At 58.5% G+C, this 57,671-nt stretch carries 40 protein-coding genes and 1 pseudogene; 17 read left to right on the forward strand and 24 right to left on the reverse strand.

The window, feature by feature from the left end; genetic code table 11:
- Window positions 1-3 precede the first annotated feature (3 nt).
- Window positions 4-690: a 2OG-Fe(II) oxygenase family protein gene (locus ACVMB0_RS37290; RefSeq protein ID WP_461349424.1), complete on the reverse strand. Its 687-nt coding sequence runs from the start codon at window positions 688-690 to the stop codon at window positions 4-6.
- Between the two features lie 5 nt (window positions 691-695).
- Window positions 696-1,919: a GFA family protein gene (locus ACVMB0_RS37295; protein ID WP_461349425.1), complete on the reverse strand. Its 1,224-nt coding sequence runs from the start codon at window positions 1,917-1,919 to the stop codon at window positions 696-698.
- Between ACVMB0_RS37295 and ACVMB0_RS37300 the strand changes: the two genes are divergently transcribed.
- Window positions 1,918-2,121, forward strand: coding sequence for a hypothetical protein (locus ACVMB0_RS37300; RefSeq protein ID WP_461349426.1), 204 nt, complete (start codon window positions 1,918-1,920; stop codon window positions 2,119-2,121). The genes ACVMB0_RS37295 and ACVMB0_RS37300 overlap by 2 nt on opposite strands.
- Window positions 2,122-2,774: 653 nt before the next feature.
- Entirely contained in the window at window positions 2,775-4,127 is a 1,353-nt protein-coding gene (gene tcuC / locus ACVMB0_RS37305) for a tricarballylate/proton symporter TcuC (RefSeq protein WP_461349427.1), read from the forward strand.
- Between the two features lie 94 nt (window positions 4,128-4,221).
- Here the strand turns inward: tcuC and ACVMB0_RS37310 are convergent, their stop codons facing one another.
- The 12 genes from ACVMB0_RS37310 to ACVMB0_RS37365 all read right to left on the reverse strand — a co-directional run bounded on the left by ACVMB0_RS37310 (window position 4,222) and on the right by ACVMB0_RS37365 (window position 18,184).
- The gene (locus tag ACVMB0_RS37310) at window positions 4,222-5,064 is read right to left on the reverse strand and encodes an electron transfer flavoprotein subunit beta/FixA family protein (RefSeq protein ID WP_461349428.1); all 843 of its coding nucleotides are present in this window, start codon (window positions 5,062-5,064) and stop codon (window positions 4,222-4,224) included.
- 219 nt (window positions 5,065-5,283) lie between these two features.
- A complete protein-coding gene (nifA, locus tag ACVMB0_RS37315; protein WP_461349429.1) occupies window positions 5,284-7,110 on the reverse strand; it encodes a nif-specific transcriptional activator NifA in 1,827 nt (608 codons plus the stop codon).
- A gap of 177 nt (window positions 7,111-7,287) precedes the next feature.
- Window positions 7,288-8,124 carry an SDR family NAD(P)-dependent oxidoreductase gene (locus ACVMB0_RS37320; protein WP_461349430.1) on the reverse strand — a complete coding sequence of 279 codons (837 nt, stop codon included), beginning with the start codon at window positions 8,122-8,124 and terminating at the stop codon, window positions 7,288-7,290.
- Window positions 8,125-8,910: 786 nt separating this feature from the next.
- Window positions 8,911-9,159: an integrase core domain-containing protein gene (locus tag ACVMB0_RS37325; RefSeq protein ID WP_461349431.1), complete on the reverse strand. Its 249-nt coding sequence runs from the start codon at window positions 9,157-9,159 to the stop codon at window positions 8,911-8,913.
- A 1,002-nt stretch (window positions 9,160-10,161) separates the two neighbouring features.
- Complete coding sequence (locus ACVMB0_RS37330) at window positions 10,162-11,274, reverse strand: nodulation protein NodZ (RefSeq protein WP_461349432.1); 1,113 nt, start codon at window positions 11,272-11,274, stop codon at window positions 10,162-10,164.
- A 147-nt stretch (window positions 11,275-11,421) separates the two neighbouring features.
- Window positions 11,422-12,210 carry an ABC transporter permease gene (locus ACVMB0_RS37335; RefSeq protein WP_461349433.1) on the reverse strand — a complete coding sequence of 263 codons (789 nt, stop codon included), beginning with the start codon at window positions 12,208-12,210 and terminating at the stop codon, window positions 11,422-11,424.
- 3 nt (window positions 12,211-12,213) lie between these two features.
- A complete protein-coding gene (gene nodI, locus ACVMB0_RS37340; RefSeq protein WP_456709295.1) occupies window positions 12,214-13,134 on the reverse strand; it encodes a nodulation factor ABC transporter ATP-binding protein NodI in 921 nt (306 codons plus the stop codon).
- Between the two features lies 1 nt (window position 13,135).
- Window positions 13,136-14,845, reverse strand: a complete 1,710-nt coding sequence (gene nodU, locus ACVMB0_RS37345; protein WP_461349434.1) for a nodulation protein NodU — start codon at window positions 14,843-14,845, stop codon at window positions 13,136-13,138.
- Between the two features lie 13 nt (window positions 14,846-14,858).
- Window positions 14,859-15,488: a nodulation methyltransferase NodS gene (gene nodS / locus ACVMB0_RS37350; protein ID WP_461349435.1), complete on the reverse strand. Its 630-nt coding sequence runs from the start codon at window positions 15,486-15,488 to the stop codon at window positions 14,859-14,861.
- A gap of 16 nt (window positions 15,489-15,504) precedes the next feature.
- Window positions 15,505-16,878, reverse strand: coding sequence for a chitooligosaccharide synthase NodC (gene nodC, locus ACVMB0_RS37355; RefSeq protein WP_461349436.1), 1,374 nt, complete (start codon window positions 16,876-16,878; stop codon window positions 15,505-15,507).
- Between the two features lie 17 nt (window positions 16,879-16,895).
- Entirely contained in the window at window positions 16,896-17,555 is a 660-nt protein-coding gene (gene nodB / locus ACVMB0_RS37360) for a chitooligosaccharide deacetylase NodB (RefSeq protein WP_461349437.1), read from the reverse strand.
- Window positions 17,552-18,184, reverse strand: coding sequence for a NodA family N-acyltransferase (locus tag ACVMB0_RS37365; protein ID WP_461349438.1), 633 nt, complete (start codon window positions 18,182-18,184; stop codon window positions 17,552-17,554). Before ACVMB0_RS37365 ends, nodB begins: the two co-directional genes overlap by 4 nt.
- Window positions 18,185-19,021: 837 nt before the next feature.
- Between ACVMB0_RS37365 and nodD1 the strand changes: the two genes are divergently transcribed.
- The 9 genes and pseudogenes from nodD1 to ACVMB0_RS37410 all read left to right on the forward strand — a co-directional run bounded on the left by nodD1 (window position 19,022) and on the right by ACVMB0_RS37410 (window position 31,246).
- The gene (gene nodD1, locus ACVMB0_RS37370) at window positions 19,022-19,966 is read left to right on the forward strand and encodes a transcriptional regulator NodD1 (RefSeq protein ID WP_461349439.1); all 945 of its coding nucleotides are present in this window, start codon (window positions 19,022-19,024) and stop codon (window positions 19,964-19,966) included.
- A gap of 634 nt (window positions 19,967-20,600) precedes the next feature.
- Window positions 20,601-21,590, forward strand: coding sequence for a LysR family transcriptional regulator (locus tag ACVMB0_RS37375; protein WP_461349440.1), 990 nt, complete (start codon window positions 20,601-20,603; stop codon window positions 21,588-21,590).
- A 937-nt stretch (window positions 21,591-22,527) separates the two neighbouring features.
- Window positions 22,528-23,241, forward strand: coding sequence for a MerR family transcriptional regulator (locus ACVMB0_RS37380; RefSeq protein WP_461349441.1), 714 nt, complete (start codon window positions 22,528-22,530; stop codon window positions 23,239-23,241).
- 433 nt (window positions 23,242-23,674) lie between these two features.
- A complete protein-coding gene (locus tag ACVMB0_RS37385; protein WP_461349442.1) occupies window positions 23,675-24,682 on the forward strand; it encodes a branched-chain amino acid ABC transporter substrate-binding protein in 1,008 nt (335 codons plus the stop codon).
- A gap of 767 nt (window positions 24,683-25,449) precedes the next feature.
- Window positions 25,450-25,707: pseudogene (locus ACVMB0_RS37390) on the forward strand (transposase); the annotation flags it as partial.
- A gap of 161 nt (window positions 25,708-25,868) precedes the next feature.
- The gene (locus ACVMB0_RS37395) at window positions 25,869-26,897 is read left to right on the forward strand and encodes an LLM class flavin-dependent oxidoreductase (RefSeq protein WP_461349782.1); all 1,029 of its coding nucleotides are present in this window, start codon (window positions 25,869-25,871) and stop codon (window positions 26,895-26,897) included.
- A 1,235-nt stretch (window positions 26,898-28,132) separates the two neighbouring features.
- On the forward strand, window positions 28,133-28,480 hold the full coding sequence (locus ACVMB0_RS37400; RefSeq protein ID WP_461349443.1) for a NolY: 348 nt from the start codon (window positions 28,133-28,135) through the stop codon (window positions 28,478-28,480).
- Window positions 28,481-29,452: 972 nt separating this feature from the next.
- Window positions 29,453-29,698, forward strand: a complete 246-nt coding sequence (locus ACVMB0_RS37405; RefSeq protein ID WP_456709285.1) for a hypothetical protein — start codon at window positions 29,453-29,455, stop codon at window positions 29,696-29,698.
- 825 nt (window positions 29,699-30,523) lie between these two features.
- On the forward strand, window positions 30,524-31,246 hold the full coding sequence (locus ACVMB0_RS37410; RefSeq protein ID WP_461349444.1) for an outer membrane protein: 723 nt from the start codon (window positions 30,524-30,526) through the stop codon (window positions 31,244-31,246).
- Window positions 31,247-31,561: 315 nt separating this feature from the next.
- On the opposite strand, the gene ACVMB0_RS37415 is transcribed toward ACVMB0_RS37410, so the two are convergent.
- Entirely contained in the window at window positions 31,562-32,287 is a 726-nt protein-coding gene (locus tag ACVMB0_RS37415) for a helix-turn-helix transcriptional regulator (protein WP_461349783.1), read from the reverse strand.
- A gap of 100 nt (window positions 32,288-32,387) precedes the next feature.
- Between ACVMB0_RS37415 and ACVMB0_RS37420 the strand changes: the two genes are divergently transcribed.
- From ACVMB0_RS37420 to hemN, 3 genes are all read left to right on the forward strand, one after another.
- Window positions 32,388-32,549 carry a hypothetical protein gene (locus ACVMB0_RS37420; protein WP_461349445.1) on the forward strand — a complete coding sequence of 54 codons (162 nt, stop codon included), beginning with the start codon at window positions 32,388-32,390 and terminating at the stop codon, window positions 32,547-32,549.
- Window positions 32,550-33,565: 1,016 nt separating this feature from the next.
- Entirely contained in the window at window positions 33,566-34,282 is a 717-nt protein-coding gene (locus tag ACVMB0_RS37425) for a sulfite exporter TauE/SafE family protein (RefSeq protein WP_461349446.1), read from the forward strand.
- 1,182 nt (window positions 34,283-35,464) lie between these two features.
- Window positions 35,465-36,799 carry an oxygen-independent coproporphyrinogen III oxidase gene (gene hemN / locus ACVMB0_RS37430; protein ID WP_461349447.1) on the forward strand — a complete coding sequence of 445 codons (1,335 nt, stop codon included), beginning with the start codon at window positions 35,465-35,467 and terminating at the stop codon, window positions 36,797-36,799.
- A 592-nt stretch (window positions 36,800-37,391) separates the two neighbouring features.
- On the opposite strand, the gene ACVMB0_RS37435 is transcribed toward hemN, so the two are convergent.
- On the reverse strand, window positions 37,392-37,898 hold the full coding sequence (locus ACVMB0_RS37435; RefSeq protein ID WP_461349448.1) for a hypothetical protein: 507 nt from the start codon (window positions 37,896-37,898) through the stop codon (window positions 37,392-37,394).
- Window positions 37,899-38,705: 807 nt separating this feature from the next.
- On the opposite strand from ACVMB0_RS37435, the gene ACVMB0_RS37440 reads away from it, so the two are divergent.
- Window positions 38,706-40,295 (forward strand): carbohydrate porin, encoded by a 1,590-nt coding sequence (locus ACVMB0_RS37440; protein ID WP_461349449.1) that lies wholly within the window; start codon window positions 38,706-38,708, stop codon window positions 40,293-40,295.
- A gap of 431 nt (window positions 40,296-40,726) precedes the next feature.
- On the opposite strand, the gene ACVMB0_RS37445 is transcribed toward ACVMB0_RS37440, so the two are convergent.
- Both ACVMB0_RS37445 and nopM read right to left on the reverse strand, forming a co-directional pair.
- On the reverse strand, window positions 40,727-42,634 hold the full coding sequence (locus tag ACVMB0_RS37445; RefSeq protein WP_461349450.1) for a hypothetical protein: 1,908 nt from the start codon (window positions 42,632-42,634) through the stop codon (window positions 40,727-40,729).
- A gap of 1,609 nt (window positions 42,635-44,243) precedes the next feature.
- Window positions 44,244-45,995: a T3SS effector NEL-type E3 ubiquitin ligase NopM gene (gene nopM / locus ACVMB0_RS37450; RefSeq protein ID WP_461349451.1), complete on the reverse strand. Its 1,752-nt coding sequence runs from the start codon at window positions 45,993-45,995 to the stop codon at window positions 44,244-44,246.
- 516 nt (window positions 45,996-46,511) lie between these two features.
- Here nopM and ACVMB0_RS37455 point away from each other — a divergent pair.
- Window positions 46,512-48,338, forward strand: a complete 1,827-nt coding sequence (locus ACVMB0_RS37455) for an NEL-type E3 ubiquitin ligase domain-containing protein (RefSeq protein WP_461349452.1) — start codon at window positions 46,512-46,514, stop codon at window positions 48,336-48,338.
- Window positions 48,339-48,929: 591 nt separating this feature from the next.
- Here ACVMB0_RS37455 and ACVMB0_RS37460 read toward each other — a convergent pair.
- The 6 genes from ACVMB0_RS37460 to ACVMB0_RS37485 form a co-directional block, all read right to left on the reverse strand.
- Window positions 48,930-49,970: a pectinesterase family protein gene (locus ACVMB0_RS37460; RefSeq protein WP_461349453.1), complete on the reverse strand. Its 1,041-nt coding sequence runs from the start codon at window positions 49,968-49,970 to the stop codon at window positions 48,930-48,932.
- Between the two features lie 226 nt (window positions 49,971-50,196).
- Window positions 50,197-51,783, reverse strand: a complete 1,587-nt coding sequence (locus ACVMB0_RS37465; protein ID WP_461349454.1) for a glycoside hydrolase family 28 protein — start codon at window positions 51,781-51,783, stop codon at window positions 50,197-50,199.
- Window positions 51,784-52,053: 270 nt separating this feature from the next.
- The gene (locus ACVMB0_RS37470; RefSeq protein ID WP_461349455.1) at window positions 52,054-52,770 is read right to left on the reverse strand and encodes a hypothetical protein; all 717 of its coding nucleotides are present in this window, start codon (window positions 52,768-52,770) and stop codon (window positions 52,054-52,056) included.
- A gap of 178 nt (window positions 52,771-52,948) precedes the next feature.
- Window positions 52,949-53,557, reverse strand: a complete 609-nt coding sequence (locus tag ACVMB0_RS37475) for a hypothetical protein (protein WP_461349456.1) — start codon at window positions 53,555-53,557, stop codon at window positions 52,949-52,951.
- Window positions 53,558-54,375: 818 nt separating this feature from the next.
- Window positions 54,376-54,705 (reverse strand): hypothetical protein, encoded by a 330-nt coding sequence (locus ACVMB0_RS37480; RefSeq protein WP_461349457.1) that lies wholly within the window; start codon window positions 54,703-54,705, stop codon window positions 54,376-54,378.
- Window positions 54,706-55,029: 324 nt separating this feature from the next.
- Window positions 55,030-55,359 carry a hypothetical protein gene (locus tag ACVMB0_RS37485; protein WP_461349458.1) on the reverse strand — a complete coding sequence of 110 codons (330 nt, stop codon included), beginning with the start codon at window positions 55,357-55,359 and terminating at the stop codon, window positions 55,030-55,032.
- A gap of 54 nt (window positions 55,360-55,413) precedes the next feature.
- Here ACVMB0_RS37485 and ACVMB0_RS37490 point away from each other — a divergent pair, with 54 nt between their 5' ends.
- On the forward strand, window positions 55,414-56,811 hold the full coding sequence (locus ACVMB0_RS37490) for an MATE family efflux transporter (protein ID WP_461349459.1): 1,398 nt from the start codon (window positions 55,414-55,416) through the stop codon (window positions 56,809-56,811).
- Window positions 56,812-57,671 lie beyond the last annotated feature (860 nt).

Consider the following 57,671-nt stretch of genomic DNA (forward strand, 5'->3'; position numbering starts at 1 on the left):
GAGCTAACTTGCTTTATGGCCGCTGGTAGAGCTTTCGATGATGCGCCGGTTTGTGCCGCTGCGCTTCGAACAGAAGTAGACCAGCGACCGGCGCTCCCCGGCGGATACAGGCTTCACCTCATGGCGCAGCCTACATGTTGTGACGAGCACCGCACCAAGTGGTGGTCGAAATATCTGCTGCTCATACGCGCTCGGATATACGACGAATTCACCCCCCTCAAAATCCTGCGCGAGCTGCACAATTACGGAGTATTCAAAGTCTGGATCGCTCTCGGCATCCAAATGGATGCCGACAAACGAACCAGGCGGCATACGATGCAACTGGCATCTGCGAATCACATAATCCGACGATGCTCCCAGGATCCGTTTTAAGGCGAAGCCGCGGTCCTTCCTTTCAAGTAGATCGATGATTTGCCCCGCCGCTGCGCCATCCACGTTGCTGGGATTGCGGCCGGGCGGGTCCACCCTTACGCGTTTGACGAACACGTTGTGCGAGTCGCCTGCATCTCCCAATCGCACCTCTTCTTCGGGAATCTCAGCCTGCAGCTGATTGATCCTTGCCAATTCATCCTGCGTAAATAACGTCTGGGGGCTGATCACGATCGTACCCTTCACCAGCAGCTCTACGCGGAATTTCGTCAGAGCCTCTTCTGAAAGTAGGCCTTTTTTGTCATTTGCTGAACGTGCCATTGGGTTCACTCCGGGGTTTGTTCTTCAATGCAGAGCCAGGATCCTGGTCGCTTCGAGCGGAATGCTTGTTCCCAATGCTCGCCATCGAACTCGTCTATTCTGATGCCTTCGATCGTTCTTTTATCCAGGCATCGAACATTGACGCTGAATCCGGAGGGATTCGACCGCGGCCGATAGAACGGCTTGACGCCGCAAACCCGGCAAAACGTGTGCCGGGCGATGTTCTTATTGAACTGGTAAGTGGTGAGGAATTCTTCGCCGCATTCAATCGTGAGCCTATCGCCAGGTACCGGCAAATGCATAAATCCGGACATCCGGCAGATCGAGCAATTGCATCGAACTGCAGATAGCTGCCGCGGCGCCAGCACGAGGAATTTGACAGAACCACAATGACAATGGCCACGGTGTTCGATTTCAGCTCGGTCATTTTGCTCAAGTGAGGAAATTCGGAGCAGATCCTGGCACCACTTTAAATTCAGTCGATAGGCCCGATCGAACTCGTCCAGAAAACGACCATTGCGATCCGCCGAGACAAGTTCGCCAATGAGGCGGCTTGTCATCTCTCCATGATACTTTTCGGCCGGATCTTCTCCACCGACGTGGCTGCGGAAGTACTCAAGATCGTCGGGCCGCGTGTCAAAGGTTTTGACCGTGGTGGTCCACAGCGCCTGGATCATCTCCGCAGCGTGCAGCTCAAAGGCGACCATGTAGGCGCAACGCACCACGGGGTCTTTTGCTGATAATCCGTCATAGAGAGAATGCAGGTACCGGTTCGTCGTGGCGCTATAGTTGGGCCGTATTGCTCTGCCGAGCAGTCGCGATGCATCCCTTCTGAACAGGTTCGAGTGAAACTTTTCGGTCAGCAGAATGTCGGGTAGCGCCGGCTTGCCACCCTGGATAATTCGGCCATAGCCGCCCGTCTCATCCCAGCAAATGAAGTTTGCGACGACGCTGGTCAGCTCAATATCCCTGGGAAGGTCCCGATTATGATGCATTGCATCGAATATGAGATCCTTTTGCGATCCTGCCTGCAGATAGGGAAACGCCTGCGACATCGCCAGATATTCAGGCAGCAGGCTAGCAAACTGCTCTTTGGACAGTTCCTTAGCAAAGGGATGTGTGCCAAACAGAGCTCGCGCGCGCTCAGTCAAATGCGCGCAAAATATCTGCGGAGGCTGATCCGGCGAAAATCGAGAAGCGTCAGAAGACGTCATTTGGACGATGGCCATGAGGAGAGAACAAACCCTGAAGAAACGAATTTTCGTCGTGACCAACTATTGGCCAGTCGAGACAGAAGAGCTCGATGGCTCGATGGCGCTCGTGACCGCCGTCGCCTTCCAGGCGAGTTCTACTCTTTGCATCCTCGCGGCCCCCTTAGCCGGGCGTCTTGAGCCCAATCCTTTTCACACATGGAGCACGCCCATTGATTGATGCGGCGACAACCCTGTCAGAAAAAGGAGGCGCACCTGCCGCGCTCTTGAGAGTTTCAGCCGCGATCTGCACGAGATGTCGGCAGCCCGCCGCCACGAGCATCTGAGAAAACACCGCCGCTGGTTCTTACCGGTTCCGCCTGCACTCGTCCGCTCCTGTTGTCTCGCACGTTTTCAGCAATCGTCATGCCAAAACCTGCTCTCACGCTATAAGCTTCGGAATAGTTTGGGAAAACGTTCATGCAGGCTCGTCAGGGCAAGTGTCTTGTGTCTGACACGGTTTGCATGGCTGTCGGAGATCGAGCAGCGAATAAGTGTCAGCCTCTGCCCGCAAGGGACATACGTCCTTGACCACCGAGATCGCTCCAACCAGCCTCATAGCTGCCGTGAGTCGGCAAACGAATCACCTTCTGAATTCTCAATTTTGGTTTGAAATGAAGTTAGCTTGCGGCAATTGTCGTTGAGATCTGCTGGTGCTCTGCGAACCGGCGCTGAAATATCTGCACTAATCTAATTATCGCCGAAAATACGCCGAAAAGATCTGGCGCCTTCCGCGCGGCCGGTAATGTCACCAACGACAAAGTCACGGCCTGACGCAATTGGGCTGGCGTGAGGTTTTCCGAACCGGCCATTCTTGACGGGAAGGAAACTCGCGTGTCACATAGACTTATTCAGCCCGGGACGGTTAAATCGCGCCTCAATGCGATCCTGCGTGCAACCAGCGGCAATTTCCTGGAGCAATTCGACTTTTTCCTGTTTGGCTTTTACGCCAGCGCTATCGGACGAGCCTTCTTCCCGTCCGAAAGTGAAACAGCCTCGTTGCTCAACACCTTCGGCGTGTTCTGGTTGGGAGCCTTAATGCGTCCAGTAGGCGCAATCGTCCTCGGCGCCTATATCGACCAGATCGGCCGTCGAAAAGGCCTGATCATCACGCTATCGATCATGGCGATCGGCACTGTCATCATCGCCTTCTGTCCTAGTTACGCGACCATTGGCATTGCTGCCCCGATTATCGTTTTGGCCGGACGGCTGCTCCAGGGTTTTTCCGCCGGCGTCGAGGTCGGCGGCGTTTCAGTCTACCTGGCGGAGATCGCAACCCCAGGCAATCGCGGCTTCTATACCTCCTTTCAATCGTCCAGCCAGCAGGTCGCGATCTTTGTCGCGGCGAGCGTGGGCTACCTGCTGAACGAGTCGATGCCGGCCGAAACCGTTGCCTCCTGGGGGTGGCGCATTCCGTTCTTTCTCGGCTGCCTTATCATCCCGCTTATCTTCCTTCTTCGTCGAACACTGGAGGAAACGCCGGAATTTCTGGCGATGAAGAAGCACCCGAAAGCCCGCGAGATCTTTGCCTCGGCGCTGGTCAGCTGGCGCGTGGTCGTTCTCGGAATGATGATGGCGATCCTGAGCACAACGACCTTCTATTTCGTCACCGTTTACACGCCCACTTTCGGCAAGACAGTCTTGAAGCTATCCGCTCAGGACGCTCTCCTTGTTACGCTCCTGGTCGCCATGACCAATTTCTTCTGGAATCCGATTGGCGGCGCCGTCTCCGACCGTATCGGCCGAAAGCCAGTTCTGCTCGCCATTGCCGGCCTTGCATTGATGACCGCGTATCCGGCTTTGAACTGGCTGGTAAGCGCTCCCACCTTCGGGAAGATGTTGGCGGTCGCGATGATGTTCTCGTTCTATTTTGGCACCTACAGCGGAACTATGTTGGGCGCGCTCGTTGAGATCGTGCCCGCGCATGTGCGCACAACTTGCTTTTCTTTGGCCTTCGCACTTGCGGCCGCCTTGTTTGGGACCTTTACTCCATTGGCCTCGACCTGGCTCATTGAGCGGACCAACGACAAGGCCTCCCCGGGGTATTGGCTGATGTTTTCAGCCGCGCTCGGCATCATCGCGGCACTGACGATCTATCGGGGCACCCCCAAACCGTCGAGAACCGTGGACCGTTCACACCCTGAACCAAAGGACAGCACTTTGGGCGTGCAGACGGCATCGCCCTAGCATGATGCTTCCTGATGCAGACCGGTTTCGCCTCGTCGTCACTGCCACTTCGAAGCTGGCCTTTTGTTATGGCCTGACTGAGCTTCTATCCAGATCAAGCATCACGGGCTGATGCCGCAAGATCGGCTTCGAGCTTGGGTTGATGCTTGAAAATGGCGTCTATCAGCGCCTGCGCCGGTTGCTCTGTGGCCTCAACCAAAGCCGCCTTCTCAGCACGTGCAGATGGCGCGAACACTCGCTTGACGACGGTCGGCGAGCCCTTGAGACCGCATTTGGAGACGTCCTCGACGCCGGCGTCGTGCGCGCTCCATTTCACGATCGGCGCCCGTGCGGCACGTAAGGCATCCGCCATCGCGCCGCGCCGAATCTGGTTTGTCGCCTCCAGCATGGTGACGAGACAGGGAAGTCTCGTGTGCAGCACCTGGATACCACCTTCCGAACGTCGTTCTGCTTCGATTGTATGTGCGACGAGATCCAGGGATCTAACCTTGGCGACGTAGGTAAGCTGCAGCACACCCAGCCGCTTTGCGATGCCGGGCCCAACCTGCGCGGTATCGCCGTCGATGGTCTGCTTACCCGTGAAGATGAGGTTTACCGGGCCATATTCCTTACCAATCTTCCGGATAGCTGTTGCCAGTGCATACGTCGTGGCAAGGGTGTCGGAGCCCGCAAAGCATCGATCGGTGAGCAGTACGGCGCGATCGGCGCCATAGGTCAGCGCCTTCCTCAAAGAGTCTTCCGCCGACGGCGGGCCCATTGTCAGCACGGTTATTTCGCCGCCGAACCGATCGCGCAGTTCCAGCGCGGCCTCAAGCGCAAAGAGGTCATATGGGTTGATGATGGTCGGCACACCCTGACGCATGATTGTATTAGTAACGGGGTGCACACGGATCTGCGCAGAGTCAGGAACCTGTTTGATGCAGACGACATTGTGCACGGAGTTGCTCCAAAAGTTGCGACAGCTGCGAAGAGGCCAGCAAGTCTCGTACCATCGCGACTCTCCTTGGACTTTGCTCGCTATTACAAAGGCCTGGACCGGGCCGATCGAGCGACCTGGCCCGGTTTTGCGAGGGACGAATACCGACATGCGTCGAGGCCGCGACAGCGCCCTGACGCCGCCGGGCACGTCAGGTAAGTGACGCCAAGATCCTTGCGGTCAAAACCGCTTGATTTCGATTCCGTATTTTCTCAACGCGTAACCAATCTGGCGCGGCGTTAGCCCCAGCAAGCGCGCTGCCTTTGCCTGCACCCATCCAGATTTTTCCATGGCTGCAATGACTCGCTCGCGATCGGCTATCTTCGCGCCGCTTACGAGGACTGTACCGGGAGGAGCAGTCAGCGAGGCCAACTCGCTGCCGCCTGGCGGAGCCGGCGCGGTCGCTTCCGATAGCGGAGCGATCGACTTAGCCAGCACCGGCGTGCTCGGGACCGGTGGCATAATCATCTGCTCCGAGGTGCTTTTCCACAGCATCGCGGAAAGACATTGGCCGTGGCAACAAGCGAAATCATTTCTCACGATTGCTGGCCCAGCGGACAGCGTCGCCGTGCGCTGAATGCAGTTCTCGAGTTCTCGGACATTTCCGGGAAATCCGCAGCTCATCAGCACATCAATCGCGCTCGCCTCCAAGGTCAGCGTACGCCCATTCTCATTGTTGAAGTTCCTGAGAAACTCGCTGGCCAACAGCGGAATATCACTGCGCCGTTCGCGCAGCGGTGGCAGAAGCAAGGGAACGACGCTGATCCGATAGTATAGGTCAGCACGAAACTCGCTCTTTGCCACGGCCTCTTCCAAATTCCTGTTGGTTGCTGCTATGACACGAACATCGACCTTGATGGTCTGGTTGCTGCCGACGCGCTCGAACTCTTGCTCTTGCAGAACTCGCAGCAATTTCGCCTGGAACGGCGCAGAGATCTCGCCGATCTCGTCAAGAAATAGTGTCCCTTTGTCAGCAAGCTCGAAGCGCCCCTTGCGCGAGCTGAACGCGCCGGTGAAGGCACCTTTTTCATGGCCAAACAATTCGGACTCCAGGACCGTCTCAGGCAGCGCCGCGCAATTCAGTTTGACGAAGGGCCGCTTGGCGCGAGATGACGACTCGTGAATGGCTTTGGCTACCAACTCCTTTCCGGTCCCGGATTCACCGCGCAATAGAACTGTGCTATTCGACTTGGCTACAATCGCGATCTTCTCGAGAAGCCCACGGAGCGCCGGGCTGTCGCCAATGATGCCGTGGACCGGGACCTTCTTACGATCCCGTGCAGGTTGCCTAAGCTCAAACAATTGCTTTTGTAGCCGGTCCTTCTCCACCATCAGCCGTTCGCGATCGCAAGCGAACAAGCGATGCAGCTTCACTGTCTGTCCCACCAAGTTGGCGATCATGGCGAGTAGCTGTGTATCGTGATCGAGCCGCAGACTCGACCTGTCGTCCCGGATACGGTCAACTGTCAGCGTACCCACGACCTTGGGGTCGATGCGAATTGGAACCCCGATGAACGACACGGGCGTACCATCCGAGGCGCCCAGCACCTCGAGATCGGCGGCGCTGAATGCCGGATCGGCTGCCACATTTTCGGCGACAAGAGGCCGGTCCGCCGCGACGATTTGCTCGATCGCCTTTCGGGGCAAGCGCAGCCGGTAGCGTTCGTCGCTGCCTTCGCTCCAACCGGCGCCCACGGTGATGTCTGGCATCCCATCATCGTCGAACAGTGAGACGATACCGTGTCGCATCTGCACAAACGATTGCAGAAGATCGAGGACGTTGGCCAATGTGACTTCAAGCCGGCAAGGAGCGTTCAGTATCTTCGATATTTCGAAAATGCCGGTCAGTGCGCTCTCGCGCAACGGCTCGAAGGAGAGCTCGCGCTCCGGCTCCACTTGTGAGGCAGGCCTTTCGCGTGCGGTAGCGATATGCAGCATGAGACGGTCTCCGATGTTTTGATCATCCTCCCTGACGCCTTGTTCTGGTTTGCGAGCTTCGTTCCGCATGTCATTCTCGATCTAGCGCCGAGAGATAACGAGATGACATAGAAACGTAACATCTTTTCGTAACACGACGATAAACTTTCAGTGCGTTTGCTTTTGCGGAATGGGTGACCGACGCCGGCGTGAAACGCACGTTCCACTGCTGCAGCTCACGTCAGCTGCGTTGCCAGACGAGGCCAATCACAGATGTTGCCCACCGTTGATTGGCAGCTCGGCTCCCGTGACGTAGCTCGCAGCATCTGAACACAGGAAGAAGATGACCTTCGCCACCTCTTCTGGCGTTCCCACTCTGCGCAGCGGGATCGTTGGCACAAGACGCGCTTCGGTGTCGGGCGACAACATGTCCGTCCCGATTTCGCCGGGAGCAATCGCGTTCACACGAACGCCGTGCGGCGCATAATCATGGGCCATTTCGCGTGTGAGACTTGCAAGCGCCGCCTTCGACGTCGCATAGGCACTTCCAGCAAACGGATGCACCTTCGATCCGGCGATCGAAGTCACATTGACGATCGATCCCGACCCAGCTCTCAGCTCGTCAAACAAACCCTGCGCCAGCAGGATCGGAGCCACGAGATTGAGGTGGAAGACCCTCATCCAAGTCTCGGTGGATGTCGTCAAGGATGTTAGCCGGTCCCCGCTAGGTGTTTTGGGCGAAACCCCGGCATTATTCACCAGCGTATGCAAAACTCCACCGCTCAGGCGCTTCTTCACCTCGCTTACCGCACGCGGCAGCATTCGATGGTCGCTGAGGTCGATCTCGACATGATCCTCGTTCCCTGATTCCCACGGGCAGCGCTCGCCGTCGAACGGCTGGCGTGCGCAAGAAATGATACGCCAGCCAGCTTCTGAAAACAGCTTGGCAGTAGCGTGACCAATTCCGCGCGATGCTCCGGTTAGCAGCATCGCCTTCCGTTCTCCTCGATGCAAGCCAGCCTTATCGGCATGAAAAGGACAGGTCGAGTGCATCGCCGATGGCGCGCCTGGGATCAGATCATCATTTGGCAGATCGAGACCCACGCCCCACCTCCTCTCCTGTTGCGTGCTCGCGCACTCCAAGCAGGAATTGGGCCACCATAGCCAAGGCAATGCCGCTCTGTCTTTGCGGCCTGGTGTCGCGCACATCGAACGTCTGGCGGGCTCGCGAGGCGTCGCGTTGCCTTTGCGACGACAATGGCGCATCACCGATAAAATGTCAGGAGTCGGCTCTCGTCTGTGTCGCGAGCAAGACAGGTCACGAGGCGTACGCTGAATCCTGAACCGCGCAATCGAAGGCGCTAACCGCGGGCAGAGCTTTCGCAGCGCAAGGATCGGTCCACGGAACTCGGCCCGTCGCCGTAGCTCGAGCGATCCAAAGCTAACGTAATCGTCATCGCACGTCCGATTTTCCTGCGCGTGACTCTAACGTGCAGTTCACCGTCAATGATGGTCAGACTAACCCAATCCGGGCGGTCTGTGGACAAGCATGCTCCCTGGCTGCGCCTGAACACCTTCAGAAGATCGCCGCAGCATGCACGGAAGACGAACCGGCTGAGTGGATCTTTGCCCGGGACGTCCTTCGTCTACAGATCTGCGTTCCGTCGACGATCTCACCCAGATGAAGCCCATTTTTCGCTGACGGGGACAATGCGGCCCGCGAATAACACTTGGGGCATCAGGGCCTAAAGGATCAGGTGCGCGCCAGTGAACTGGACCCGCGGCGCATGACCAATTGAGCCGTTTGTTGCACTTACCGCTCCTGATCCTTATCTTCGCGCTGCCAGAGTCTCGGTCTGCTGCAGGTGCTGTGGCCATGTGGTCAACGCATCAGCGTTGCCCGCCACCGTGTCCACAGCCTTCGCTGGCCTGCATCCGTTCGCGCCAGACCGCCATCGGCGTGCGACAGCCCTGCGCCTGATGAAGGCGACGATCGTTATAGAAGGCGATCCAGCTCGCGACCCCTGCCTTGAGCTCGCGGCAGCCGGCATAGCCTTTGATACAGATGTCCTCGTGCCGGAGCGACCGCCACAACCGCTCGCTCAAGACCTTGTCTATCCAACGACCGCGGCCATCCATGGAGATCTTGCCCCCTGCGTTCGCGCGCCCGTGAGGGCCGGACTGATGAATTGGCTCGCTGATCGGTGTTGAAGATCTCCGAAGTGTCAGCACCTCGTCCAGAGTCGCTCCGCAGAACGAGACGTCGATCGTGATCGACGACCGCCATGCCAGAATCGCGCAGCTTGCTCAGTCGATGATGGCGGCGAGATAAAGAAAGCCACGACCGATGGGCAGATATGTGATGTCGGCCATCCATACCTGGTTTGGCCGTCGATCGTCATGTTGCGCAAAGATAGGAATATGTCTTGTGGCCCAGCACCAGCCCCGTCACAGTGCCGCGATGCCCATCTTCCGCATCAACCGCTGCACGCTCGCGATTGACCTGAAGCCCCTAAACCTTCAGCATCGCGGTCAGTCGCCGCGAGCCCAGGAGCGGCCAGGCGGTGAACAGCTCGTCGAGACGCCGCATGAGGTAAGGTCGTTATCGTTGGCCGGCCGTGGCGGCCGGCAGCCCCCAGAGCGCGCTAGCCAAGCAACGTGCATTGCCGGCGAGTCGACAGCGCCATGTCGGCGCGATCGAGCACTGGCGTGCAGCTTCTCGATCTCGCGTTCGCGAACGTCCTGGCTCTCGCGCCCGCCCCCGCGTCAAGGGGTCAAAGGCCCGGACCGCCTGATCCAGCGGTTGCTTCTTCCAGGCGCAGATCTGGTTTGGGTGAGCCTCATAGCGCTGGGCCAGATCGGCCACCGTCGCCTGCTCCGCACCGCTTCCAGCGCGATCTTTGCGTCAGCAGCGCGTTCCGGCTCGTCTTTCATCACCGGTCGCACCTTTTTGAGCCCGGCAGAGCACTCTTCACGGAGATCGAGTACCGTGGTTGCCATTTAGCTGTTGGCGGGTGGCGTCCTTTGATGGAACTTGGCCGCCAGGAGCTGCTTTGGCAACAATTCTGCGCGCGGAGAAAAAGTGACAGTACTTCTCGATGCAAAGAGCGGCCAACAGATCGATCAGGCGAGCAACGAACTTCATAGTGTCACAAGCTCTTGGGCTGCCTCTTCAATCAAGATTAGCCGGCCCGGATCGCTCAGGTCGAATTCTACCACACGTGGCGCAAACAGGCGCGCATAGCGCGTGAATGCGCTCGTCGGGGGAAAGCGAATTGCAGTGTCGCACCTTGCAAGAAGATACATTTCGATAAGAGCGGAAAAGCCGCCTGCGGTTCCGAGCGCGCCACTATGCAATGGTCCGGCATGAGGCGCCTGGAAACTCTTGGGAATCACGAAGACATCAGGAAATTTCGCCGAAATCTCTTCCAGGACGAGCGCACTGTCCGTGCAAAGGAACACCCTCGCAGGTTTTTTGTGTGGCAACGCTTTGGCCATTTCGACAGCATTACAGACCTGTCGCAGGGCCCGCTCCGGATCGGTCCAATACGGGGTATGCCCCATAATGTCCTCACCGTTGCCATGTCGAACATGCACGCCGATCATGCTGTATGGCTCAAACTGCTCGCGGTAGATCGCATCAATCCGGGCCTGAATCTCAGATCGTGGTTTGATGGTCCGAAAGATTTCTCGTTCTGCTCCTTGATCGCAACGCCACATCAGGCAGGCGTCACATACAACTGTATTAGCTTCACTATCCTGCTGACTTTGAAACAATTGGTCGAGCTCGTCACGTTCCTGGAAAATCTGCTCGTCTGGCCGATAGACGCAGTCGATCGATGGCTTATTCCACCAAGCCGGAAAAAATGGTCCCGGAAACGAGCATTGATTGATCTGGTCGTCGCAAATCACCCGCACACCCGCAATGTCTTGAATTGGTTCGAAGAACACGGGGAAGGCATTGATGAACGGTTGGTCGAGATAACAGGATCCCCGCCAATCGATCACCAGGGTCCGCTCGGTCCGCTGTGCAAAACGCCAGGCTGCCGCCAGCGACCACAGGCAGTCGCCGAATCCGGTACGCCGTCGGGAGACAACGAACCGATCGTTCTTCGAGCTGCCAAGCATCTGCACTACCTCATTCCGCGCTTCGGGTTGGGCTAGAGACGTCCTAAGCGACCCCAAACGCTTTGTCATGTCCGAGGCCACGCTCGGCGATTGAGGCGCTGTCGATGTCCTTTGGTAGAATTTCATCGCAGTGTCTATCCCTGCTGTCGCCCGCACTCGTTCGCACCCGATCCGGTGACGAGAGCGTAAACGGATGTCGGGCGCGACCTAGCGCGTCTGAGGTGATCACGTGACACTGCTTCAATCGATTTTTTCCCGGCGCTGCACTTCATGTCAACGCAGCAAGCGACGCCGAAACAGCGCTGTCGACACGAAGAAGGGAAAGACGGCGTATAGACAAAGCGCCCCGATGTGCAGCGCAACGCCGCCGGCATCGTGCTCAAGCATTACTGGACGAATAAGGTCGACCGAATGCGCCAGCGGCAACAAGGCAGCCAAATTCTGTACCGAGCCGGGCAGTTGGCTGGTCGGGAAGACGACGCCACATAAAAACACCATCGGTGTGAGGAAGAGAGTCTGGTAGAAGATGAAATAATCGTAGGTCGGAGCAAGAGATATGACGACCATGGCTAAGCTGGCGAAGACAACACCCGTGAGAGCAACGGTTGGAATAGCGTAAAAAATCGAAAGCCAAGATGCATAACCAAGCGTGGCGGCGACGATCCCGATCGTTGTTCCGGCCAGAACCGACTTGCTAGCCGCCCACACCAACTCGCCGAGAACGATATCGCCAAGCGTAAGCTGTGTGGATAGAATGGCCTCCCAAGTGCGCTTTGCATCCATGCGCGCGAAAGCCGCATACATTGTTTCGAAGGTAGCGGAAGTCATAGCGCTGGTCGCGACCATGCCCGCCGCTAAAAATGCGATGTACGAAGTCCCCTCAACGCGCCCTACAATCAGCCCAAGACCAAAGCCAAGGCCGAGCAGATTAGTTATGGGATCTGCGAGATTGCCGAGAATAGCGGCAAGAGCGACCTTCCTCCACGCCAGGAAGTTCCGCCGCCACACCGCCATCCAGTTGTAAGCGTTGGCTGGCATCATCGTCGCATAACTTTCGGCCATCGCTCACTTCTCCATCTCGCGTCCGGTCAGGCGCAAAAATACGTCCTCGAGATTTGGCGGTCGCTGCAGAATGCGTAGACCCACACGGCCCCGTAGTTGCACACGGACCTGCTCCGGATATGGCGCATAGCAAAAGAGTGTCTCTCCACTCACCTCGACATGCCGTGCATAGGGCCTTACCAGGTTGCACAGCTCATGTGGATCCCCGCCATAAACTTCAATTACGTTGCAACCAATATGCTCGTCGATCAGCGCGTCCGGTTTGCCTTCGGCGATCTTGCGTCCACTCTCGAGCACACACAAGCGGTCGCATAGGCGCTCGGCTTCTTCCATGAAGTGGGTTGTCAGCAGGATCGTCTTGCCACGCGCCAGCAGAACTCGCAGGCGCTCCCAGATCAGGTGGCGTGCGTGCGGATCCAGGCCAGTCGTCGGCTCGTCCATTACGAGCAGATGCGGGTCATTTATTAGCGCGCGTGCCAAGGTCAATCGCCGCTTCATGCCACCCGACAGTTCTGAGACCCGTGCGTCCGCCTTGGTTTCCAGCCGCGCGAACTCGAGCAGCGATGGTACGATGGCTTCGATCTTGCGGGCGCTCATGCCGAAATAGCGACCGAACACCAGCAGATTCTCGCGTACGGTAAACTCAAGCTCAAGGTTGTCGAACTGTGGTACGACACCGACCCGCATGCGTGCGACACGAGCGCGCGCCGGTACAGGTTCATTGAGTACCATTATCTCGCCTGCGTCCGGCGAGATCATGCCGAGGAGCATACGGGCGATCGTGCTCTTGCCGGCTCCATTTGGCCCGAGTAAACCGAAGCACTCTCCGCGGGCAACCGAGAACGACAGTTCATCGACGATAATTCTTCCGCCAAATGACTTTCTGACGCCGGCGAGGTCGATTGCTACCGTGGACATGCTCATCTTAGGCCGACTGGAGCCGTTTAGCCGGCGGCTGCTTCCTTGCGGCCGGCTTGGTCCAGAGCTGGCCATCACACCACACATGCTCCACGCGCCCCCATCGACAGGCCGCCGCGGCGTCGGGAAAGAACCCACGCCCGTTCAGGTTTGCGCTCGTGTTGCAGAGCAACGGAAGCCCCGTAAGGCGCTCGAATTCAATGAGAAGCTGAGCGGCTTTGTGCGGAGAGCTGCGGGAGATTGTCTGTAGTCGCGCCGAGCCGTCCAGATGGATGACAGCGGGGATTTTGTCACACCATTCCGCCCTGGTCTGATGATCGAACAGCATGTAGGGGTCCGGCGTACCTGGGTTGAATATCTCTGGCGCGCGATCCTCCAAGCAGATCGGCGCCACCGGTCGGAAGTGCTCACGACACTTAATGTCGTTGAGGTGATCCTTCATCGCCGGTGACGTGGGAGCCGCCAGAATACTTCTGCCGCCCAACGCTCGCGGACCCAGCTCGGCGCGCCCGGACAGGAACACTACCGGCTTGTTGTCGGCGAGAATGGCGGCAAGCTCACGCAGACTGCACGGCTCGGCCTCCCATTCCGACAACCCCTCGGTGGCCTGCAGAGCCGGACCGCTGTAAACAGACCATTCCAACGGTCCAAACCCATTTCGCGCCGCCATCGCCGCGCAAGCAACACCTATTGCCGAGCCGCTGTCATTCGGGAAAGGCGGTACCCACACCTCATCGAACAGGCCCGTCGCGCGAAGCGCACTATTCCACTTGATGTTGAGACCGCACCCACCTGCCACACATAGATTTCGCGCGCCTGGAAGAGAGGAGTGCTGTAACAGAACCATCGCGATTTCCCGAACCAGAAGCCGTTCCAGGAACATATGGAACGAGGCAAGGATGTCCTCGGCTCGTCTGCCTGTAAGGCGCAATGCGCTCGCCTCGAAAAACTCGTGCGTAGCCGCAAGTAACGCTTCCGGATTGTGGATGTCCGCGCGGTAGCGACGAGCCTGCTCCGTGTCCGCGGCGAAGCGCTTCTCGTACAGTTCTTGAAAAATTGCGACAGCGTCTTCGTCGACAGAGCCAAGCGCGATATACGCCATCAGCTTACCGGCGATGCCCAAATCCCAGCTGGTGCGGTTCGGCTGCCTGTAAGGCCCGAAGTGAAGGCCGGCGGCAGCATAGGCCTGACCAATCATGGGACACAAGGATCTCACGAGCCGCGCGCCGCGAGGTTCGACATAGTAAAGCCGGGGAAAGATGGAGCCGTCCCATACCAGACAGAACGCGGGTTTTCCGGTGCTGGCAAAGGGGCTGGTGCTATAGGCTGATGCAACGTGGCCCGTGACGTGCGGGTAACTTTTATAGGGAAAGACCTTGTCGCCGAGGATCAGGCCAAAGCCTTCGACGGAATCAAGAAGGCCCTCAGCATGACGCTCGACATATGGTCCTCCTTTCAGCGTGATCGGCACCGCCCCACTAAGGACCTGGAACCGCGACTCGATTTCTCCATCCCAGCCATCGATGACGAACTGATCAATATCTCGCGGATCAAGTCCATGCTCCGCCAACGCACGCACGACTTCATCGAGGTTATCGATGGACTGATAGCGCGGGTTGTTGCCGCGCTTTTCCTGCTCGGTGCAAAAAACGAGCCGCCCGTCCTCGACGAGAGCAATTGCGCCGTCATGTGTTAATTTGATGCCGCAGATGCGCATACGACCCCCTGATCTAATGACCGACAATTGAGTGTTTTAACGACTGCCCCGACTTCCGGAACAGGACGAGCAAGCAATCTTCGTTGACTGACGTGGTTTGGCAGTGCAGGCGCTCCACCTCCGACAGGCTCTCCTTGAAGAGAGAGATCACCGTCTCGGCACCAGCGGCATGACCCCAGTGTCGACAGGTGGCATCACGCGCGGACCCGAACACCAGAGCGCCGTCTGGGGCAAGCATGCTCACCAGGTTACGGACCGCCGCGTGCATCTCGGAAACGTCATTGAGATAGTAGAGAACCTCGGCGACGACGATCAGATCGAACTTCTCTTTGGTCGAAAATTGCTGAATATTGCAGGTTATCCAGTTTATATGTGACCGATGCCCGGTCCGCAGGCGCGCTCGTTCGATCGCCTGCGGCATGACATCGACTACCGTTAGGCGCTGGCAACGCGGTGCAAGCATTTCCGTGAATACCCCGGCTGCGCATCCAACTTCGAGGGCATGCTCGACACCTCCATTGCAAGACGACATCCGGAGCATTTGCGCGTACCGTTCCTGCTCGAACGCACTGCTGTCGAGATGCCATGGATCATCCACAGCGAGCTCGCGTTCCAGCAATTGATGGTTCTTGTACACAGTCATGCGCCGATCCACCTACTTATAACGCGCCCGATCGTTTCCGACCGCAAATGCTCTCCGGCACCGCCAAGCGCGACGGACGGTGAGGAACCGCCGGCTTCGGAATTGTGCCAGACACGCCCCCTGTAGCCACAGGACCTGCTGCACTGTTTGGCACCGACATGACCGCCTGCTCATCTCCTTCAGTTGGCGCGCTCACGATTGTGCGCGACAGCCAATCGCTGTTGCTCAATGTACAGAGGGCATACGCTTTGAGTGGCAGTAAAAGAAAAATGTTTATCGGTGTGTGGAGCGAGAAGCCGAGAAATCGCAATTCCCCCGCCCGAAGTGCAGCTACACTGCACCGGACCATCGTCATCGCCACAATTGTCAAGCCCGTCAACCAGGGTACAGATCCGTCGACTGCAAGCTCTGCAAGCGCAGCCAGTGCCGAAAGGGCGAGTAGCAGTGGGCCGAGATTCTGCCCGACAACGTCCAGTGTGAGGTAGCCATCGAGTTCCGGCAGCAGACGCAATGCGAGAAACGTATCGCGAAAGGTGCTGCGCGCCCAGCGCAGCTGCTGACGCAGATATGGCCCGAGACCGTCGGGGACAAGTGTTGCCGCGATCGCGTCCGGAACATACTCGGTTCGAAACCCCGCCTTGAGCATGAGGATCGTCAAATGGCGATCTTCGCCAAAATCACTCGGCTTGCCGCGAAAGAATTGCGTTTCGTACTGATCAAGCAGCAGGGAAAGAGCGGAGCGACGATACATCGCACATGGACCGCAGCAGCACATGACCGCACCGAAGCGAGCTTGCGCCGCGCGCTCTTCGTTGCACGCCAACCAGTATTCCATGTCGATCAGACTGGTCAGCCATGTGTCGTTGCGATTGCTCGCTACCAACTGGCCCATCGCGGCACCAATGTCGGGGTCCCGCATCTTCGCCGCAAGCTTAGTGACCACGTCAGCGGCCAGTATCGTATCCGAATCGACGTTAAGCACCAAGTCACCGGACGAGCCACGTATTGCGGCGATCTGCGCTTTGCGCTTGCCAACATTCCTGGCAAGCAAGATGATGCTGAAGCGCGCATCGTTGGCATAGATCTTATGTACAGGCCCCACAACGTCGCGATTTGCCGAGCCATCGTCGACCACATAGACCCGCAGCTCTCCTTCGTAGTCTTGCCTGGCAAGCGACTCCAAACACTGGGCGAGCGTGTCCGGCTTCTCGTTGAAGCAAGGCACGATAATATCCACACTTGGCAGAGCCAGCTCGGATTGTCCCAGATCGTTCCGCAACGATGGGGCATTCCCTCGCCGCGCATACAGCGCCTGCGTGCTTTTGTAGATGGTCGAGAGCAGCGCGTAAGACGAAACCGCGACGGCGCTGGTTGTAGCGAGCAGGTCCATAGGGTGCCAGTTGTTGTTCAGTGAAGCTGAGGGAGCGGGCGAATCACGAAGCCGCGGTGTTGTAGTGCTGGGACCAGGTAAGAGACCGCTCTAACCGTCTGATCTCGCCGAGTTGCATCAGCCCAAGGCCCGTCCTCATCAGGAGGATATCCGTCGTGCAGGAGAACAATTGAACCCGGCCGAACGGCTCCGAGCACCGAAGTCACAATTCTGTTCACCCCGGGCTGGGACCAATCTCTCGGATCGACCGACCAGTGCACAGCCGTAAGGCCAGCCTGTGCCGACGTAGCGAGCACCTCTTCGGTCCATTTACCGTAGGGAGCCCGCATGTGCCTGGGCGCGGCCTGCGGACACGCCGAACGAATCGCTTCGCTGGCCATTAGCACCTCACCGCGCACCTCCGCCGACCCACATCTGGACAGATCCGGATGCGTCATCGTGTGGTTCGCCACCTCATGGCCTTGCGCGACCATCCGTCGAATGAGCTCCGGCTGCTCGGCTGCGTAGGCACCGATCACAAAGAACGTCGCTGGCACTCGATGTTGCGTCAACACATCGAGAACCTCTGGCGTGCAGAATGGATTTGGCCCATCGTCAAACGTCAAATAGACAGGGAAGCTTCCGCTCACATCAGCGTAGTCGCAAGGAACGGCAGACACGGGGGGACGTTCTTTCACAGCTCGGGCCCGTTGCGATCGATCATTGCGCCGACGGGCCACTCGCTCATCGCGCTCTGAACCGGGAACACCACCACGATCACCTCTTCGATGCGGATCGGCGACAAATTGGGATAGACATCCGGATGCGTTGAGCGGACGCGAAGGCCTGACATGAGCGTCGCGAGGCCCTGTCTTTGCACCAGTCGGGTAAGATGCTTCTCAAGCGCGGGCCGAACCGTCCCGAAGCCGAACGGGACTCTAAGTTCGTGCAATATGGGATACATCACCCGCAGCGCCTGGCTGATCCCCAGTCCCTCGAGATCCGGCCGCACGGCATACAGTCCCAGTTCGGCCACGAGTAGATCGACCGCACCAATCTTGATGAAGCGGCGCAGTAGTCCGACGTGAGCAGCCACGCCATGGGCGTCCCGACCAATCACGCGCACCTCAGGCCTAGCGCCGGCCCAACTTCTGTTGCCTTCAAATGGCTGCGCATTGAAAGCGCCGGTCGGCCCGTAACTCTTGCGAAAAAATTCGGCGAGCTCGGCATGCTCAGTGAGCTGCAGCTCGTTTTCCCAGCGAATGCTCCAATGAACTTGAGTGCGTGTAGAAGGCGCTTCCGCGGTCGGAGATGCGACAATGTTCATGGCGGGCTTTCCTACGCGAGGCATTTCAAGAGCGGGGTCAGTCACGCAACCTCACTCACCGGACGCAGATCGATCGAGAAATGCGCCGTCGCGTTGTGTTGGATGCCGGTTCTCCTTTGCGCGCCGGCGCCGTAGCAGATCGCTTGGGGTCGCGCCTCTGTGTGCGATCAGCTGATCGCTCCGTTGAGGCTTGTCATTCCGACCGAATGCTGTGCCGAAGGCGTACGGACGGGGCGATTTGAACGTGCAGATGTTATCTGCACCAGGGCGCCCTTCTGCCTCGTCTGTGGCGACCATCGGCGCTTTGCTGCAAGTGACCGGGCCATCGACGCGGTCCACCTTGTTGAGGGAGCGTCTCCATGACACCTGATCAATTTGGTTTTTCTCATGCATCTTCGACACGCCCCGAATGCAATCGACAGTCGAGCGAATGGACTGTCGCCAGAAGTGCTTGGCATCGGCAATTTGCGCCTGCCTCTCTGTCGCGACACTAGGGCGATGCTGATCCGGCCCTCAAGTGTACGCGGGTAAACCGCCGATATGGAAAGGGTTGGAATGCACATACGAAGGTTTACCCAGCGCCTCGCGTTACAACGAATGCGCGGGTTGCGCCGGTCGAGACCGACGCCACTCGTACGCCTTCGTCTTGAATAGCCGGCCCAAGAAGCCGACAGCAGCCGCTCGCGTTCAAGAGGTTGTCCAGAGCCCGCGCACGACCAACAGCCATTGTGGTGTTCAGTCCATTTTCCAAACTGATGTTTGCTATCCAACATCCCACAGTTTGGTAAAATCGATTGTTTCGATAGAATGCATCCAGACGATGGATAGACTCAAAAGATGCGATTCAAAGGACTTGATCTAAACCTACTCGTTGCGCTCGATGCTCTGATGACCGAACGCAACCTCACAGCGGCGGCGCGTAAAATTAATCTGAGCCAGCCCGCTATGAGCGCGGCAATCGCGCGGCTGCGCACCTACTTCGGCGATGAACTTTTCACGATGCGCGGTCGAGAGCTCGTCCCGACACCGGGCGCGGAAGCGCTCGCGGGTCCCGTTCGCGAGGCTCTCTTGCACATTCAAATTTCGATTATTTCACGAGATTCGTTCGACCCTACTCAGTCCAGCCGTCGCTTCAGGGTCATTCTATCCGATTTCATGACAATCGTCTTTTTTCGGCAAATTATGGACCGCATCGCACAGGAAGCCCCGGCTGTGCGCTTTGAATTGCTGCCCTTTTCGGATGAGCCAGACGAGTTGCTCCGCCGGGGCGAGGTCGACTTTCTCATTCTGCCGGAATTATTTATGTCGAGCGCTCATCCCAAGGCGATGCTGTTCGACGAGACTCTCGTATGCGTGGGATGCCGCACGAACAAGCAGCTGACACGCCAGCTGACCTTCGAAAAATACCTTTCGATGGGTCACGTTACGGCCAAATTCGGACGGGCCCTGAGACCCAACCTGGAAGAATGGTTTTTGCTTGAACACGGCCTGAAGAGACGGATCGAGGTGGTTGTGCAAGGCTTTAGCCTTATTCCACCCATAATATTGGACACCCGCCGTATCGGCACGATGCCTTTGCGACTCGCCAGGCACTTCGAAAAACGTATGCCCGTGCGGATTGTCGAACCACCCTTGCCTCTGCCTACATTCACCGAAGCATTGCAATGGCCTGCGTTTCACAACACCGACCCAGCGAGTGTTTGGATGAGACGGATATTGTTGGAAGAGGCGTCCAACCTCGCATCTGGGCATCTCGAGACATCTACTCGCAGGCGATGTTAAGCTTAGCATAAGGCGATTCCGGCCGCTTCTCGGGTACGGGCGGCACACATTGATTCTCTGCCGAAGCTTTCCAGTTCTCGACGCGCGGTGTTGCAGGCGTCTGACGTTAGATGCCGACTCGCTAAGAGGGCTTGGCAGGCCGTGCGCGTAATAATGTTCCGGTTAGGTTGGGATCCCCGCGATACTGGTCGACGGCGGTCCAGCATTAGGCGGGTACATAAGCCTTGTTGGTGAGCAAATGTCCGGCACGCCAATTATTCGCTTGAATCCCACGCTGCGTGAGGTTGTAGGCTGCGCGCCTTGGCTGACGCTGCGGTAAGCGGCGGTCGACCGGGCGCACAGCCGAACTCACGGCTTTGGCGGAACACCTGGACTGGTGCCAATAGTTAACGACCGGGTCTTGTTACGAGGCACGCAGGAGCGGCGAGCCTATTAGCTTCGGGCTTGTAACGGTTTCCGGCCTCTGATGTCCGCCAACGGCTGAACTGTCCTTCGTTGCGATGATTGCGCGGCCTTCCTCTCGCGATCGCAAGGTGGGACGAAACTGATTCGGACAAGCCGGTGAGACCACCTCAGACGTAGCCGCGGCCGGTCGTTTGTACACCGCAAGCACGTTTGCGCCGGACAAGAAGATATGCGTTTCAAAGGACTGGATCTAAACCTTCTCGTCGCGCTCGATGCTCTAATGACCGAGCGCAGCCTGACTGCGGCTGCACGTAAGATCAACCTTAGCCAGCCCGCTATGAGTGCAGCCGTCGCCCGACTTCGCTCCTTTTTTGGTGACGAGTTGTTTGCAATGAGAGGACGGGCACTTGTCCTGACCCCGCGTGCAGAGGCACTCGCCGCTTCGGTTCGTGAGGCGCTGATGCACATTCAGCACTCGATTATCGCGCGGGAGGCCTTCGACCCCGGTCGGTCGAACCGGCGGTTCAGGATCTGCCTGTCAGATTTCATAACCGTCGTATTCTTCCGCCACGTCGTGGAGCGCGTCGCGCGAGAAGCACCCAATGTCAGATTCGAGTTGGTGACGCTCACCGATGAGCACGATGAGCTACTTCGGCGCGGCGAGGTCGATTTTGTCATCCTGCCGGAACTATTCATGTCCGGTACGCACCCCAGAGCGGCCTTGTTCGAGGAGAGCCTCGTTTGCGTGGGCTGCCACACAAATAGTCACCTACTGAGGCGGTTGACATTTGATCGGTATATGTCGATGGGCCACGTTGCGGTCAAGCTCGGAGGCACGAGCTTCGTCGAGGATTCCTTGTTACTCAATCTCGGCCTCAATCGGCGCATCGACATTCTTGTACAGAGCTTCAGCATGATCCCACCCCTGCTGGTGGGCACAGGCCGCATAGGGACCATTCCACTAAGGCTCGCGAAGCATTTTCAAAGAACCGCACCGCTTCGGATTGCCACGCTTCCGCAGCCATTGCCCACCTTCACCGAGGCAGTCCAATGGCCAGTCCTGAACAACAGCGATCCAGAATGCATCTGGCTGAGAGAGATATTGCTGCAGGAGGCCGCTCGCATAGCAACTGCGCATGAAGAGGCACTCAACATTAGCAATCCGGAGCAACCAAACGATGCCGGCGGCTTCGCACGATCGGCCTCGCCGTTAGCGTAAAGGAGGTTGGCAAAGGTGAACGAACCCGGCACCCGGACCGTGTCCCAACGCGTGCAATTTTGGATCGCCTCGCTCGAACTCGTTGGCTCTCGCTAAAGCTCCTTATAGCTGGCGAACGTCACAAGCGCGCGCCGCCGTCTTTCCCGCACCGGCGACCGGCTCGAAATAAAGCGGTTGCTCGAGCATTGGCCCGGCCTTGAGAGACAGAGAGGTCGCTACGTGCTCGCGCCAAAGCTACGTTGGCGCATTGAAGCCCGGCTTCGCGGCCGCGCCGCTCACGAGACGCCAGAATCGGCTCGGCGGCTAATCGCATCAACACGGCGAATCGGTCGCGGCGCTCGCAGTGAGCAGGGCGGTGCGGCATCGTCCGAGACCCAGCACCCCGACAGCGAACGCCGTGCCGATTGATTGTGCACATGAATATTGGACGACTCGCTCCGTCCAAGCAAGGCACCGCACGTGCCTGTTGCTCCGTCGCATCACCCTAGAGCGCATCGCATCTTCGTCTCTCTGCGCCGCGGGTCTGACTTCTTTTGGCCCCACCTCGGCCCAACGTCTTGACGAGGTGCGCTATGCCGACGCAATGACGAACAAGGAGCCGTACGTTGGAGCAACACAGTGGAGTATTCGATCCCGAAGAGCTTTCTTTCTTAGGAAGCCTTTTTGACAGGACAGTCTTCGCGCTACCGCCATCAATGCGAACTCCGGACAATCGAACGGCGATCGCGAAACTTATCCTGGAGCGTACAGCGGCCGGGCAATACCCAGCTGGCATGCTTAACGAACCTGTTGATCACCCTTTCCCCTCAGGGTTGATCGCGCGCCGTTCTAGGGATAGTCACCACTCCTGCGCTGGAATGGAAGACGATCCAGCTAGAGCTTTGAAATGGCTTGAATCCAACGTGACGTCAGGTTGTAGGCTTTGAAATTGAACAACATGAGCAAAGCTACACCAAGACGGCGTCGATGGCGCATTGGCGAACTTGCGGAAGCGACCGGAGTGACGGTACGCACGCTGCATCATTATGAACACACCGGCCTGTTAGCCGCTTCAGAGCGCACGGACGGCGGCCATCGTATGTACGACCGCGAAAGCGTCCAGCGGGTTCACCAGATCCGGGCGTTACGTGAGCTTGGCTTCTCCCTTTACGAGATCCGTAAAGCCATGGAGGGAACGACTTCGCTGATCGACCTATTGCGCAAACATTTGGAGCGTATAGAGCTTCAAGTTGCTCGAGCAACGCTGTTGCGAGATCGATTGCGCAACATGACGACCGACAGTGACGTTCAGGTTAGTGTGGATGAGCTACCTGCCACCTTGAACGCCATGTCGCGCGTTGAGACGCGGAGCCAAACATCCCGATGCACATGCAAGTTGGCTGCAGAACGCGAGGAGCGATGGCGACGCATTCGGGACGACCTGCGCGATTGTATGGATAGAGGCGAACATCCTTGCGGCGAGCGCGCGAAAGCCGTCGCGATTGCCGCGCGCCTACTGATCGGCGAAATCGCTGGAGCGGATTCTCGGGTTTCGACGATCCTGAAGGTCCTCGCACGCCTAAGTGCCCCACGCAGTTTGGCTGGTTGGGATCCCTGCCTCATGCAATATCTCGATCTTGCCCTCACCGGCCTGGAGGACCAGCCATACTGAGATCAGAATGCGGCTTCGGACGGCTTGACCAGTCCGCTTGGCCGGCTCGATCGTCATGGCGGTTCGGCGTGATCCGCGGGCTTTGATGCCCGGCGGCAGCTTTCCCAATCACCGGTCAGATTTTGTGGAAGGCTCTCGGCAATCCGCTGCTTTCTCTCCGAAGCTCCCGTTCATGGGGTCTTGAATCGCACGTAACGTCAAATTGTAGGCTCCGCCATGGTCGTCGCCCGAGCTGGCGCATGCTTCGCTTGGCGATCCTTCGATCTGCGGGCCCGTGCTGGTCGCAGACAGTTTGGCTTAGATCGAGGTGAGCACTAGGAGTTCAGCAGTGTTGAATAGGCGTTACACTCGAGCTGCAAGTGCAGCCTTCCTCTTCTGTGCCCTCGCGTCGACCGCGTGGGCTTCGGACGTTCATATTGCCGTGGCTGGCCCAATGAGCGGAAGCAGCGCGGCGTTCGGCGCGCAGATGCGCAACGGCGCCGCTGCGGCTGTCGAGGCATTGAACGCCTCGGGCCTCCTTCCCAACACCAAGGTGCTACTGAGTGTCGCTGACGACGCCTGCGACCCAAAGCAAGCGGTCGCCGTTGCAAATAAGCTCACAATGGCTCAGGTGCGCCTGGTCGTCGGCCATTTTTGCTCGTCCTCGTCCATCCCAGCCTCCGACGTCTATGCCGAAGCAGGTATCATCCAAGTGTCACCTGGCTCGACAAATCCTCAGCTAACAGAACGCGGCATCCCGACCGTATTTCGGATCTGCGGCCGCGACGACCAGCAGGGTGCCGTTGCGGCTGAGTACATTCACCGAAACTACCATAACGACAAGATCGCAGTACTCGACGACAAGAGCACCGCCGGCAAGGGTATTGCCGATGCGGTGGAGGCACAGCTTCAGAGATTCGGCAAACGCGTCACTCGGCAGAGCTATATCGCCGGTGAAAAGGATTATACGGCGCTGATCTCTAGATTGAAAAAGGACGGGGTACGCCTCGCCTATATCGGCGGCTATCACACCGAGATTGGGCTGATCATCCGTCAGGCATCGGAAGCAGAGGCCGGCCTTACCGTCATGGCCAACGACCCGTTGATGACCTCCGAATTCTGGGGCATCACCAGCAGCGCGGGAAACGGTACGCTATTTACCTTCATGCCCGACGTGGCGACGAATGCCAATGCGGCCGACGCCGTGGCCAAACTCAAGGCTTCCGAACTGTCGTCCGAAGGCTACACACTTTACGCCTATGCCGCAGTGCAGGCGTGGGCAGAGGCGGTGAAGCGGGCTGGTTCCCTCAATGCTGCGCGGGTCGCAACCGAACTCCGTTCACTTCCGATCGAGACTGTCGTTGGTCCGGTCAGGTTCGATACCAAGGGAGACAATGCAGCCCCAGGCTTTGTAGTTTACCGCTGGCTTGACGGGCGTGTTGAAGCGCTGGACCAGAATTGATCGACGCGATCACAGCCTTTCTCCCTCAACTAGCCACCGACACAGATGATGAAACGACATCAAGACCTTTCTGCCGTTATACTCGCGAGCTCTCTTGTGCTCGCGGCTTTCGGGGCGCTTATCGCCCTCGCTGCAGCGCTTGCAGAATTACCAGACGTCGACGTAGAGGAGGAGCTACGTCCGATGTTAGACAAATAGCATCCCGATGAAGGCCAGCTCTTGCGACGCTTCACTGCCAAACATCCGCAACAGTCTGATTGGCAATGCTACGCAGGTCCGGCCGTTGCCGCTCATGCGACCGCAGCTATGACGACCAAACCATCGGGGCAATCTCTCTGTCGACCACGCTTGCTGACAAATGCAACTGTACTTCGCAACTTCCGGCGACCTCACATTGCGCGCAAGGCGATTGGGATCCAATTGCTGTTTCCTTGCCAACAACATTTTCTACGTTGACCGGCAGTCGGCACGTCGGGCATGGCGCCTCGACAAAGAGGCAGGGTTACAACATTGAGATTGAGATTGTTGTCGAATGACTTCGATCAGCCGTCCTATCGGCCTGCCCACCTTCGACGTTGCTCTACTTTAAGGCGCAGCCGCCGATCCATTTGGCATGAAAGATGGAAAGCTCCATCTGACATCGCGGATACTCGGAATCTCTACTGCGGTTTCGAGCCACGCTTCGTAAGGGCGCCTACGACAGATGATGTCACATTGCATATTGCCGGCACTTCGAGTGCAAATGCTGTGCAAAACGGAACGGACAGATGAAACGACCGGGATTCACAGAAGAGCAAATTATCGCGATACTGAAGGAGCATGGGGCTGGTGCGAAACCGGCTGATCTAGCTCACAGACACAAGATCTCTGAAGCGGCGATCTACGACTGGAAGGCCAAGTTCGGTGGCATGGACGTTTCAGCCGCTAAGCGGTTGAACGCCCTGGAAGAGGAGAACGCGAAGCTAAAGAAGCTTCTGGTCGAGCACATGCTCGGCGTGGATGCACTTCGCGAACTCCTATCAAAGTAGTCGCTACCAATTTGCAGGCTCTCACGCCGTTGCACGGCGCAAGCCCAGAGCGCTAGCTCCCGCAGAATTGCCAGATCGGCCAAGTGATGCACGCCACCTCTTTGAGGCCGACGGCACAAAGCAACCAGGACGCCTATTCCAGAATCGGAGATGATCGAGTGAGAAGCGGCCTTCCCTCAAGACTGACATGCGCGATCTTTGACCACTTGGACGACGACGGCCGCGATATCGCGCGACAGTATGAAGATCGTCTCAAGTTGGCGGAGGCGTGTGATTCTCTGGGCTTTTACGCTTATCACCTGGCGGAGCACCACTGCACCCCGCATGGCAGAGGGCCGTCGCCGAACCTGTTTCTAGCAAGTCTTGCGCAGCGCACCCGAAGGCTTCGCTTTGGTCCCCTTGTTCTGTTGCTCAACCTCTATCATCCATTGCGCGCGTTCGAAGAGATCTGCATGCTCGATCAGCTGAGCGGCGGTCGGCTCGAACTCGGTATCGGTCGCGGCTCCCAGCCGATCGAATGGGGTTATTTCGGAATCAGCGCAGACGCGGCGCCAAGCCGCTATTTGGAGGCCCGCGAAATCTTAAATGTTGCGCTGAAGGACGATACGTTATCCTACCGAGGAAGCCATTTTGAGCTGAACCGTGTACCCCTAACTTTGAGGCCTCATCAGCGCCCTTATCCACCTACCTGGATCGCCAGCAATCGGACCGAATCGGCGGAATGGGCCGCCGCAAATGGTGCAAATCTGGCGTGTGTCGGTCCCGCCGCTTCTGTACGAAGCATTACGAATGCTTTTCGTTGCCGTCGAGCGCGCCGCACAGTCGCGAACGATCGAGAGCCATTCCTAGGGTTGGCTCGTATGATCGTGATTGCGAGATCTGACGGAGACGCTCATGAGGCTGCCGAAGCCGCTTATAGACAATGGCTGGACAGCTTTAAGTTCCTTTACGAGTTGAATGCCACTCCGACACCGCCGACCCTGCCTCTGTCGTTCGATGCAGCGCTGGAGAGCCAATTGTGCGTCGTCGGAACGCCAGCTTCCGCCCGGCAGCGGCTTCTTAACCAGATGGAAGAGGCAGGTACCAACTACCTACTCTGCCAGCTAGCATTCGGGAACCTTCCGCTCGACATTTCACTATACACCGCGAGCACGATCAAAGCCGAAATCATCGATAGCTTTGGCTGACATACCTTTGGCTGACTTGTTCAACTTCGCTACTCGGGATGCCCGGCCGCTTCTTGGCATGCCGTACGCGCCGATTGGCGTATGATCAAGGCGTTCTTTCTTGCTCGACGGGAGATCCCAAACCCATAAAGGATATAGGCGCGACCTCAGGCATCACTTTTCCGGCCGCGCAGCCGATGTCGTCGGCGGCGACATGATCAGCTTGAACAGTTGGTATGACAAAGTGGCTCAATCCGAATGCGGGCTCGTTTTATGCGTCGTCCAGAGCACGTCGAGGATCATCGCGCGCGCTATCCGGGGACTGGATGCATCCCATCAAAACTTTCGATTTTACGGATTTCGGCCAAATGCACCATAGTCGCTCACCGATTTCCGGCAAGCACCTTTGACGAAGCTCGTGTGACCATGGATCCCCTTTGCTTTCAGCCAAGTCGCAGGTCGGCTCACGCCTTTCGCGCCAACAACGAGATCCGTCAACCTTTGAAACCGTGCCACCAGCGGCCTAGCTTCGGCCGGATGGCCCGCCGAAACGTATGGCCTTCATTCGAAGTCGCCGACAGCAATTTCGGCATCCTTAGGGTGGCCCGGAAGATCAGGTGCTTTGCACGCGCATTGGCCAGGTTCAATGCGTGCGCCGCATAGAAGCCGGGCAGCCGAACTGCCTCTTGCGCCGACCTCGGCAAGGCTTGTCGGCCTGACCAGGTGGACAACGCCGTTATTTCCACGATGTTGCGATTCCCATGCGATGCGACTTCAGGTATCCGATCTCCTCGGACACGAGAAGGACGTGCTGGTGTCAGCGGCGCCTATCGACGTCGATTCCGGCGACGCGAAAGGCTATGCGGCAGCACTAGCCGTCCACTTACGCCCTTTGATCGCGGGGTTCTCATGCCGCCCATCCGCTCCACGCTGTTTGGTGGGCTCGGCCTATGCCAACGGCGTTCCAGCGAGGTCCCCCAGCTTGGAGTGCGCCGGCTCGATAGCTCAATCGAGGACGGGCCTTCTACCACGCAGCGCACAGCGCTCTATAGCGTCCATACCTCCTTCCGGTCTTTCTGCGGTGCCTGACTGTCCCTTCCTTCGGTTGCACATACGCGAGTTACCTTGTGCTACGGCAATTCGGTCACGCACCGCATCGGCTGCCTCGCAAACCGGAACGCACACAAAACCTACACGTCAATCTCGCTTAATTAGTCTGGAGAAACACTGTGGAACTTGACCCTTCGAATTCACGCATGCAGGACCTTGAGGATCGCATCGACCTACAGCTCGACATCGTGGCAACTCTCGTACGCGAAGGAAGCAACGAACTCGAGGCAATCCAGCTGCTCAACGCACTCACGAACGAAATGATATCAGCGGAACTGGAGCTCGGCCGGCTCGGCGATACGAGCACCGGTGACCATCCCGGCGGCGGGCGAGCAGCGCGAATGAGACGGGATCCTGGCGTCTACAATCCAGAAGAGCTTCAAATCTTGGGGCGCCTTCTCGATCAGGCAGTGGCCGCCTTACCGCCCGCACTGCGCACTCCGGCCAACCAGATGCGGATTGCCAGATTGATTCTGGCACGTGCGGCGGGCTGAGAGCCGTTTTGATCTTCTCAGATTGACGGGCTTCATCGCTGGGCTGACCGTGGCTGTGCACTCCTACCCACGGATAAGGCCGCTCGAGACCCCGGCTCACCGCTACGTGAGTGAGCCGCTCCACGTGCTGATCATTTCGCTCCAAGGAGCGAGACATCTCATCCGATTTCCGTTGGTGTGCACCCCAAACGCTTGATCATGGAAGCTTACACGCTCGCAATTTACTCCAAGGCAGATAGGGAGAAGCACGATCCGACATATTCGGGCGCGACACCGCACGGTTGGCCGCGCCTTCCGATATTCGTGTCTTGACAGAAACGCTGCCCCTGATCCCAGCCGCTGTGTTCTAACGTTGCGCGCCGCCTGATATTTCGTTGCCAGAACGAGCTCCAGGCAGATCAACGCAATTGCGCGATCTCTTGTCCCATTTCTTTGGTGCGACCCACCCGAAGCAGCATCGCATCGCAAACGTGGGGCGTGCGAAGGAGCTGGCGGATGCGACCAGGTCGTTGACGCATGTCGGGAAGCACACGAACGATTGTCGAGAATGAGCCACACCGCTGGACGCGACATAACCAGCGCATGCGACATCCCCCCGAACACTTCTTAGCCTTGAAATCCGGAAGGTGGCGAACGGCCCGCTCCGTAGCACGGCTTCAGTGCGACTGACGCTTGGGAGTGTGGGTGCGGCGAAGGACCAACGCCAGGCAACAAGATGCGCGGGCGCAACGACGCAAATGTCAACGCAGGTCGCTCAGGCAACTCAGAATCGTTCGACTTACGCTCGCACTTCGACATTCGGTCATCCGGACTTCAACAAGCGGCATTATAAAGTACGCTGTAGCGCCGCGAGCAGATCGACACACATTTTTGGCTGTGGCTTCGGCTTCTTGGCGGTCACGACGGGCCGCAGCTCGCCGGTACGCTGCGGACGAAGCGTTTAACTTGTGCCAGGAGTCGAGGAGTTTTGAGATGGATCAGGTCATATCCGACCAGGTGCAAGCGCCAGAGGCTATCGTAAGCATCGCATTTGAAAAAGCGTGGAGCTTTGTCGAGAAGGACCCAGTTCTGGCGCATCATCTCAAGACGTTCCTTCACCGCCGCTTGCGAGCATTACTGGAGTGTTCGATCAGGACAGGCGAACGGAATACCCTGCATCTGGCAAACGAAGCGATACGCAATTTACGAGCGGAACTGGCGTCGCCGAGCAAACAATAGGAGGGTTCGTTCCTCTAGCTCACCGGTACCCGTGTTATCGACAGAAACGGGATGGTGTCGTCGGCTCCCGAAGGGCCAAGTCGTGGTCGAGCTGAGTTTCTCTGCTCATCTTCTTCTACACCGACGACTGCGTCAGGGAGCCTGCTCTGTAGCTCTCGTGGACCCCACGCCAGCAAGGCCGACAGGCACGCTTTGCCCCGACGGTGACACAATGCGCACCGGATCTGGCAGCTTGGTACGCCTCCGAGCAATTTCGATGCGAGCTTCGTCCAGCGCGGTGACCAACATTCTGCGGTAGACGATCTTGGCGGCGCACCGTCGATTGGCTCTCCTGTCGCGGCAAGAGAAGTTACAGCTCGCGCGGATTTCCGGGACGTCCGGATTCAGATCGATCAATACCTCTGATGGTCCTTTCCGACGTTACCACAATGTTAAGTCGCCTCATGACTTCCTGACCCTAGAAAAATTCAAATCCCAATCCCGATTGGGACACTTTTATCTTTGCGGTTCATGACAAAACCCGCGGAACGACGCGTAGCCGGACGTATCGTCGAGAACCTGGTTGTTGCGGTGCTTCAGCAAATGCTCACAGCATTGCGTCGCATAGTGCCATCACGATCGCATCGCCTTCAGATAGAGGCGCAACGAGGCGCCCCTATCAATGTCGTTGCATCGACGCGTCGCAAGTTCGGCGCCTCACAACCTGACGCACCGTGCGTTTCGACCCATTTCTTGCGGAGGAATGTTGTGCCTCAGTTACAGCAATTCGCAATCATGTTGTTAAGACGCACGGCGCCGGGGGGCATCAAAAGGAAAGACACTGGAATGAAAAATTTTCTGATTCTGACCGTAAGCATCGCGCTCAGCGCTGCAGCTCCCGCATTCGGCGCTGACCTCGCCGGGCAGCCTGTCAACATCAAGGCGCCCCCATTGCCGGTCGTAGCTCCGATCAACGACTGGAGCGGCTACTATATCGGTCTCAATGGAGGCTGGGGATCGAGTCACAATTGCTGGGACTTCAACGGCGTCACTTCCGAGGGCTGCCATAATTCGACCGGCGGCACCGTCGGCGGCCAGATCGGCTATCGCTGGCAGATCTTCAGAACTGTGTACGGCATCGAAGGTCAAGGCAACTGGGCCGACTTCAATGGCTCCAATGTCAGCACCGCCCTCCCAGCGGACACCGTTGGCACCAAGACAGATGCATTTGGATTGCTCACCGGCCACGTCGGCTACGCATTCAATGCCGTGCTGCTTTACGCCAAGGGCGGTGCAGCGGTGACCAGCAACACCTATCACGTCAACTCAGTGGCTGCTGGCACCGAGCTTGGCAGGAACAACGATGTTCGCTGGGGTGGCGCGCTCGGCGCTGGCGCCGAAGTCAGCCTGACCTCGAACTGGTCAGCTGGCCTCGAGTATAATCACTTGTTCATGCAGGGCAGTAACGTAAGCTTCCCCACGGCCGTTGGCTTCGATCGCGTTCACCAGGACATTGATCTTGTCACGGCACGGCTCAACTACAAGTTCGGCCCGGCGTTTGCAAAATAGGACCGCGCGCGCCTTGTTAATCGAGAACCCCGACCAATGGTCGGGGTTCTTTTTCCGAAACGCTGCCCCCGCGCAACCCAGCCGGCTGCACTGGCTCGAGCTCGTCTAAGTTTAGATCACTCGCTGGCGGAGCAGACCGCAGGCACCGTCCGTAGTCAACGACCCAGTCGGCTTGACATGCGCCGACGAACGCCAGAACCTCACGCAACGTTAGGTTTACCCTCGTCTGTCTAAACCAAGCACTGCTGGAATAATGGCATGAACCAGCCAGAGCTTGGCGTCCAATCAGTCCGTCACTTCCTTGCAGTGAGGATCTCAAAGAATATTGAGGCGAATGGCGATAGCGGTCGCCTGGATCCTGCTGGTCGCACCCAGCTTTCGCATCGCATTCTTGATATGAAAATTGACGGTATTATCGCTAATTCCTAGGATCCTGCCGATTTCCCAGGACGATTTCCCCTCTGCCACCCACCGCATACAGCTGATCTCCCGTTGCGATAATGCAATTTTTTTCCCACAGCCGCTATTAGAGGGTCGAGCAATCTCGCCATAGGCACTGTGAAAGAGCGAAGCCAGGGCGTTGAGATGACCGATGCGATCCTGAGGATCAGCATCGTCGGACGGAGACGCAAAGGACACCACAGATACTTGGCCCAACGGGCCAAATAGAGGCACGCTCATGCCATGCTTCAAGCCGGCCTCTCTGGCCTCATCCAATACGCGTCTCTCGTCCGGTTGTAGCTGATAATGGTCAGCGAGTTGGTCCCACAGAAACGGACGCGCATGCATCGGCGTCCGCCGGACCACCGGGTCGATGGTGTGGTACTTGTGTTTGAAGTATCGATCGCACCAGGCCGGCGGCCAATTCACAGCGACAGTCGGCGGCGGATACTCAGCCAACCGAAGCGGCTCGACGAAGTTGAGGGCTCCGTAAGCAACTTCACTGAATCCTTCCTCGGTGGCACGGTTTACAAGAAGATCAAACAACGCTCTCAGCGAATGCGTCTGGTTTGCGCATTCGGTGAAGCTAAAGAGATCCACGATGGGCGCATCTGCACGCCGATCCGGTTCGCCATCGCTGCGTTCGATTACGTTTGTTTCAAGCGGAGCCAAATTCCGTTCCATGAGCTGAACTCTTAGGTTGCTCTTCGAGAAGTCCAGAGCGCGCACTGCGTCAGACGCCATCCCGAGTTTTTCGCCTTCCGCCAGCTACGGCGCGATAATCGTCCTGTCAAACGCCGGGATCCCGCTCGCCGATGACGCGCTGGCCAAGCAGGCGATCACCGCATTGTCGTTCGTCTGATGGTCTGTGTCGGCTGCAGCAGCCCCGATGGCTCGTGATAATCCAGCTGGCGACGCCAACCAGCTATGAATTACAATATCTGCCCTACTCAGATTGAACGGTAAGGAGCGACCGTGCTGCCCGAAAGACGCCTGGCTTTGCCTCACGGTCGAGCACGATGATATCCTGAACGTTGAACTTTGCGGTTCAAGCGAAACGGAGCACGTTGGCCAACTTGGCGGTGCCGAACTCGACCTACGCAGTTTCGACATCGGCCTTCTGCTTTCTGCGGACAGGAGGGTGACTGTTTCTTCCCCATCTTGCGAATTGCTGTCGCGAATTCCGTCCTCCGTCTTTCGACGGCGTCGGGAACGCGGTCTGCGAGCAACACGGAAGAGCCGCGCCAGCAGGTGACCGCGTGATATGACGGCCCGGCGCCTGATCAGGCGCGTTGAAGAGGTCCAGCGCACCTGAATTGAAGGCACAGATGATCCGCGCGCCAGGCGAGCGACGGGAGATACGCGCAGAAACGAAACCTGCCGGCCGCGGAGGACACCTTGCATGCGCATCTCCAAAAGGGAGAGGACCTAGGCGCGGATCAGCAAGTGTCGTACCAACTGGCGGCCTCACAAAAATCAATCCTCGATACCAGGAATCCAAAGGCAAGAGCCCGGTTTCGGCGCACGAGCGCTTGGAGCATTGGCGACATCTGGAGGAAACGCGACAGCGCCACTTGCGCAAGGCTCCCACGGCCTGGAAAGAGTGCCGCTCGGCGCGGCGGCTCCCAAGCGCCTTTCAAGCAGCCGAGCTGCTCGCGTACTACTTTCGCATCCTGGTCAAGTACCAATGCTGGCAATTGAAGAAGCGGATCGACAAATGGCAATGCTCTAGGAACCTTGGCCGGTGCCAAATGCGGCGTCCGGACGCGCGGCATCCGATTAAGCGCTCGCTTGGACTTCTTCCCTCGCGGAAAGACGATTGGGACTGCATGCAGTTAGTGCAAGGCAAGCGAAGAACTTCTCGCAGGTTGGTGAAGTATGCTTTCCCTGTTCTTCGCGGTTATCTCCCTGCTCTATGCAATGGTTGGCCAAGCGGGTGGAACCGCGTTCCTAGCGCTTATGGCGTTTTCTAGCTTGCCCTCCACAGAGATGCGCCCGACGGCGCTTGGCCTCAACATTGTTGTCGCGAGTTATTCCACGTGGTTCTTAAACCGCAACAAAGCCATCGACTGGATAGCGCTCCGGCCGCTTCTATTGTCATCAATGCCAGCGGCACTTGCCGGTAGCTTGCTGGTGCTCGGGGAGCACGTTTACAGGACGTTGACCGGTCTTGTCCTCCTTTTGGCGAGCGCTGTGATGATCGTGCGGCGCGGCCGCGTTGCCCATCGTGTTTTCGAAGCTCCGCTCTGGGGAAGCGTCAGCATTGGATCGGTCATCGGGTTGGTTTCGGGTCTGACCGGCGTGGGCGGCGGAGTATTCCTGGCGACCGCGCTCGTGACACTGAACTGGGCGTCAGCCAGACAAGTCACCCTGCTGTCGCCTCCGTTTATCCTAGCGAATTCCATGGTGGGCTTCGTCGGAGTTCTTTTCACCGGCCAGTTTCCGTGTTCGGATTCGGCCATTTACGCAATCGCCGCACTGGGAGGAGCCATCGCAGGAACGGTTATCGGCCTGAAATGGCTGAGCCAAACAGCTATTAGGTTCATCCTTGTAGCGGTTCTGCTCATTGCCGGCGTGCAGTTGGTTCGCACCTAGATGCGGTTCGAACTGCTTTTGGTGCGGCTGTCGTTGCGGTCATCGTGCACCAACGGGGGCCAGGACAATAGCCGGAACGGTTCCAAAACGAACGACCTGTGGCCTTGAAGCAGAACAGACGCGCATCGTCTGACTTGGACATGCCAGAGAGCGCAGAAGCTGACAATGCCCGCGCTTTATTCCGGCCCAGCCTGGGGCCTGGTTCGGAATTGGTGAACTCGCAGCGCTCACAATGGCCGAATCAAAGCGCCCCGACGCACCTGCCGGGGTTGGAAGTGCGCCGGGGCGGCCCCAACATCATCAGTACATCCGTGACGATGCTTGGCGCAATGAGACAAGCGGCGTGGCGGAATTGAGGCTCATCTATACTTATGAGGCGGAGTGCAAAAATGTTTTTTAGCCGGTTCGACGGCTATTGAAACTCACGTTGCGTCACGTTGTACCATCTCGTACCCTGAGTTTCATCAACCGACACTGCCTGACTGACAATCCCAGCTCGGAGAGCATTCTACTCGTTGCATCTCGAGGCGCCGCGCTAATACTATCCCTATCCTCGTTCGCGTATGCCATTTTATCCTGCACAACCCCAGGCAGCTCGGACGCAACCCGGAACACTCCATCGCGCGCCAAAGCGTTTCGCGCCCAAGTCGCTGAAAGCATTGCAAACGGGCTCAAATCCCGTCTGCGCAGGTTTGAAAAGGCGTGACTGACAAAGATTGTGCAGATTCAGTGGCGCGGACTACCAATCGGACTTAGCGTGATTTTCTGACTCGATCGAACGCTGGGCATCCACATCAGCTTTTCCACCGAAACCAGTCTGAAAGGCTGAGGCCGAATGGTTCGCCGCCGACAACGCCTTGGATCCTGTCTTTGTCGCAAAAGCCCCTGCGTCGGAGAATGCAGGCGCAATGGGCGCTCCGATAATGATTGTTCCTGCGCATAATGGTTGGGCGTATCGAGCCCGCGCGGCCAAGCTTATGTGAGACATTTGTTCTTTCACCGGGGTGCAAATGATGGCTAGCACCTGACTTCCTCACCGCTCCCAGTTCGTAGGCTGTCCTGGCAGTTACATCGAGGAGGGGTCTCGAGCTTCGGGATCAGAGCAGCGCCTTTTGACTTAGCGCAAAGACACAGCAGAGGATATGCATCAGCCTCATACCGTATCAGTGCGGAAAGATAAGCGTGCAGACCTCACTCCTAAACAAATATTGCGATGCTCGCCTCCCCTGGTACACCATCTACCCAACCGTACCGGATTTCTCTGATGCGGTCGGCGCCACGACCTATGAGGCGTGGTTGCGGCGGCTGCCGCCTGACGAATCCGTATCGCTCTACCTTCACGTTCCGTTCTGCCGTTCGATCTGCTGGTATTGCGGCTTCCCAACAAGCCTCACTCACAGCAAGCGGCCGATTCGCAATTACCTGCTGACGGTACGAGAGGAAATTCGTCTGGTCACAGAGCAAACGCCTCACGGTCTTCCAGTGAGCGACCTGCATTTCGGCGGCGGCACGCCGACTACCATCCCACCGGCCGATCTCTTGGCTCTGATGGAGCTGCTGCGCCGATGTTTCGCGTTCAGCAAATCGACCGCGCTCGCCGTCGAGATCGACCCCCGCGCGTTCACGGCCGAGATGGCGGAAACCTTGGGAGTAGCGGCCGTCAGCCGCGCGAGCATCGGCGTGCAAAGCTTCGATCCCGTGGTTCAAAGGGCGGTCAACCGTCTCCAAAGCGAAGCTCAGGTCGCTTTGGCCGTCGAACGCCTTCGCCAGCATGGAATAAGCCGTATCAATTTCGACCTGCTCTTCGGATTGCCGCATCAGACCGTGCAATCCTGCGTGAACTCAGCGCAGACGGCCTTGACCATGCGGCCCGACCGCCTTGCGGTGTTCGGCTATGCCCATGTTCCCTCCTACATGAAACGCCAGCGCCAGATCGACGAAGCGGTGCTCCCTGACAATGTTGCGCGCGCCGAGCAAGCAGCAGCCATGGCAGATACGCTGGTCTCCGCCGGATATCGCCAAATCGGGCTCGACCATTTTGCCCTCCCGCACGACGAACTCGCGCACACGCAGAGAACCGGCCGGCTGCGCCGCAACTCGCTGGGCTATTCGGCCGATACGTGTAACACCGTGATCGGCTTTGGTCCGTCAGCCATCGGCCGTCTGCGCGATGGCTACGTACAGAACGAGACGGCAACCAGTTCCTATAGCAGACAGATTAGTGCTGGCCATCTGGCAACCTCAAAGGGCCACTGCCTCACCGCCGAAGATCGCCTTCGGGCCGCAATCATCGAGCGGCTGATGTGCGACTTGCAGGCCGACGTGCCGGCAATCTGCTCCGCCCACGGCTTTGCTCCGATGCCCTTTCTCGATTCAGCTGACCGTCTGGGAATGCTTGCCAAAGACGGGATAGTTGACATCGAGCAGGGGTTCATCCGAGTCAAATCAGAGCACCGTTTTGTCATTCGCGCTGTTGCTGCCGCGTTCGACGCTCATCTCGACCGCACGCCCTATTGAGAAGTGACGCATGCGAGCAGATCTGTAATATCAACGCGCATCGCAAAGGAGCAATCGACGAAGCGGCTGTGGCAGCCAGCCGAAATGTTCGTTATGAGGCGAAGCATTCAATCCTATAACTGACCCCGCAACCTGAAGTAGCCGAACTCCCTCGCTCGCACAGATCAACCGGCGAATACGATATTCCCACCCCTGTGGAATCGATCTGTTGTGGCGCTTCGGCTCCTGCTAAGGCTTACTGGCAACGCCGCGCCGAGTTGACGAGAGACGCAAATTGCGGGGTCTTGCCGCGGCCGTCAGTAGTACGTCGGCCTCCTCATCTTGTGCAGATGTCGAAGGGGCATCGGCTGCGTGATGCCCCCCCTCAGATCGTGCCTGAATTGGCAATGATCTGATGACAGACGCGTCCCGTGGATATGTCGTTCACGACCTGGTACGCGGAACGCGCTCCGCGACCTAGCGAGAATACCTTCAAAAATCTGGCCCCATCGAAGCCTTTAGATGATCCCAGGGCGACAAGCGGCATCGCGAAACCGGGCCCAAACAGTGGGACCGGTTGGGAGGCTGGTCACGCCTGTAGCCAATCGAAACATCAAGGTGCGCCTGCCATGGGTGCCGCGATCACTGGTGCGCCTCCAACGGAAACAGGTCCTTGCGGTGTGGACTGACCGCGCCGTTTCTTGGCCCGGCTCGAAGCAGCCTGGGCGGACGGTGGGGCAGAAACGGAAGGCGTGGAAGCATTCTGCAGGGACTCGATCCGCGAAGTCAGCACGCTGATCTGATCTAATATCCCCTTGAGGTCCTCCCGCGCGGCATGGATCTTGCGGTTCAGTTCTGCGATCTCATCGCTAGCCTTCAGCTGTGCCCACTTTATCTCGGACAGGGCAGCTCTGTCATCCAATGACGACCTCACGATTGGATCGACTTGGTGGGTTTCCGACGGCCCGACAAACTCTCCGAGGCCAGCCCAAAGCCAGGCGCCAGCTGCACTAAAGCTGACGATGACAAGGAGAAGCACCAAAACCCGGAGAATGCATCGTGACGGCTCTCGCAGCAGCGGTCGCAAATCCGAACCGACCGCATCGTCGATCATCGCCATCGCTCCTCGTCCAGCGTTCTTCTTTCAACCGCTCTGTTTCGCCGATCCGAGCGCTTGCGGTATTCACGCGCTCCAAAAGTCCCGACTGCCGACAGCTTCACTCAAGACGCGCCGCTTAAGCGACAGCTGCGCCTCAGTTACTCATAGGGAGGGCAACCATTGCGCTCGATCAACTACCAATGTCAGCAGGTTGATCGAGATCACGGGCACATGCCAAGCGGGACCAACGAAAGCCGCGCACGGGAAGGACCCACAATGCAAGACAGATTCGGCCGTCCCAGCGGTCCCTACCGAGCGAGCTGCTCGCCCGCCTCCACCAAAGCGGCCCGAAGGCTGTTTCGTCCATTCACCTGGGATGACCAGGATGGGCGTCGTTGTGCGATCTTCGAGCACACGCATTCCAGAGCCGGCTGGTCCCAGATCCTGTCGATTGCCTGGCCCAACAGCATCACAAAACTCCATGAACCCGTGGCTCGTGCCTCACGGGATTTGCTTTCTGGCGCCTGCCGCTTCGTCAGCAAAGGGGTCTTCCAGCAAGGGCCCCGCCAACGCCGTCCCACTCTGCCCCACTGCGAGCAGCGAGGCTGTGTTCATGAAGCGACAGCGAGGGTAACGGTACTCGTCATGAACCTCTCGCCGCACCAGCGCGCGCTGCTCTCTTTCGGCCCGCCGGCCTGATGCGCAAGTGAATTGCGGAGCAGGTCATCTGCTGGCTCCTCGGGAGCGAAGATGTTGGGATGCCACTGTCGGCCATTCAGGCGACAGTTCGCCCAATCATGATTGACTGATACGGACCTGAAGTACGCTATGCGTGATTGGATTCTTGCGGCGACGTCGCTTCGAACATCTTCCGCCGCCGCGGCATCTGCGTTCACGTTTCGGCCAATCCGCAAACGATGTAGACGGGCTATCGCAGTTTCTCTGGCGGCTTGCCTGCTCGGCAACTCCGCGCGGGCACAAACCGAGGACGAGCTCGATCCCGGGAACGACACTGTGGATCAAGCCAGCGAAAGCAGACGAGCTTCCGGTCGGGCGACAAAGTTGCGGACCGGGATGATGCGTCAAGCAATCCAGCCTCGGCGCCCATGGTCTGCGGCACGCGCCGATGCGCCTGGCGAAAAGCGCCGCGGTGTTGATAGATTTGCTCAGACGCGAACGCAAAAGCCCATCGATCCCTTCGCCAGGTACGACAATCTGCGTGAAAGAGGGTTGTGGCTCGCCATACCTGGCCCTGCAGATACGATTGATCCGGAGAATGGTGGCGTCCGGTCCGCGCTGGCAGATGTCGGCATTGGCTATATCGGCTGGACACACAACATGCTTGTAGATAATCAGCTGCCGAATGCAGCGAGAAGCTCAATCGCAAACCAGCTTTACATGGGCCAGAACCCGACCTTCGCTTCGGCGAACTTCTTGATCGTCACTTACGATCTCAGCCGATTTGGCATTCCCGATGGCCAGATTGTCGTCGGAGCCGAGCAGCAATACTGGACGTGGGATCGCCCAGGGCCTGACAGAGTGGGGCTCAACACGCTCGCCTACTACCAGACTTTCCTCGACAGGAAACTCGAACTCAAACTTGGTTACCTGAGAAACCAAAATGAGTTTACCGGCACATTGTTCGGAGGGATGACCGGATCGAACATGTTCGCCTTGATCCAGGCAGGGATGAGCACCAATGCTGCGCCCACGCCGGCGGTCAACCTGAAGTACAATTTTGACGATCGCTTCTACAACAAGTTCTCACTCCAGCGCTCAATCAGTCCGGATGGCCCCTATGTCGAGATAAGGGAGAATCCCGCCGGCTTGAACTGGAGCACGGCCAATGCGGGCACGCTCTTCATCGATGAAATCGGCTACAGAAGCAAGGCCGCTCCTGGAGCGCCCGACACATGGCTGCGGGCCGGCGCTGGTTTCAACACCAGCCGCTACAAGACTTTGGCAGACCCGGATCAACAGCGAGTTAGCGGCAACAATTTCCGTTACATCGCGGCAGACCGGCAATTTTGGCAAATTGATGCCAATGGGTCGCCGTCTCGCGGGCTCTATGGCGGATTCTCTGTCATGGCAGCTCCGCCTGACCTCAACAGGATCAGCCAGTATTACGAGCTTCGTCTTTATACGAAAGGGCCGTTTGATAGTCGCCCCAAGGATCTGGTTGCTCTTGTCGCAAGTAACACGACCTGGAGCAAATTCGCCGTGGATGCTGCCCTCGCTAAAGGCCAACTTGCGCATCGCGATACCCTGGCGATCACGGGCACATATACTGCCCATCTCGCCCCTGGCATCTATGCAAGCGCCGGACTGTCATACATCCACAACCCGACAAGCATCACACATACGCTTCACACCGAGCACGCCCTCAATCTGCTGGTGTCTACGCTGGTTTTCTTCTGATACTGGCGAGCGCCGTTCTGTTGCCCTCACTTGGCTGAGACAAGGCAGTCCGAACCCGCGTCCGTCGGCGCTGAAGGCCCCTATCCCCATCTATCTACTGAAGACCGCGACCTTATCGACCGGGCGATTGCTCAATATAAGGCTCAGAAGGACCCACAACCGAACACGGTCAAGCTTTATACTCAGGCACTTCGTCGACTGGCGAATGATCTCCGCCGCCGTGGCCAAACGACTGACCTAAGGGATCACCGGTCCCTGGTTATTCACCTAGATACTTACTTTCCGAAAGACGCCCTCATGAAGACAGGCATACTCACGCCCCACCTCTGCGATCTGCATCGATTGGGTGTATGGCCGGTCAAGCGCACGCGCGATGGAACGCCTCGCGCGCGCTGCCCGACGAGCATTTGGAATTGCAGCCAACTGTTTCTTCACCGAGGTTCGGGATAGATGCGAACGCGCTGGCGTCCTTCGCTTTCCTCCAACTCGCCCCTATAAGGCATTCCTCGGATCTCGAAATAGCTCGGCCGCCCGGGCGCAGGCATGATGCGCTCGCCTTCCAGAACGCGGACGAGATAAAGCGGAAGGAACCGCTCTCTGTGCTCCCAGCCGCCCCGGATCAGATGACCAAGATCAACTACACCTTCCCCGGGTCGTCTTGCGCTTACGATTGGCGCTGGGCGGTGTAGCGGCCGGGATGGCCCGGCTTCGTTCATCCCGCCAATGCGCGGGTGATGGATCAGGCGAATATCCCTGCGACCGCCCGGTCCAAATGTCGCCGAATAGCGCTCCCCATTAATCGCAAATTGACTTGGCCCGAACTGGTTTGGCAGCAGATTGATGTTGCCCAACACATCGATCAACACGTCTGAGGCCGCCTGGGAGCCGTGGCGCCAGTTGGCGCCAACGATCGCTCCGATGTCCCGCAGCTCCGGAGTCGCCCCCGGTGGGCCCGCGAACGACGAAGCGGCTGCAAATTCAGGTGGCGCAGAGCGCGCATCGTCGCGCAAGTCAAGCGGTGTGGGTGGATCCAGATCAACGAAGGACTCGAGACCGCCGTAGATGTTGGACGATCGAGGCCTCACGGACGAAGGCGATGCAGGTTCTTGCATCTGCTGCCCAAGCCAGGCCCAAGCTCCCTGGCTTGGGGTGGCCGGAGTGGCAGGAAGCTCGAATGGCGGATGAGCCTGCGCGGCCCAGTGCGGCGCAGGCATTGGTGAGGCGGGCCCGTGGATCTGCTCACCAAGCCAATCCCAGGCTCCAGCACTCGGCGTCGCAGGCGTTGCGGGAAGCGGTTGAGATGAGCTGGTCTGCCAACCGCTGTGCGGCGCCGGCATCGATGAACCGGGCCCGTGCATTTGCTCTCCAAGCCACTGCCAGGCTCCCGCGCTCGGCGTGGCTGGCGTTGCAGGAAATTCCTGTGGTGAGTGGGCCTGTGGAGTAGCCACCCCAGAAGGCTGACCTGCGTCCTCAGGAGGCGGCAACCCAAGAGCCCTGTTCGCCTCGAGGATTTGCTGGTAGAGCCCAAGCCTCACCAGATCAGCGTTGATCTTGCCGTCCTTGGTTTCTTGCTTGTATTCCTCGACGTCTTGAACGAGTCCAGGGGTAGAAAGTCGGCCGGCGATCGGCTGTCTGTCGTGCGTCTGCAGCCACTCACTCAGCCTAAACATGCGGCGAGTTTGCCTATCGATCGTCTTGGGATCGATCCTGCCGGTTGCCTTTTCCGCCGCCGCCCACATGCGGATGAAGCTTGCGTCCTCAGCACGAGGGGCCAGTCGGCGGACATCGGCTGCCAGCGTGTTTCCGGCGCCTACTTCACGAAGCTTCTTCAGGGCCGCCTTGATGCGCCTGCCGCGGTCCTTTGCGTAGGTGTCGACGTCATCATCGAGCTCAGCTTCCAGCTGGTGGTTTTCCACATCGGGATTCTCCAGCTGCGCATTCTCCAGTTCGCGGCGAATTCGATCGGCAATCGAGGGCCTGCCGGCGTCGCTCAGGCGCGCGCTCAAATGGCGCAAATCGGTTGCCGCGTTCTTGATCGTGCCGTCGCTGAGATTACCCGCCGCCTTGTTTCGGAAATCCTCGATGAGCTCCTCATCGGCGCGAGAGACCCCACGCGTCCGGCCCGGCTGCCTGGCGTGATCAATTCGTAGATTCGTCGAAACGACGTCAGATTGCCCCACGTCTCGCGACGACTTTCCGCTGCTGCTCCCGCCAAGGGCCTTGCCAAGTCCCGACTTGAAGCGTGACCATAATCCGCGGCTTTTTCCGCTCTTGGCCGATGCGGCCGACTCCGCGTCCGGAAAGCTGTAGCGTGCGCTGTTGAACAGATCATCTCGCAAACTAGACTGCGGCACTTGCGACGAAGCGGGAAGCTGAAAGCTGGGAATGTCTACGCTCCGGCGCGTGCGGCCTAGCGCACTCTCCCTCGAAGTGGAATGCGGCGGCGCCCGCATCGAACCACCGAAATCGTCCCTCCGCACTGCTCGACCACCTGCTGCGGGAGGCCGATCAGGCGAAGTTGAATTCCTTTGATCAGACGGATCGAGGGTCAAGTCCTGCAGCCGCCCTTCAAAGTCACCCTGTTCGCTTGGGCTACCCGCTCGTTGCCCAGTCCGCCCCTGAAGGGCGGCGTACTCGCGCATCCAGGCTCCTGAATCGAAGAATGGGTCAACCGGATCCATCCTGCTCTCCTCATGTTTGCATGGACCCTGCATCAATCCGCACATCCTGGATTACAGCCAGGTAGCAGTTCGTTCAGCAAGGGTCGGATTATCTGATTGTTGTAGCCGCAACCTTTCCAAAAGCTGACGAGATCAGGATATTGCTGCGCGCAACAGCGCCTTCGCATCGTCACCCGCCTGACGACAGGACGGTTCGCTCCGGTTTTGCCGAACCTCTTCGCCGGCCGCGAATTGGTCGACGGATATAACAATGGATCGCCTGTCGATCGTGCGCCGAATTCAAACATCACGGCGGGATTCACATAGCCTATACCAGTCTCCGACAGATATGCGTGACGAGTATCTTGTCGTCCTTGGCATCAACTTTGGCCCGGCACCAACTTTGGCGCTGAGCTTGTCCTGTTGCAGGCGCTCATTTCTGACGCACAACGTCTTTTCCTCGACGCAGACCGGGAGGCATTCTGGCGCGTTGGAGTTCCACTTTGCTTGACTGCGATTCTGAGGGACCGATTTATCCTAGCTTGTTTCACCAGTCCCGAGCCATCGATGCTGTATGTGAGACCCATGTCGTCCGGGAAACGGCGGACTGCGCCGTAAGCCTTCGAAGGGGACGTTCCCGCCCTTTAAGACGAGATGCTATTGCCGTTGGCAACGAGTGCGTTCAGGATCTAACGATCCAAATATTTTTCTCCAGAAGATATGTAGGCCGTCCTGAGTTCTCAGCAGTAACGCCGAGCTCCTCTCGGGATCAGATAGGTTTAAGGTATATCCAGCACAGTTCGCGGATTAGGCCTTGCAAGCCAAGTCGGCAATGAAGATTGGGCAGACTTCGCTCATGTCAATCGGGCTCAGTTTTTGAGTGAGGAACTAAAAGGCCTCCCGTGCAGTCTCGAGACCGCCCACTAGAGCGCGCGCACGACCTCACCTGCACGACGGCGGCCATCGTAAGCTACCGGCGCGGTGCATGCTCGAACTCCACAACTTGCTTGCCAAGATAGAGCTCGCGGGAAGCACGCGAAGTGAAATAGACCTGCCGAAAAGTTAGCTGCCTCGGCAAACCGAGCTTGTTGGCTGTGGCGGCGCCTCCGGAATTGATGATTTCACCGCTGCGCGCCCTGATCTCCTCAACAACTTTTCAACCGAGATCGACGGCCGCACACTTTCCAAGGTGCAAAAGCACGTCCGTAGCGATGGGCGAGGCTTCACGATCGATCTTTACGTACCGCCGCAGAGCAATGATAAACATCTCTGTGGCGGGTTGGGAGCCTCATAGTTCGAGGCCACGCTGTGCGAGCACACGGTCCATGACCTCGCGTTTGATCTCGCCTGCGATCTCGTTTCGGACTTGCGCTCCGAGCACCCTCTCGGCATCCGCGTCGCCCAGCAGACCATGCTCGGCCAGTCGCTGACCGAGGCGGCTTTGAAACTCCTCGCCCATGGCTTCGAGCACCCGGTCTTGCATCGTGGCATGTTCGTCTGGAGCGATGCGCTCCAGCACCGTCTCCCAGGGTTGCCAACGGCTTGCCAAGTAGTCGATGAACTCGCTTGCTTCACGCCTCCGGACCAAGTCCAGCGCCTCCGTCGCATCATCCTCGCTTACGTCCGAGACCGCCAAGAAGCGCATGTCAGGAGCGACGTGACTGAGCTCCAGCGGCTCGCGCAGCCGATGTTGATAGGCCAAGTAGACCTCGACGTCGTCTACGTTCGGGTTGACGCTAGCAAGCAAGTTGACCCTGTCGCGCGCGATCTCGTCCAGCGCCTCCAGGCGAAACGCGAGACGGCCGCACTGGATCAGTTCGCCAAGCCGGTTCTCATATAGCCCCTTCTTGACCTCAGCGTTGAGGCGCGCCGTCTGCATACCGTTCCAGTGCAACGTAACACGATCCTCGCAGCTGGTGTTAGCCTCGGAAGCCTGTGCAAAGAAATGCTCGCGCAAATCCGCATTGGCGGCCGCGTGCCGCAGATCATTAGCGACTGCCTGTCGAAACGCGTCATTGCCGTAGTTCACAGTACCACGTAGCCTTTCCAGGAACTGTGCGTAGTCCTGGGCGCCGGGCTCATCCGCAAAGTGCTGCCATTCGGCCAGCGCGGCCGGGTCGTCTGCGAGCCAGTGTGCCGCAGCCTCATGCAGGGATTGCTGCGCAAGCTGCGGTGGTGGCGCTTCAGCCGCCGCCAGTTGAGCGAGGACGTCGTCCGGCAGCGGGTTATCCCCGAACTCGGGGCTCTGCAGATGCGGGTAGTAGAGGCTATTCATCGGCACGAGAGCATCTAGAAGACCTTCAGGCAGGCTGGTCAGCCGGTTACCGCTGACGTTGAGCGACTGGAGCGTGCTCGGAAGTGGGTCGGGAAGGCTGGCCAATTGATTGCTGCTGACATTGAGTTCAATGAGCCGCGACGGGAGCGACTCGGGCAGATCGGTCAACTGATTGCCGCCGACCGCAAGCGAGGTGAGCCCGCTCGGGAGAGCGTCCGGCAGGCTGGTTAGCCGGTTGTCGTTCGCGTTCAGGATTTCGAGCGCGGCCGGAAGGCTGGCCGGCAGGCTGGTCAATCTATTGTCGGCGACCTCCAGCTCAGAGAGGGTCGCCGGAAGGTCGTCCGGCAAACTGGTCAGGCGGTTATGGCTGATGAAAAGACGCCGGAGACCGGGTGGGAACATGGCGGGCAGGCTGCTTAGCTCGTTGTGCCTGGCGCGCAGTTCCTGCAATCTTGGCGGCAGGGCGGCGGGCAAAACGGTCAGCGAAAGCGAGGACAAATCCAGCGAGTGCGAGCCTGTATTCTCCGTGTTCCTGATTCGTGTGCGCCCCTGCCGCCGATTCTCGACCCCGCCCTGCCCCACTTCGGCAACCCAGTTGTCGATGACCTGCGCGCGCGCGGAAGCCGGGGTCCGATAGCCCGTCAAGCCTTCGACCAAATTCGCCACGGCGCGGTTGAAGCCGCCGAGGTAGCTTTCCTGGTCCGCCTCTTCGGAAGGCGCCGAGGAAGAAGAACCTGCGTTCCACTGTGCCCGTCCCGCGTCCATCTATTCTCCATCATCAGAAACAAGAATGCCCCCCGCGAAGCAGGCGGTTGCACAGCGCGAATGTCACTTGATAACCGCTATAAGTGCTCTACGGCCCCGTCCGAGTGGGGTACGGGTTCACACGAGTCCAAGCGCGGCAAATGGATCGACATGGATCGGCGCTGCTGCAAGTTTTGCCGCCATTTCGTTGACCAGATAAGTCCGGTAGGACCCGTTCCTGGGGCAGCGTTCCGCCGTTAACAGCCCTACCTGTCGATCAGCTGACGAGTGTCGCTGCAGAACCTCTGGATCGCTCGTTGCCAAGGGATGAGCGAAGCACGTGTAGGTTGGAGATAACTGCCCTCGGCGGAGATCGAGTCACTGTTCCAGAATCGTCGCAGCGGCAGTCATTCGGCTTCGATGTCGATCGTTGCCACCTTACGGTGAAAGTCTGTCAGCTTATCGAAAGCTAAGTGTCTTAAGTCCAAGAGCAGGTCACCATGGGCTGAGTCTACTCAGTTTCGTAAGGAGGATGAGATGGATCCTTTTGAGGCAGGACAGGCTCAGCCCGGCGGAGGCGTCCCTTCTGCATCTTCCGGACAAGAGGGCGGGCAAAACGGAGCGGCAGCGCAGTGGAACGCAGTCGTGACCGGCTACGCCACAAACTCCGGGCACTCAGCCCATGCAGAGAACGACGAAGACGAGGTGCTCGAGAATTGGGCTGCTGAACCGGAGGTTGGCCCGCTCGAGGATCGGGACGAAGCAGCACGCCGAGTGAATGCTCTCGGTGAGACCACTACACTGAATCTTGAATCGCTGTCCCTTACTAGCCTGCCTAGGCTTCCGAGCGCCATCGTTTTGCTTGACCTACCGTTCAACCGGCTGACCACTCTGCCCGATAGCCTCCCTGCTTCACTCCAGCGTCTTGACGTCAGGGGCAATCAGCTGACCCGCCTGCCCGCACTTCCGACCGAGCTCAGAGCCCTCGACGCGAGCTTCAACCGGCTGAGGAGCTTGCCTGAGGTCCTACCTGCTGCGCTCGAGCTTCTCGGCCTCAGCCACAATCAGCTGCAGGATCTGCCCGAGGTCCTCCCTGCTTCGCTCCAGTTTCTCTACGCCAACCACAATCAGTTGACGAATCTGCCGGCGGTCCTTCCTGCCACGCTCCAGTTTGTCGACGTCAGCGAAAACCAACTCACGCGTTTGCCGGAGGCCCTTCCTGCTTCAATTGAGTTGCTCGATGCCAGCCAAAACCAGTTGACGAGTTTGCCCGAGGACCTGCTGACGCAGTTTCGCGCAAATGGCAGGTTAGGTCTGACTGAAAATCCGTTACCCGAGCAGGTGTTAGCGAATCTGGGTACAATACTTGGCGCCGGTGACTATGTCGGTCCGACCGTTTACCTTTCGCGCGATGACGAGAGTGAATCGTCCGGGATGGAAGATGAGGCGGCCGATGCTCTCATCGAGAAGGTCGCAGACTGGCTCCGCGGCAATCCACAGGAGGCTGATCGAGAGGTTCTGGCAGCTTGGCAGAGCCTTGCTGAAGAGCCGGGCGCGCGGGAATACACGCTCTTCCTTGGCAAACTGTTCGGCTCCGTGAACTCAGGTAATGAAGAATTCCGCCAGTCGGTGGCCAATGATCTGCGGCAGGCGGCGAACGACCCGCAATTGTGCAAGCGCTACTTCCAACTGGCCCTGGACGCCAACCAGAGCTGCGAGGATCGCCGAACTTTGACTTGGAACGGCATGCAGACCGCACGGCTCATCGCAGACGTCGAGAACGGCGCCTATAACAACAAGGCCCGGCTTCCCGATCTCATCGATCTGGGGCGGGTCATGTTCCGCCTGGACGCGCTGGAGAGAATTGCACGCGAGAAGGTTCACTCGCTAGGCTCGGGCAACAACCTCGAGGACGTCGACGCCATTGAGATCTTTCTTGCTTATCAAAATAAGCTCCGCGAGCGGCTGGGATTGCAACACGTCGCGCCGAACATGCGCTTCTTTGAAGTCTCCGGCGTCACCGACGCTGACGTTGATAGCGCAGAGACATCCGTGCGCGACAGGGAGGCGGCGGAATTCGCCGACTATTTGGCGGTGGACTGGCAACCTTGGGACGACGTTGTGCGTCATATCGCCCCCAAAGACCATGCCATGGCGCACGACGAGCTCATTGCTGCAATGGGGCCGGAGTTCGCCAGGCGGCTGCAGCAACAGCTCACCGACAAAGGTTTGATCGGGGTCGAAGCTGACCTTGTCGAGGATGCCAAGCTAGAGTTGGGTGCCGCAGTTCGTAGGGAAATCGCCCGTGAGATCAAGGGCGCTCTCAGAGACAAGGTGCTCAATGATCACGGCCTCAAACTGTAAATCGGCTTTTGCTGCAGGAAACTGCTAAGTCCTGTTGCAGTTTCCCTCTGGTGAGGCGGTCGGTCGGTCACCGAGAGAATTCGCGTGATGCGCAGCGAGTGCAGCGGCACGGGATCTAAGCACCGACGTTGCTCGCTCATCCCATCGGTGTTCGCTTACAGCGACGATGTGATGCGGATGTCCTCGGCCGCTACCCCCGAGGGCCGCATGGATAGAGCGAATTGCCGAAATCACAGAGAAGATACGCGCCTTTGTATGGCTCCCGATCCAGGATGGAAGAACGCCGGACTCCACCGTAGTTGCCTCGCGGTATCGACTGACCGAGCCGACCGCTACTGGCTAAGCTACGATGGCCCTGAACATCACCGGCCGAGCGAAGATAACCGCGAAGCATCAGATCACTTCGTTGTCCGTAGCGCTTGCCGGCACTGATCCGTCAAGAGTAACAAGATGATCTGCGAGCTGAGGCGGGCGCATGTGGGCGGACCGCGAACCGATGAGATCGTCTCGCCGGCCCCTTTCTATCGGTTTGACCGCGGCACCAGTGGGTTGCTGTACAAGACTCTCCACGACAACTAGGCTCTCCTCCCGTCATTCATCCAAGGATCGCCGTCGAAGCCCTTCGCCCTGAACGCTGCTCTGTGTTCCATCGTGATGGTTCGTTGGCAGCCAATCTGTGGCGCCTCCGAAGAACACGCTCAGCGACCATCTCGCAGCTTCGCCATCTGTCAATTGATGGGAGTGAGGCTCGCGGCCTGAGGGGTTGGCCCCGACGCCGAAGGATCTGTATTCAGCATAATAGCTTGTCTTCAACGTGTTGGTCTTACCCGGCGTCCATTCGCGCCACCCCTCCGCGATCACGGGGGCAGCTATCTTCGTCGACAGGAAGACCACTGTGGCGTAGGGGCGCCAAGGGCGGCCAAGTGCGATATAGCCCGCAACAGAGTCGGCAGTTAGCCTGCAATGATCAAAAACATAGCCACTGTCCTCATCCGGCGCTGCCTTGCTCTGAGCGGTATAGATGACCGCTTGATTGGCGATGCCGTGCAACTCACATTGCCGAAACCAGGCCTTGGCGTTGCCGAATATAAAATCGACATGCCCCTCGATGTAGCACTTCGAGAAGTATTGTCGTGACATTCGGCCGTTCGGTCCCTTGCCGGCAAACAGCGTGTCCTGGGCGCCGAGCAGGCGGACGCGCGAAATGACGTCCCGGTCTCCGGTAACTGACAGCGCGACTGCTTGGGAGGGGGGATTGGCCGGATTGAGGGCGTAGTCGTTCTGGATGGTCAGATTTTCGAGCCGGAAGTCATCGCCAGCGGCATCCAGTGTGGCCGAACGCGCGGTTCCTCCCGCATTGATCGCGCCGTCGCCATACACAATGACCGTATCCTCCGGCTTGTTGCCAGTCCCCACGATATGAATACCGGATTTTGAGGTTTTGACCTTCTCGCGATAGATCCCCGGCGCGATCCGAACATCCCCGCCTTGCGCCGGCAACGCGTCGATGGCTTCCTGCACGGAGTGATAGTCAGCATTTGCGGCACGCGACACCAATAATGCCTCGGCGTATGCTGCCGGGATACAGGAACATCCAGCCAGAAGCGCGGCGAACATCAAGAACATTCTCATTTGATCTTCCCCTTGGTCGCGTTTGCGGCGCCTTCGCTGCAGTCGATGTAACGCGCGGCCGCGAGATAACCCTGAGGATCCTGAGCGCAACTCTCTCAATGTCCGCCCTTGCTAACCAGTCGCGCAGCGGGGCGCGCGCCATGAGGCTTTATTCCGCCAATATCGGCAATCCAAGCCCATCGATGCGGCCTCTCCGCTCCGACGTTCCGCGCCGGAGTCGTAGTGCTTACCGGTCGACGTCTCGGAATGCGCTGGAACAAGCGTCTGATCCGCGCGACAGCGGTTCTGCAGTTCGCCCCGGCAACGGCGGCGATACGTCAGAGTGATCGGCGGTCACCTTTGCATGTTCGAGCTGCCAGGTCGCGGAACTGGCAAATCGGACATCCTCGAGGGTTACGTCAAGGGCATGCCGCTCATCTACGCCACGCATCATCAGCACGCCATTGTCGCCACGCACATGGCGCAGAATAATCTGCCGATAGACCGGAATCCGCGAGCCTTGTGCACGTGGATCGTATTTCGCATCGAACGCCAGCGGCCACCGGTTGCCGCTCAGGCAGATGTTTTCATAAGTCACGCGCTCGACCAAACCGCCTCGACTGACATCGCTCTTGATGCGCAGACCAGACGTCGTTCCGTCCAGCGTCAGATTACGCACCATTATGTCGCTGGCCCCGGAATTCACCTCACTACCGATCGACATGCCGTGCCCCCAGCCGAAATAATTATCAATGATGGAGATATGGCTGCTTGAGCCATTATCGCCGGCCTTGATTGCGACGTTGTCGTCTCCCGTTCGGATGAAGCTGCGGGTGATGGTCACATCCTGGCTCGCGCCAGGGTCGATGCCGTCGGTATTGCGGGCGTCCGCCGGGGCATCGATCGTGAGACCCCAAAACGTGGCACCTTCGACCCGGTTCATCGCGATATGAAAATTGGGCGCATTGCGCAAGGTGACACCCGCGAACGTGATGTCTTGCGCATGATCGATCTGGATCAAGCGCGGGGCGTTTTGGTTGCCGCCTTCGGCTTGGGCGCGGCGGGCCAGCTGCCACCAGGTTTCGGCGCCGCCGACCATTGTTGCGCCGCCCTGACCATCGATGATGCCGTCCCCGTAGATACCGCCGCCACGGGTTTTGGAAAAGCTGATGAATGGCCGGCAACCATCGCCCTTGCCCGAGATGCGACCACACTGTCCACGGCCCTTGTCGTAAGCAGCCGGTTCGGGGATGGCGATGAGCTTGGCGCCTCGTCCGATCCATAACGTCACGCCCGATTTCATCTCGATAGGACCAGACCGGAACTCGCCCCGTCCTAAATAAACGGCTGCCCCCGACGGGCATTGGTCGATGGCATCTTGCAAGGTGACCGTATCTTGCTTGCCGGACGGCACGGGCCGGTCGCACACCGTCTGAGGTGCAATAGGTTCGGTAACGATGCGACGATCTTGTGCGTTGGCCGCCGGACAACGAATGATCCAGGCGATGATGAATAACAGACTGCATGCTCGAAAAGGCTTTGTCATCGACCTCGTCTCTTCGCCGCGTGGATCGGTGCGGCCCAATTGTCTCACGTGCGCGACCTGGTCCGCCGCGGCTCGCCTCACTCGCCGCGCAAGATGACATTTATAAGACGCAGAGGATGCATAGACTTTCACGAGCTCGCAGCAGCATTGCTGCAAGGGACGATGAACGGTCCTGCAAGGGCCGCGTAGGATTTCCAGCTCATAGCGGAGAGAGGCTTGCACGCCCGTGCCGCCTTGCAGGAAGACTTTCAGGTCGGCCAATAATCCGCTGCCGATGTCTTCAGCCATTGATTGAGAGCCGGTCAGGTGCCGCCACAACACTCCCTAGGCTACAAATGCATCTTTATCCAAAGCTCCAAGAGCACTGTGCGCGGAAGCAATCCACTTATCGAAGCAAAGCCGGCTGAAGCCAAGGTGGCACGCTCGATACCGACTAGACGTGCCGTGGCGCGCCGCGAATTAAACAGGCCGCCATAGCGAACTCGGGGCGTCGGCGGCGATGCCTCGTGTTGTCTAATAGCAGGTCGGCAAGCGGCGAGGCGGTTGATGATCCGCGGCTCAGGATGCCGGCTCATCGTCAAGCAATCGCCGAAGCTCTCCTGGTGGCATCTGCTCTACGTTCAATATGAACCGATCTAGATCCGCGGAGACCGGCAAATTGCCGACTGGCTGATTTATCCAAATCGGCGCGGGGTCATCATCCAGCAGCCCGCGGAGCTCGCCTGGTGAGAACGGCATGTCGACGGTGTCGGAACCGGCAGCAAAATTGGGCGACTGGCCGGTGAACGGGTCTACTCTGCCGGGCGCGGGGGCAGCATCAAGCAGTCGACCAGGCTCGTCCGGAGAAAGCGGCAGGGAAGCGAAATTGAAGACATCTGAATTGATCGGGACTGAGAACTGATCTGGGGCAGACGTCATGGGGTCATCATCCAGCAGACGCCAAAGCTCCCCCGGCGAAAACGACGGTGGAGCGATGACAGAGGCTTTTGCATCTGCCGCGCCTGCTGCCGCGTCGGCGAGTTGATTTGGCTGTGGCGGCATGGGTTCATTATCTAACAATCGCGACAGCTCCTCCGGTGAAAGCGGAAGGGGTGCGAAAATAAGCGCCTCCGGATCTGTTGGGCCTGCGCCGGCGTCGACGAACGGAACCGGATCGAACCGAGCGGGCTCATCCAGCAGTTGCGAACGCTCCGCCGGAACAAACTGCCGGGGGCTTAGGGCCAACCGCCCTGGATCGATGGTGGTCAGCGAATGCGGGAATTGACCATCCAGCACTCGTCTTCGCTTTTCCGGCCGCCTGGCGGATCCCTCTGGATATGACCTCAATTCTTCGCCCAGGACGGGAAGCGGCACGGAGGTCGATTCCGGTCCGCCCGCAATTTGCTCCCGAAGCTCCTGCTCCTTGCTCAGAAGTTCTGGAGTCTCGGCTACGACGGACGACGCGTCGAGATCATTATCCAGCAGCTGGTAAAGCTCCTTGGGAATGAGATCCGAACTTGACGAGCCGGCTTACGGCCCGCTCAACGCCGTCTGATGCGGAAGACCCGCCCTCGAAAGCTCTCCCCCCTCCTCGATGCTCGCGGAGCGCCCCGAGCGAACCCGTCATTCTCTTCCAGTTCTCTGGGAAGGCTTCCTGAATATATTCGTGCAGCGCATCATCGCTTGTTCCGGCAAGCGTCTCGCGCCGCGTGCCGAGACTCTTGGACAGCTTGCGAAGGGTCGTGTGATGATGCTGGGCGGTAGCCGGCGTCCAGTGCTTGCGCTTGATACCTTCGTTTATGACGCTTTCGATAAGCGGCGCATCAGCCTCAGTGGGAGCAATAGGTGCGCGCCCGGCCCCCGCTGGAGCTGCGGCACGCACGCGCCTGACCTTAACTACCGATGAACCACCGCGCTGTTCTTGAAGCGCCCGCAAAGCGATACCTACGTGTTTGTTCTCCTTGAACACCGTGTCGGAGAGCTGATTGAGTGCATTATCGTCGCTGGCTTCGAGCGACTGGCCGCGCTCGCCGAGGTAATTCGCCACCTTGTAAAGCATTTGAACATACTTTTCAGCCGTCAACGGTGCCAATTTCCGGCGAGTACTGACACCGCTCATCATCTCATGAATGTAATGAAAATCCGCGCGCGAGACATTCGGCGGCGGGTTGCGGCCGGGGCAGGCTCAGCGGGAACGGCCACACGCGCTGCATCCAATTGCCGCTCAAAGGCGTATTGTTCCCCCTGATTGGGTTGCTGCTCATCTCCAACAGCATGCTGTACCGATGCCGGAGGTGCTGCATTGGATATGTCGAAATTGCGCGAGTCCACGCCAGCCTCTCATCCCGAATCAGTGGGTTAGTCCTTAATCGAGTAAGCTTTCGAGAAGCTGACGAGGCGACGGCCGTCACCGGATCGCATTCGCCCTAGGACCCCTCTTCCTGCCGTCTCACGAATTTACGTGACTGCCGCTTACCCGCTCCCTTCCGGATCGCATTGTGATCGCTTGCAGCGACTTGATCATCGACGCGATGCAGGACGAGGCATGGGCGGCATCCCCGGTCAGCACCACCCGGGACATCGTGATCATTGAACGCCCGCTCCAGACACGTCGACCCGCAATTTGAACGCCCCGAAGACGAACAAGACGACCACCCGCCGTGTGTGCAGGTGGAGAGCTTTCAACATCCGGCTAAATCTGCGTGAGCCTCCGAAACAGGAGGCTCTCGTCAAAACGCTCCGATACGGTCCTCTACTCGCAGCAGCGCACCGTATCCAAAGCGCCCAAGCCTAGCGGCAGGGCCGCCCCCGTTGTGCAGTTTGCCCACCGGGTCCGCAACACGATGCATCCAGAGGTCTTCGCCAGGTCCATGACAATACCTCTCGTCCGCGGCGGCAGCTTCAACGGTCCCATGACCAGCTCGAAAACGCCACAGCAGCATTCTGATCAACAGGATCATCGACGCTTCGGGATTCGCGCGGTCGCGTGTTGGGTATTGAACTATTGACTGCAGAGTCGCGCTGGCGTTCATCGATCGGCGACGAGACCGATCGACCCTCAAGTCTCCGCTCGAGCTCCGCCAATTCGGCCTTACATTCGGCTATAACCGATTGGGCACAAAGCATCTTGACCTTGAGCTCGTCCTGTTGCCTGAGTAGTTGCTCAGGATCCCAATCGTCCTGCATCGGCTCATCAATCCTTTGCCAGCGCAAGCTCTGATGCCTCGCCATCGCTCAGCTTCAAGCGAAATGGCTCGGCATCTCGCCGTTGATCGATGCTCGCGCCTGCGATGTCAATGAAAGGTCAGGCGATAGATCGCCTTCGGGTGCAAAACCTTCAATCTGGCATGCGCATTCGTGCCGCGCTCCTTGTAAGGTGTTGGTCGCGGCCGTCAAATCTAACCGCGATCTGAAGGTGACAAAACGTCGCCATGCAGGCACGCGCGGTGGAGCGGCCTGGTGAGACCCCTGAAGTCGAACGGATCCGGCAATCTTCATTTGAAAACCCGTATGGGTTACTGATACATCATGGCCGCATGAATCTTCTCACATCTTTCAAGCAATCGACATGCCGATGGTGCTTGAGAGTTCTTCACTGAAGAATGATGCGCCTCTCGCAGCATTTTCTCGCTGTAAACGTCCTGTTGTCGCGATTGAGACAGACGGCGTCTGAAACGCGACAGCCGAAGTCGCAAGCACAACGCTCATAACAACGACTGCTTTCCTTGGCGGCCAAACGCTCTCACCATTTTTGAGCGGAGCGTCATCAATTGAGAACATGCTATCAGCAATGACAGTGCCGATGACCCGACCGTCATTGCAGCGCGAATGTAGTGTCAGCAAAGCAATTGGCTGAAGCGCAGAATCCGGAGCGGTGTCATCCAATGAGAAAGACGGGGGACGACACGCACCGATCATCCTGGCGTCACGGCCAAATGGGTGACCCGCCATCGCCTCAGTGGCGAGCTCGCCGCAACCGCGACACTCGCGACCCCGATCGCACTCACGCAACTTGCGCAGATCGCGATGATGGCGACGGATCTGGCCTGGATCGGCCACATCGGCACCGAAGCCCTCGCGGCAGCCGCGCTTGCCGGCATAATCTTATCGGTTGGCCTGACCTTCGCAGCTGGCGTGATCTCGGCAGTGGGGCCACTCGCGGCGCAAGCACGTGGCGCGGCAAACACAGCCCTGGTACGGAGCTCGCTGCGCATGGGGCTACGGATTGCACTCGTTCTATGGGCGCCGATCATGGTTTTGCCGGTTCGAGGCGAGCAAATCGTGCTTGCACTTGGCCAGGAGCCTGCCATCGCGCGCTTAGCTCAGCAATATCTGCTCGGGCTCGCCTGGGGCATCTTGCCTGCGCTGTGGTTTTTGGCGATCCGCAGTTTCATGGCAGCGGTCGATCGCCCGGCGCCGGCCTTGTGGATCACGCTCGCCGCCATTCCGACCAACGCACTGCTGGCCTATCTGTTGATCACCGGAAAATTCGGCTTGCCGCAACTTGACTTGTTCGGGGCCGGCCTTGCGACCAGTCTGGTGAACAATGGGACCTTTCTGGCCGGTATTTGGTTCGTTACATACTGCCGTCCTTTTCGCGACTACCAGGTGCTCCGATATGTTTGGCGTTTCGATTGGCCATTGATGCGGGAGCTCCTCGTGGTCGGCCCCCCGATTTCGGTCGCTATTTTCATGGAATCGGGTCTTTTCTCTGCGACCGCCCTCCTGATGGGTGTGATCAGCACTACAGCGGTTGCCGCCCATCAGATCGCATTCCAGGTTGCAGCCGCCCCGTTCATGATCCCGTTTTGCATCGGAATGGCGGTGAGCGTGCGCATCGGGCACGCACTCGGCCGCAACGATCTATCAGGTATCAGACAAGCTGGTTTTGCCGCCATGCTGCTTGGCGTCCTGATCGCGGCGGTCGCTACGATTGCGGTGGTCGGCACGCGCTTTGCAATCGCCGAGCTGTTCGTCGACCGATCGGCCAGCAACGCGGACGCCACGATCAAGCTGACGGCAGCTCTCATCCTTGTCGGAGGGAGCTTGTTCATTACAGATGCGCTTCAGAGCATTGCCGCTGGTGGCCTACGCGGCTTAAGGGACACGCGTGTGCCGCTGCTCTTCGCAGGCATCGCTTACTGGCTGATCGGCCTTTCGGTCAGCTACGTGCTCGGCTTGAAAACTGGCCTCGGTGCGATCGGTATCTGGATCGGCTTGTCCATCGGCAAGGCCGTTTACGCGGCGCTCCTTGTGATACGTTTGCGTCTTTTGGCGAACAGGCCTCCTGTAGCAGCCGTGAGCCAGGCTTCAGCTCGAGCGGTGAGCCAGCCATGAGCCGAAGCTATGGCGCGACCAGAAAATGCGCGTGAAGGACAGGCTCCGCAGTGAGCGCCACGGAGCGGTTCCTCATTCTCTTCGGACAACACAGGCAGCCGGCTCCCAGCCTATTCCTGTAGTCAGGCTTCGAGATCCGAATCTCCGGCCCTCTTGTTCCAGAAGTAGAAGAGCCCCTGCCGGACACGGGGCCCTCGAGAAGGAGAGGCTCCAGCCCTATGGCGTCGGCGGCTGAAGCCCCGCCGAAGAGACCCAATCGTCAATGTCTGCTGCAATTTCCGCGGTGCGGGCTCGCTTCAGCAGATTATCTCGCTCCGCTCCCGCAGGCATTGTCGCCGCCATTTCGGCAAGACCTCTTGCGAATATGGCCAGGCGGTCCTGCAGTGACGTTGTTTGCCTCGCATGATTTCGCTTTTTCCTCATTGAAGCGCTTCCTCGTTTCAAGCGTCAGCGTCGTCGCTCTGCGAATCTTCGAGCAGCATAGCTTCCGACGAGATTTTGCGGACGCGATCTCGCTACCGTTTCTGATGCAAAAGACAGGCCACTCCATATTGGCCAGGGTTTTCGAAGTGACTTACCCCATTTGCTTCTTGGGCTAACATGCAGCCGGGGCTTTGGCTTGAGGTGATCAATCGAAGCCGACGCCGGACATCGCCCATATCGACAAGATTTTTGCCTTCCTGCTTGCCAATAGCAACCGGAGCAAAGGCGTCGGCTCGGGATGACGCGCCTTGATTGACTACATTCCGCCTGCGAGCTGAACCCTTTGCTCGACGGTCATTCCCTTTGGACGGGATGAAGCAGCTATGGTGTGTTTCTCAGCAGGCGGTCGCGGTCGACGAAAATCCATCCACGGCGAA

The sequence above is a fragment of the Bradyrhizobium sp. USDA 4451 genome, from assembly GCF_054822585.1.

Bases quoted from the DNA above. Each gene is read 5' to 3' on its own strand.
- ACVMB0_RS37405 (WP_456709285.1), top strand. From the start codon at position 29,453: ATGGATCAGGTCATATCCGACCAGGTGCAAGCGCCAGAGGCTATCGTA.
- ACVMB0_RS37465 (WP_461349454.1), bottom strand. From the start codon at position 51,783: ATGGCTGAAGACATCGGCAGCGGATTATTGGCCGACCTGAAAGTCTTC.
- ACVMB0_RS37455 (WP_461349452.1), top strand. From the start codon at position 46,512: ATGGATCCTTTTGAGGCAGGACAGGCTCAGCCCGGCGGAGGCGTCCCT.
- ACVMB0_RS37295 (WP_461349425.1), bottom strand. From the start codon at position 1,919: ATGGCCATCGTCCAAATGACGTCTTCTGACGCTTCTCGATTTTCGCCG.
- ACVMB0_RS37410 (WP_461349444.1), top strand. From the start codon at position 30,524: ATGAAAAATTTTCTGATTCTGACCGTAAGCATCGCGCTCAGCGCTGCA.
- nodS (WP_461349435.1), bottom strand. From the start codon at position 15,488: ATGACTGTGTACAAGAACCATCAATTGCTGGAACGCGAGCTCGCTGTG.
- nodU (WP_461349434.1), bottom strand. From the start codon at position 14,845: ATGCGCATCTGCGGCATCAAATTAACACATGACGGCGCAATTGCTCTC.
- nodC (WP_461349436.1), bottom strand. From the start codon at position 16,878: ATGGACCTGCTCGCTACAACCAGCGCCGTCGCGGTTTCGTCTTACGCG.
- ACVMB0_RS37440 (WP_461349449.1), top strand. From the start codon at position 38,706: ATGCGTGATTGGATTCTTGCGGCGACGTCGCTTCGAACATCTTCCGCC.
- ACVMB0_RS37435 (WP_461349448.1), bottom strand. From the start codon at position 37,898: ATGGCGATGATCGACGATGCGGTCGGTTCGGATTTGCGACCGCTGCTG.
- ACVMB0_RS37425 (WP_461349446.1), top strand. From the start codon at position 33,566: ATGCTTTCCCTGTTCTTCGCGGTTATCTCCCTGCTCTATGCAATGGTT.
- ACVMB0_RS37375 (WP_461349440.1), top strand. From the start codon at position 20,601: ATGCGTTTCAAAGGACTGGATCTAAACCTTCTCGTCGCGCTCGATGCT.
- ACVMB0_RS37400 (WP_461349443.1), top strand. From the start codon at position 28,133: ATGCAGGACCTTGAGGATCGCATCGACCTACAGCTCGACATCGTGGCA.
- ACVMB0_RS37290 (WP_461349424.1), bottom strand. From the start codon at position 690: ATGGCACGTTCAGCAAATGACAAAAAAGGCCTACTTTCAGAAGAGGCT.
- ACVMB0_RS37365 (WP_461349438.1), bottom strand. From the start codon at position 18,184: ATGAACATTGTCGCATCTCCGACCGCGGAAGCGCCTTCTACACGCACT.
- ACVMB0_RS37380 (WP_461349441.1), top strand. From the start codon at position 22,528: ATGAGCAAAGCTACACCAAGACGGCGTCGATGGCGCATTGGCGAACTT.
- nodI (WP_456709295.1), bottom strand. From the start codon at position 13,134: ATGAGCATGTCCACGGTAGCAATCGACCTCGCCGGCGTCAGAAAGTCA.
- ACVMB0_RS37325 (WP_461349431.1), bottom strand. From the start codon at position 9,159: ATGGATGGCCGCGGTCGTTGGATAGACAAGGTCTTGAGCGAGCGGTTG.
- ACVMB0_RS37385 (WP_461349442.1), top strand. From the start codon at position 23,675: ATGAGCGGAAGCAGCGCGGCGTTCGGCGCGCAGATGCGCAACGGCGCC.
- nopM (WP_461349451.1), bottom strand. From the start codon at position 45,995: ATGGACGCGGGACGGGCACAGTGGAACGCAGGTTCTTCTTCCTCGGCG.
- nifA (WP_461349429.1), bottom strand. From the start codon at position 7,110: ATGCGGAACGAAGCTCGCAAACCAGAACAAGGCGTCAGGGAGGATGAT.
- ACVMB0_RS37480 (WP_461349457.1), bottom strand. From the start codon at position 54,705: ATGGCGAGGCATCAGAGCTTGCGCTGGCAAAGGATTGATGAGCCGATG.
- ACVMB0_RS37330 (WP_461349432.1), bottom strand. From the start codon at position 11,274: ATGAAATTCTACCAAAGGACATCGACAGCGCCTCAATCGCCGAGCGTG.
- nodD1 (WP_461349439.1), top strand. From the start codon at position 19,022: ATGCGATTCAAAGGACTTGATCTAAACCTACTCGTTGCGCTCGATGCT.
- ACVMB0_RS37460 (WP_461349453.1), bottom strand. From the start codon at position 49,970: ATGAGAATGTTCTTGATGTTCGCCGCGCTTCTGGCTGGATGTTCCTGT.
- ACVMB0_RS37300 (WP_461349426.1), top strand. From the start codon at position 1,918: ATGAGGAGAGAACAAACCCTGAAGAAACGAATTTTCGTCGTGACCAAC.
- ACVMB0_RS37335 (WP_461349433.1), bottom strand. From the start codon at position 12,210: ATGGCCGAAAGTTATGCGACGATGATGCCAGCCAACGCTTACAACTGG.